The 57,671-nt window shown below is 43.7% G+C and carries 51 protein-coding genes (1 of these 51 running past the window's edge); 28 read left to right on the top strand and 23 right to left on the bottom strand.

Going from position 1 to position 57,671, the window contains the following annotated elements; genetic code table 11:
* Nucleotides 1–725 carry the 3' end of a GGDEF and EAL domain-containing protein gene (locus F8L24_RS02620; RefSeq protein ID WP_294951462.1) on the top strand. The gene continues 1,576 nt to the left of window position 1, outside the view, so the window shows 725 of its 2,301 coding nt (coding positions 1,577–2,301); its start codon lies beyond the left edge, outside the window; its stop codon occupies nt 723–725.
* Nucleotides 726–759: 34 nt separating this feature from the next.
* Here F8L24_RS02620 and F8L24_RS02615 read toward each other — a convergent pair whose 3' ends face one another.
* Both F8L24_RS02615 and F8L24_RS02610 read right to left on the bottom strand, forming a co-directional pair.
* Nucleotides 760–1,344, bottom strand: a complete 585-nt coding sequence (locus F8L24_RS02615) for a tetratricopeptide repeat protein (RefSeq protein WP_294951460.1) — start codon at nt 1,342–1,344, stop codon at nt 760–762.
* 1 nt (nt 1,345) lies between these two features.
* A complete protein-coding gene (locus tag F8L24_RS02610; RefSeq protein ID WP_294951459.1) occupies nt 1,346–3,982 on the bottom strand; it encodes a valine--tRNA ligase in 2,637 nt (878 codons plus the stop codon).
* A gap of 114 nt (nt 3,983–4,096) precedes the next feature.
* On the opposite strand from F8L24_RS02610, the gene F8L24_RS02605 reads away from it, so the two are divergent.
* Nucleotides 4,097–6,859 (top strand): M16 family metallopeptidase, encoded by a 2,763-nt coding sequence (locus F8L24_RS02605; RefSeq protein WP_294951457.1) that lies wholly within the window; start codon nt 4,097–4,099, stop codon nt 6,857–6,859.
* Here F8L24_RS02605 and F8L24_RS02600 read toward each other — a convergent pair.
* Nucleotides 6,856–7,707 carry a TIGR00730 family Rossman fold protein gene (locus F8L24_RS02600; RefSeq protein WP_294951455.1) on the bottom strand — a complete coding sequence of 284 codons (852 nt, stop codon included), beginning with the start codon at nt 7,705–7,707 and terminating at the stop codon, nt 6,856–6,858. The two genes, F8L24_RS02605 and F8L24_RS02600, sit on opposite strands and share 4 nt — an antisense overlap.
* A 97-nt stretch (nt 7,708–7,804) precedes the next feature.
* Here F8L24_RS02600 and F8L24_RS02595 point away from each other — a divergent pair, with 97 nt between their 5' ends.
* The 6 genes from F8L24_RS02595 to F8L24_RS02570 all read left to right on the top strand — a co-directional run bounded on the left by F8L24_RS02595 (nt 7,805) and on the right by F8L24_RS02570 (nt 14,455).
* Nucleotides 7,805–8,773, top strand: coding sequence for a 6-phosphofructokinase (locus F8L24_RS02595; RefSeq protein WP_294951454.1), 969 nt, complete (start codon nt 7,805–7,807; stop codon nt 8,771–8,773).
* Between the two features lie 49 nt (nt 8,774–8,822).
* On the top strand, nt 8,823–9,017 hold the full coding sequence (locus F8L24_RS02590; RefSeq protein WP_294951453.1) for a hypothetical protein: 195 nt from the start codon (nt 8,823–8,825) through the stop codon (nt 9,015–9,017).
* Between the two features lie 3 nt (nt 9,018–9,020).
* A complete protein-coding gene (locus F8L24_RS02585; RefSeq protein ID WP_294951452.1) occupies nt 9,021–9,206 on the top strand; it encodes a hypothetical protein in 186 nt (61 codons plus the stop codon).
* A gap of 76 nt (nt 9,207–9,282) precedes the next feature.
* Nucleotides 9,283–11,031, top strand: a complete 1,749-nt coding sequence (locus F8L24_RS02580) for an AMP-dependent synthetase/ligase (RefSeq protein ID WP_294951450.1) — start codon at nt 9,283–9,285, stop codon at nt 11,029–11,031.
* Complete coding sequence (locus F8L24_RS02575) at nt 11,028–12,341, top strand: acetyl-CoA C-acyltransferase (protein ID WP_294951449.1); 1,314 nt, start codon at nt 11,028–11,030, stop codon at nt 12,339–12,341. The genes F8L24_RS02580 and F8L24_RS02575 overlap by 4 nt, the downstream gene beginning before the upstream one ends.
* On the top strand, nt 12,341–14,455 hold the full coding sequence (locus F8L24_RS02570) for a 3-hydroxyacyl-CoA dehydrogenase NAD-binding domain-containing protein (protein ID WP_294951448.1): 2,115 nt from the start codon (nt 12,341–12,343) through the stop codon (nt 14,453–14,455). Before F8L24_RS02575 ends, F8L24_RS02570 begins: the two co-directional genes overlap by 1 nt.
* A 32-nt stretch (nt 14,456–14,487) precedes the next feature.
* Here F8L24_RS02570 and F8L24_RS02565 read toward each other — a convergent pair whose 3' ends face one another.
* Nucleotides 14,488–14,976 carry a pentapeptide repeat-containing protein gene (locus F8L24_RS02565; RefSeq protein ID WP_294951446.1) on the bottom strand — a complete coding sequence of 163 codons (489 nt, stop codon included), beginning with the start codon at nt 14,974–14,976 and terminating at the stop codon, nt 14,488–14,490.
* Nucleotides 14,973–15,353 (bottom strand): thioredoxin family protein, encoded by a 381-nt coding sequence (locus F8L24_RS02560; RefSeq protein WP_294951444.1) that lies wholly within the window; start codon nt 15,351–15,353, stop codon nt 14,973–14,975. Before F8L24_RS02560 ends, F8L24_RS02565 begins: the two co-directional genes overlap by 4 nt.
* A 159-nt stretch (nt 15,354–15,512) precedes the next feature.
* On the opposite strand from F8L24_RS02560, the gene F8L24_RS02555 reads away from it, so the two are divergent.
* A complete protein-coding gene (locus F8L24_RS02555; RefSeq protein WP_294951442.1) occupies nt 15,513–17,834 on the top strand; it encodes an acyl-CoA dehydrogenase in 2,322 nt (773 codons plus the stop codon).
* A 3-nt stretch (nt 17,835–17,837) separates the two neighbouring features.
* Nucleotides 17,838–19,964, top strand: coding sequence for an alpha/beta fold hydrolase (locus F8L24_RS02550; RefSeq protein ID WP_294951439.1), 2,127 nt, complete (start codon nt 17,838–17,840; stop codon nt 19,962–19,964).
* A gap of 53 nt (nt 19,965–20,017) precedes the next feature.
* Here the strand turns inward: F8L24_RS02550 and F8L24_RS02545 are convergent, their stop codons facing one another.
* Complete coding sequence (locus F8L24_RS02545; protein ID WP_294951437.1) at nt 20,018–20,905, bottom strand: MBL fold metallo-hydrolase; 888 nt, start codon at nt 20,903–20,905, stop codon at nt 20,018–20,020.
* Nucleotides 20,906–21,035: 130 nt separating this feature from the next.
* On the opposite strand from F8L24_RS02545, the gene F8L24_RS02540 reads away from it, so the two are divergent.
* The 3 genes from F8L24_RS02540 (at nt 21,036) to F8L24_RS02530 (ending at nt 23,965) form a co-directional block, all read left to right on the top strand.
* A complete protein-coding gene (locus tag F8L24_RS02540; protein ID WP_294951435.1) occupies nt 21,036–21,479 on the top strand; it encodes a DoxX family protein in 444 nt (147 codons plus the stop codon).
* On the top strand, nt 21,472–23,157 hold the full coding sequence (locus tag F8L24_RS02535; protein WP_294951433.1) for an FMN-binding glutamate synthase family protein: 1,686 nt from the start codon (nt 21,472–21,474) through the stop codon (nt 23,155–23,157). Before F8L24_RS02540 ends, F8L24_RS02535 begins: the two co-directional genes overlap by 8 nt.
* A 70-nt stretch (nt 23,158–23,227) precedes the next feature.
* A complete protein-coding gene (locus F8L24_RS02530) occupies nt 23,228–23,965 on the top strand; it encodes an Hsp20/alpha crystallin family protein (protein ID WP_294951431.1) in 738 nt (245 codons plus the stop codon).
* Nucleotides 23,966–23,980: 15 nt separating this feature from the next.
* Here the strand turns inward: F8L24_RS02530 and F8L24_RS02525 are convergent, their stop codons facing one another.
* From F8L24_RS02525 to F8L24_RS02495, 7 genes are read right to left on the bottom strand one after another with little or no spacing between them, the layout of a single operon-like run.
* The gene (locus tag F8L24_RS02525; protein ID WP_294951429.1) at nt 23,981–24,241 is read right to left on the bottom strand and encodes a hypothetical protein; all 261 of its coding nucleotides are present in this window, start codon (nt 24,239–24,241) and stop codon (nt 23,981–23,983) included.
* 53 nt (nt 24,242–24,294) lie between these two features.
* The gene (locus F8L24_RS02520) at nt 24,295–25,005 is read right to left on the bottom strand and encodes a lysophospholipid acyltransferase family protein (RefSeq protein ID WP_294951427.1); all 711 of its coding nucleotides are present in this window, start codon (nt 25,003–25,005) and stop codon (nt 24,295–24,297) included.
* On the bottom strand, nt 24,983–26,026 hold the full coding sequence (locus F8L24_RS02515) for a hypothetical protein (protein ID WP_294951425.1): 1,044 nt from the start codon (nt 26,024–26,026) through the stop codon (nt 24,983–24,985). The genes F8L24_RS02520 and F8L24_RS02515 overlap by 23 nt, the downstream gene beginning before the upstream one ends.
* Nucleotides 26,026–26,697, bottom strand: coding sequence for a phosphoribosylformylglycinamidine synthase subunit PurQ (gene purQ / locus F8L24_RS02510; protein ID WP_294951423.1), 672 nt, complete (start codon nt 26,695–26,697; stop codon nt 26,026–26,028). Before purQ ends, F8L24_RS02515 begins: the two co-directional genes overlap by 1 nt.
* A complete protein-coding gene (gene purS, locus F8L24_RS02505; protein ID WP_294951421.1) occupies nt 26,697–26,936 on the bottom strand; it encodes a phosphoribosylformylglycinamidine synthase subunit PurS in 240 nt (79 codons plus the stop codon). The genes purQ and purS overlap by 1 nt, the downstream gene beginning before the upstream one ends.
* Nucleotides 26,936–27,670, bottom strand: a complete 735-nt coding sequence (gene purC, locus F8L24_RS02500) for a phosphoribosylaminoimidazolesuccinocarboxamide synthase (RefSeq protein ID WP_294951419.1) — start codon at nt 27,668–27,670, stop codon at nt 26,936–26,938. Before purC ends, purS begins: the two co-directional genes overlap by 1 nt.
* Nucleotides 27,670–29,040, bottom strand: a complete 1,371-nt coding sequence (locus F8L24_RS02495; protein WP_294951417.1) for a S41 family peptidase — start codon at nt 29,038–29,040, stop codon at nt 27,670–27,672. Before F8L24_RS02495 ends, purC begins: the two co-directional genes overlap by 1 nt.
* A gap of 207 nt (nt 29,041–29,247) precedes the next feature.
* Between F8L24_RS02495 and F8L24_RS02490 the strand changes: the two genes are divergently transcribed.
* Nucleotides 29,248–31,821 carry an AAA family ATPase gene (locus F8L24_RS02490; RefSeq protein WP_294951415.1) on the top strand — a complete coding sequence of 858 codons (2,574 nt, stop codon included), beginning with the start codon at nt 29,248–29,250 and terminating at the stop codon, nt 31,819–31,821.
* A gap of 57 nt (nt 31,822–31,878) precedes the next feature.
* On the opposite strand, the gene hrpB is transcribed toward F8L24_RS02490, so the two are convergent.
* On the bottom strand, nt 31,879–34,365 hold the full coding sequence (hrpB, locus tag F8L24_RS02485; protein ID WP_294951413.1) for an ATP-dependent helicase HrpB: 2,487 nt from the start codon (nt 34,363–34,365) through the stop codon (nt 31,879–31,881).
* A 78-nt stretch (nt 34,366–34,443) separates the two neighbouring features.
* Here hrpB and F8L24_RS02480 point away from each other — a divergent pair, with 78 nt between their 5' ends.
* Nucleotides 34,444–36,162: an AAA family ATPase gene (locus F8L24_RS02480; protein ID WP_294951411.1), complete on the top strand. Its 1,719-nt coding sequence runs from the start codon at nt 34,444–34,446 to the stop codon at nt 36,160–36,162.
* Between the two features lie 211 nt (nt 36,163–36,373).
* Here the strand turns inward: F8L24_RS02480 and F8L24_RS02475 are convergent, their stop codons facing one another.
* The gene (locus tag F8L24_RS02475) at nt 36,374–36,715 is read right to left on the bottom strand and encodes a hypothetical protein (RefSeq protein ID WP_294951409.1); all 342 of its coding nucleotides are present in this window, start codon (nt 36,713–36,715) and stop codon (nt 36,374–36,376) included.
* Between the two features lie 168 nt (nt 36,716–36,883).
* Between F8L24_RS02475 and F8L24_RS02470 the strand changes: the two genes are divergently transcribed.
* Nucleotides 36,884–37,456 (top strand): DUF3365 domain-containing protein, encoded by a 573-nt coding sequence (locus F8L24_RS02470; protein WP_294951407.1) that lies wholly within the window; start codon nt 36,884–36,886, stop codon nt 37,454–37,456.
* Here F8L24_RS02470 and F8L24_RS02465 read toward each other — a convergent pair.
* The 7 genes from F8L24_RS02465 to F8L24_RS02435 all read right to left on the bottom strand — a co-directional run bounded on the left by F8L24_RS02465 (nt 37,453) and on the right by F8L24_RS02435 (nt 43,262).
* On the bottom strand, nt 37,453–38,055 hold the full coding sequence (locus F8L24_RS02465; RefSeq protein ID WP_294951404.1) for a DUF2238 domain-containing protein: 603 nt from the start codon (nt 38,053–38,055) through the stop codon (nt 37,453–37,455). The two genes, F8L24_RS02470 and F8L24_RS02465, sit on opposite strands and share 4 nt — an antisense overlap.
* 1 nt (nt 38,056) lies before the next feature.
* A complete protein-coding gene (locus F8L24_RS02460) occupies nt 38,057–38,665 on the bottom strand; it encodes a class I SAM-dependent methyltransferase (RefSeq protein ID WP_294951402.1) in 609 nt (202 codons plus the stop codon).
* 57 nt (nt 38,666–38,722) lie between these two features.
* Complete coding sequence (locus F8L24_RS02455; protein ID WP_294951400.1) at nt 38,723–39,376, bottom strand: TetR/AcrR family transcriptional regulator; 654 nt, start codon at nt 39,374–39,376, stop codon at nt 38,723–38,725.
* A gap of 663 nt (nt 39,377–40,039) precedes the next feature.
* Nucleotides 40,040–40,468 carry a heme-binding domain-containing protein gene (locus F8L24_RS02450; RefSeq protein ID WP_294951398.1) on the bottom strand — a complete coding sequence of 143 codons (429 nt, stop codon included), beginning with the start codon at nt 40,466–40,468 and terminating at the stop codon, nt 40,040–40,042.
* Between the two features lie 117 nt (nt 40,469–40,585).
* Nucleotides 40,586–41,911, bottom strand: a complete 1,326-nt coding sequence (locus F8L24_RS02445) for a HAMP domain-containing sensor histidine kinase (protein WP_294951396.1) — start codon at nt 41,909–41,911, stop codon at nt 40,586–40,588.
* Nucleotides 41,898–42,557 (bottom strand): response regulator transcription factor, encoded by a 660-nt coding sequence (locus F8L24_RS02440; RefSeq protein ID WP_294951394.1) that lies wholly within the window; start codon nt 42,555–42,557, stop codon nt 41,898–41,900. Before F8L24_RS02440 ends, F8L24_RS02445 begins: the two co-directional genes overlap by 14 nt.
* Nucleotides 42,558–42,653: 96 nt before the next feature.
* Nucleotides 42,654–43,262, bottom strand: coding sequence for an isoprenylcysteine carboxylmethyltransferase family protein (locus tag F8L24_RS02435; protein WP_294951392.1), 609 nt, complete (start codon nt 43,260–43,262; stop codon nt 42,654–42,656).
* Nucleotides 43,263–43,412: 150 nt separating this feature from the next.
* On the opposite strand from F8L24_RS02435, the gene F8L24_RS02430 reads away from it, so the two are divergent.
* The 9 genes from F8L24_RS02430 to F8L24_RS02390 all read left to right on the top strand — a co-directional run bounded on the left by F8L24_RS02430 (nt 43,413) and on the right by F8L24_RS02390 (nt 53,092).
* Nucleotides 43,413–43,820, top strand: a complete 408-nt coding sequence (locus F8L24_RS02430; RefSeq protein WP_294951391.1) for a hypothetical protein — start codon at nt 43,413–43,415, stop codon at nt 43,818–43,820.
* A 63-nt stretch (nt 43,821–43,883) separates the two neighbouring features.
* Complete coding sequence (locus F8L24_RS02425; RefSeq protein WP_294951389.1) at nt 43,884–44,828, top strand: DUF2279 domain-containing protein; 945 nt, start codon at nt 43,884–43,886, stop codon at nt 44,826–44,828.
* Between the two features lie 89 nt (nt 44,829–44,917).
* Nucleotides 44,918–45,328, top strand: a complete 411-nt coding sequence (locus F8L24_RS02420; RefSeq protein ID WP_294951387.1) for a PepSY domain-containing protein — start codon at nt 44,918–44,920, stop codon at nt 45,326–45,328.
* Nucleotides 45,328–45,984 carry a response regulator transcription factor gene (locus F8L24_RS02415; protein WP_294951384.1) on the top strand — a complete coding sequence of 219 codons (657 nt, stop codon included), beginning with the start codon at nt 45,328–45,330 and terminating at the stop codon, nt 45,982–45,984. The genes F8L24_RS02420 and F8L24_RS02415 overlap by 1 nt, the downstream gene beginning before the upstream one ends.
* Before the next feature lie 97 nt (nt 45,985–46,081).
* Nucleotides 46,082–47,284 carry an ATP-binding protein gene (locus F8L24_RS02410; RefSeq protein WP_294951382.1) on the top strand — a complete coding sequence of 401 codons (1,203 nt, stop codon included), beginning with the start codon at nt 46,082–46,084 and terminating at the stop codon, nt 47,282–47,284.
* A gap of 83 nt (nt 47,285–47,367) precedes the next feature.
* On the top strand, nt 47,368–48,570 hold the full coding sequence (locus F8L24_RS02405; RefSeq protein WP_294951380.1) for a TolC family protein: 1,203 nt from the start codon (nt 47,368–47,370) through the stop codon (nt 48,568–48,570).
* Nucleotides 48,563–49,627 (top strand): efflux RND transporter periplasmic adaptor subunit, encoded by a 1,065-nt coding sequence (locus F8L24_RS02400; RefSeq protein WP_294951378.1) that lies wholly within the window; start codon nt 48,563–48,565, stop codon nt 49,625–49,627. Before F8L24_RS02405 ends, F8L24_RS02400 begins: the two co-directional genes overlap by 8 nt.
* Nucleotides 49,624–52,683 carry an efflux RND transporter permease subunit gene (locus F8L24_RS02395; protein WP_294951376.1) on the top strand — a complete coding sequence of 1,020 codons (3,060 nt, stop codon included), beginning with the start codon at nt 49,624–49,626 and terminating at the stop codon, nt 52,681–52,683. The genes F8L24_RS02400 and F8L24_RS02395 overlap by 4 nt, the downstream gene beginning before the upstream one ends.
* 88 nt (nt 52,684–52,771) lie before the next feature.
* The gene (locus F8L24_RS02390) at nt 52,772–53,092 is read left to right on the top strand and encodes a PepSY domain-containing protein (protein ID WP_294951374.1); all 321 of its coding nucleotides are present in this window, start codon (nt 52,772–52,774) and stop codon (nt 53,090–53,092) included.
* A 24-nt stretch (nt 53,093–53,116) separates the two neighbouring features.
* Here the strand turns inward: F8L24_RS02390 and F8L24_RS02385 are convergent, their stop codons facing one another.
* Nucleotides 53,117–55,144 carry a bifunctional DedA family/phosphatase PAP2 family protein gene (locus tag F8L24_RS02385; RefSeq protein ID WP_294951372.1) on the bottom strand — a complete coding sequence of 676 codons (2,028 nt, stop codon included), beginning with the start codon at nt 55,142–55,144 and terminating at the stop codon, nt 53,117–53,119.
* 105 nt (nt 55,145–55,249) lie between these two features.
* Between F8L24_RS02385 and F8L24_RS02380 the strand changes: the two genes are divergently transcribed.
* The 3 genes from F8L24_RS02380 to F8L24_RS02370 all read left to right on the top strand — a co-directional run.
* Nucleotides 55,250–55,957, top strand: coding sequence for an ABC transporter ATP-binding protein (locus tag F8L24_RS02380; RefSeq protein WP_294951370.1), 708 nt, complete (start codon nt 55,250–55,252; stop codon nt 55,955–55,957).
* Nucleotides 55,954–56,850: an efflux RND transporter periplasmic adaptor subunit gene (locus F8L24_RS02375; protein ID WP_294951368.1), complete on the top strand. Its 897-nt coding sequence runs from the start codon at nt 55,954–55,956 to the stop codon at nt 56,848–56,850. Before F8L24_RS02380 ends, F8L24_RS02375 begins: the two co-directional genes overlap by 4 nt.
* Nucleotides 56,851–57,671 (top strand): ABC transporter permease (locus F8L24_RS02370; RefSeq protein WP_294951366.1); only part of this gene is annotated, 821 nt, incomplete at its 3' end.

Raw genomic sequence — 57,671 nt, 5'->3', positions numbered from 1 at the left:
TGTTCGAACTCTATCTTCAGCCCATTGTATCTATTGAAGATGATGCGTTATATGCGGTCGAAGCCTTGATACGCTGGGATCATCCGGTAAAAGGACTTTTGGAACCGGCTGATTTTATTCCGTTGGCGATTGAACTCGGTGTGATCACGGAAATAGGGTGGTGGGTCTTGGAGAAAGTCTGTCAGACCATCACGGAATGGAAAGCACAGGGACTGTGGGAACTGCACTATATTTCTATCAATCTCAATGCCAAACAGTTGATCAAAAATGATTTTATCGAAAAGTTTTTTACACAGCTTGACATCTATAATGTCGATACACAGGATATTAAGGTTGAGATTACGGAAACATCACTGATAAACAATTTCGAGCTGACACAGCAGGTGATCCATGAGCTTCAGGATCGGGGTATAAAATGTATTATTGATGATTTCGGAACCGGATATTCATCCCTTTCCTACCTGAAAAAATTTTCGTTTTCTGTGCTGAAAATAGACAGAGAATTTATTTTTGACCTTGAAAACAATGTTGACAACGAAATACTTATCCGCACGATCGTGGAGATTGCAAAACAGTTTAACTACAGTATTGTCGTGGAAGGCATAGAGACTCCGGAGCAAAAAGAGATCATCAAAAATATCGATAATACACTGTATTACCAGGGATATCTGATCAGCAGACCGCTTTCAATTCCTCTGTTCAAAAAGAAATTCCTCTCTGCCTGAGAATGCGCATACAACTCGTATTTTACAGAAGAATTTAAAAGACGATCTGTCCGTCATTCTGCATACGCATCATGATCTCTTTGGCTTTCTGGTGGCCCTGGAAAGAGGCTTTTCTGCACCACTCGATGGCTTTTTCCTTGTCTTCTTCGCATCCCAGTCCCATGTCGTAAAGCGCGCCGAGGTTGAACTGCGCAGAAGCATTGCCTGCCATGGCCGCTTTTTTGAAGAGAATGAAGGCTTTTTTGTAGTCCTGCTCCACGCCGCGTCCCTCTTTGAACATGGCCGCAAGGTTGTTGAAGGCATCGACATTGCCTCTCTTTGCCGCCTCTTCGTACCAGAACGCTGCTTCGGAGAAGTTCTGCTCGCAGCCTTCCCCTTCCTCGAGCATCAGTGCCGCTTCGAACTGTGCCACAGGCACCTCTCTCGTGGCGGCTTCCAGGTAGTTCTCAAAGGCTTTTTTCGAGTCCTGCTCCACACCGAAACCTCTGAAGTAGAGGAAACCGAGGTAGTAGAACGCGGTCGGCTCTTTCTGAGCCGCCAGATCGGTGTAGAGTGCAAAGGCTTTGTCATACGCTTTGGCTGTCAGTGCGTTGAATGCTTCCTGTACTTGTGCAGTCATCTCAGGCACCGAACCCTTCAAGCTCCGCATTGACCTTCGCAATTTTGCTCTGGGCTTCCTCAAGGGCTTTTCTATTCTCTGCAATGACCTGTTCAGGCGCATTGGCGACGAATTTTTCATTGTTCAGCATGCCGCTGAGTTTCTGTATCTCTTTTTCAAGCTTCTCTTTCTGCTTGGAAAGTTTCCCGATGATGGCGGACATATCGATATTTTCCGTGGAGATCATCGTTTCAAGGCTGTCGGAAACGTCCGTGACGCAGTTGGGCAGCTTTTCATTGACAAAAGAGATCTCTTCGACCTTTCCGAGCTTTTCTATGAAAGGTTTGAGCAGGGCAGTTTCCGCCTCTTTGTTGAACTTGATGGAGGCCTTCTCGATCTTCTGGTTCCCTTTTTCAATGAGCGTTTTACATCGTCTCACCGAAACGATCGCTTCAATGGCAAGATTGAACTGCTCGGCGATCTCTTCGTCGATCTCTGTCACTTTCGGATAGGACATGACCATGATGGAAGTACTCTCCTCAAGCTCGGTCCCCGAGAGTCTCTGGTACAGGTTCTCCGTAATGAACGGCATGAAGGGATGGAGGAGTTTGAGCGACTCTTTGAAGATGCTTCCCAGTTCAGGTACACTCTCCTTGCTCGCTTTGCTCAGCTCGATACCCCAGTCGCAGAACTCACCCCACATAAAGCGGTAGAGCGTCGTTGCCGCATCGTTGAAACGGTACTGGTTTATGTAATCCCTTGTCTCTTTGACCGCCAGGTTGAAACGCGAGAGCATATAGCGGCCGAGCGGAGTCTCTATCTTCCCCTGGTCCAGGTCTTCGAAAGTATCCTGGTTGAGCTGCAGGTAGTTCGTCGCATTGAAGAGCTTGTTGGTGAAGTTGCGGCTCTGCTCGAGCTTCTCTTCACTCAGTTTGATATCGCGTCCCTGAACAGCAAGTACGGCAAGCGTGAAACGGAGCGCATCGGTAGAGTACTTCTCTATCATGACAAGCGGGTCGATGACGTTCCCTTTGGACTTGCTCATCTTCTCGCCTTTTTCATCCTTGACCAGTGCATGCAGGTAAATATCCTTGAAGGGCAGTTTTCCGGTAATGTTCTCTCCCATCATCAGCATTCTGGCGACCCAGAAGAAGAGGATGTCGAAGCCGGTGATCAGCAGCTGGTTCGGGTAGAACTCTTTCATGTCCTCTTCGAACCACTTTTCGTTCCTGAAAGCATCCCCGTTACCCCAACCAAGCGTGGAGAAAGGCCAGAGACCCGAGGAGAACCAGGTATCCAGTACATCCTCATCCTGGTGTATATTCATCGAACCGCACTTGATACACTGGGTCGGTGTCTCGCCGTCGAACGCGAACTCTGCGCCACAGTCGTCACAGTACATGACCGGTATCTGGTGGCCCCACCAGAGCTGACGCGAGATACACCAGTCCCTCAGCTCGCTCATCCATGCATTGTAGGAATTGATCCAGTGTGCCGGGAAGAATTCCGCTTCCCCGTTGTTAACCTTCTCGATGGACGCTTTGGCGAACTCTTTTTTCACGAACCACTGTTTGGAAATGTAGGGTTCTACGATGTTCTTGCAGCGGTAGCAGTGTCCGACCTGGTGCGCATGTTCTTCCACCTTCTCCACAAAACCCTCTTCTTCGAGTTTCGCCATAATGGGCTCTCTGGCCTCAAGGCGTTCCATACCGGCAAACTCGCCGCACTCTTCATTGAGAATACCTTTTTCATCGAAGATCGTAATAAAGTCGAGATTATGGCGTTTCCCGACCTCGTAGTCGTTCGGGTCGTGCGCCGGAGTGACCTTGACGACACCGGTACCGAACTCCATATCGACATGTTCGTCGGCGATGATCTTCACTTCTCTTCCGATCAGGGGAAGGGTAACGGTCTTGCCTATGAGGTCCTTGTAGCGTTCGTCGTCCGGGTGTACCATCACGGCCGTATCCCCAAAGTAGGTTTCGGGACGTGTGGTCGCAACGATAACAACACCGGAACCGTCCGTAAGCGGGTACCTGAGATGGTAGAGATGACCCATATGGTCTTCGTGCTCCACTTCGATGTCGGAGAGGGCACCGTCGTGGGTACACCAATTGATCATGTAGTTCCCGCGGACGATGTCGCCGTTGTCGTACATCTGTTTGAAGGACTTTTTGACCGCATTGGCCAAGCCTTCGTCCATGGTGAAGCGTTCACGGCTCCAGGCAGGCGATACACCGAGTTTCCTGAGCTGCCTGGTGATGGCGTTCCCAGAACTGTCCTTCTGTTGCCAGGCTCTTTTGAGGAAGGCTTCCCGGCCTATCTCTTCCTTGGTAGTTCCTTCCGCCAGAAGCTGTTTCTCAACGACATTCTGCGTGGCGATACCCGCATGGTCTGTTCCGGGCTGCCAAAGTGTCTTGAACCCGTCCATTCTCTTGTAGCGTACGATAATATCCTGAAGGGTGAATGTCAGCCCGTGACCGATATGAAGATGCCCGGTAACATTGGGCGGCGGCATCATGATGCAGAAATTCTTTTCCGCTTCCTGTATGTCTTTATTGCCGTCTATTTCAAAATAGCCGCGATCTTCCCAGACCCGGTAATAACGTTCTTCGATCTCTTTTGGATTGTAAACTTTTTTTTCCGATGTGTCGCTCATCTCTGTCCTTCTTGCTGCGTTTATCTTTTCGCACTATAATAATGCCGCGATTATACCCAAATGGTGCTTTTTCTTTTATGGCAGAGGGTATCAGCTTTTTTAAAAAGGATCTTAGTGAAACGATATCTGCTGCTTTTAAGTCTGCTTTCTGTACTGCTTTCTGCCAAAACACTCCCCAGCGATGCACGTCTTGTCGAAGGGATGCTGCCCAATGGTTTCAGCTACAGCATCATGCATAATGAAAAACCCAAAGACAAAGTGGAGTTCCGCCTCTATGTCAAAGCCGGTTCACTCGAAGAAGAGGAAGATCAGCGCGGCCTGGCACATTTCATCGAGCACATGGCCTTCAACGGTACGAAACATTTTAAAAAAAATGAACTCGTTTCTTATCTCGAATCGATCGGTTTGACGTTCGGTGGCGATCTCAATGCCAACACCGGATACGGACGGACACTCTACAAGCTTTCCGTACCCATCGGAGGGGACAATGTGGACAAGGCACTGACCGTACTTCAGGACTGGGCAGGCGGACTGCGTTTCAACCCCGAGGAGTTCAACAAAGAACGCGGCGTAATACTGGAAGAGAAGCGTTTGCGCAACACACCGTCATACCGTCTCTACCGGCAGTATTCTCCGCTTTTTTTTGACGGTACCAAATATAATGACCGTATGGTCATAGGCAAAGAACAGGTCATTAAACATGCCCCTGTACAGCGTGCCGTTGATTTTTATAAAAAGTGGTACCGTCCTGAACTGATGCACCTTGTTGTCGTAGGGGATATCGATGTCAAAGAGATGAAAAAAAAGATCAAAGAAACGTTTGGCGGACTGAAGAACAGTGTACAGATCGAGCCGGTTTCAAGGCTTGTTCCCCCACAGAACAAAACACGTATCATTTCGCTGACAGACAAAGAACTCCACAGCAACAGTGCGGAGATAGACTATCTCGAACGCAAACCGGGCACTGTTACCGAAGAAGAGAAGAGGGATGATCTCGTTGTCTGGATGACAAGCCTGCTTTTTAATCTCAATGCGCAAAAAGAAGTACTCAAACCCGAAAGCAAGGCACTTTCTCTGCATTTTGACATTTCATCGTTGACGCCTGTAAAGCGCATGTACCGTTTTTCCGCCTACTATAAAGAAGCAAACCGTGCAGCCGCTTTTGAACAGCTCTACCGGCTGATGTGGCGTTTCGGCAAATACGGCTTTGCACAAAAAGACTTTGAAACCGTCCGTACACATCTTTTGGCACGCAATGAAAACAGTTACAGGGAGTCGAACAATACCAAGTCGGCCGCTTTTGCTTCGCAGATCGTCAGAAACATCGGCAGCGGAGGGGTTTTCGTAGATGAAGCATATGATTATACGCTTTCCAAAAAGCTGCTGCATTCCATTACACTGGAAGAGGTAAACAAGCGGTTCAGGAAAATACTGGGTATCAAAGACAGGGTCATCATCTTTGTCGGCACATCAAAAAACAAACTCCCGCACAAGCGTGTTCTTCACCTAATGGCGCAGGCGAAAAAGGAGGCGAAAAAACCGAAAATACAGAAAAGCCATACACTCACGCTGCTGAAACATCCGCTTACACCGGTAAAGATCATCGAAAAACATTTTGATCAAAAAACAGGTATCTATTTTTACCGTTTGGAGAACAATGTTACAGTTTCGTTCAAACCGACTGACTTCAGAAAGAACGAAGTACTCGTCAGTGCTGTCAGTCCGGGCGGTTTTTCAACAGTACCTACCAAATCGCTTGATGCTGCTATAAAAGCAGCTGACTGGGTAGTACCTTCCGCTCCGGGAGATCTCAAGAGCTACGAGCTTAAAGAGCTGATGGCCGGAAAACAGCTCAGTTTCATCTTTTCTGTCTCCCGTTTCGGGGAAGTGATAGATGCAGGCAGCAGCACGGAAGACCTTGCCTCGCTTTTTCAGCTGCTTTATATGCAAATCACTGCACCGAAGATCGACCCTGCTATAGCCAACCAGGAGAGAAATATCCTGCTGACGGATCAGGCCCATAGTGACAGAGACCCTGCCTATCGGTTTGAAAAAGGTGCCAAGAAGTTCTATTACAGGGACAATCCGCGTATTCAGTTCGATACCAAACAAAGCATTGAGAAACTTGACCCCAAAGAGATGCTTGCACTTTTCAAAAAAAAGTTCGGAGATATGAACCATTTCCATTTCATTATTGTGGGAGATACCACACCAAAGCAAGTAGAAAAACTCATCTCTACATATCTGGGCAATCTGCCCACAAGAACAAAAAATGAAAAGTACGACAGTACACCGTACCCTCACCGAAAAGGCGAACAGTATTTTGTGAAACGCTTCAACACAACAAATATTGCGAACATTGCACTGCAATACCAGTCAAGCCTGCCGTACTCCATACGCAACGCCGCCATAATGGATGCGGTACAGAACATTTTGACGGTTAGGCTGCGCAACCTCATACGCGAAGCACGTTCGGGTACCTACGGCATCGGGGTACAGTGCCGGATGATCCGTGAACTTCATAACAAAACGGTATGTACTGTCGGTTTTGCCGCAGATCCGGCACGCAGGGATGAACTGATAAAAGCGGTTAGAAAAAGTATTGCCGGCTTTATTGCACACGGACCGACGGCACAGGAACTTAAAAACTACAAAACAGAGTTTGCCGTACAGTATAAACTGATGCAAAAAGAGAATCGTTTCTGGAGCGGTATGATGATGCTGAGTGCCAGGTTCGATACACCCATAGAAACTTACCTGAAAATGCCCGAAGCGATACATACACTGACAGTCGGGGAAATAAAAGCGGCGGCAAAAACACTTTTTGGGAGCGATCTGCTTGTCACCGAACGGCTGCCGGAGAAAAAGAAATCTTAGAAAAGCGGTGTTTTCTTTTTTTTGTGCCATCGAAGTATGGCTTCCCATGCTTCCCTGGCATCTTCTGCATATTCAAAGATATCAAGGTCTTCTTTCGCGATCACACCTTCTTCATACAGATATTCAAAGTCAATAATGCGGCTCCAGTAGGAACGGCAGACCAATACTACGGGAATCGCAGGGCTTTTCCCGGTTTGAATAAGTGTAAGCAGGTCAAAAAGCTCATCAAGTGTCCCAAAGCCTCCCGGAAAAACCACCAATGCCTTGGCACGCTGCATAAAATGCAGTTTGCGTATGGCAAAATAGCGGAACTGAAAACTCAGTTCCGGTGTGATGTACGGGTTTGGATGCTGTTCGCGGGGAAGTTCAATATTGAGTCCGATCGATTTTGCACCCACTTCATAGGCGCCTCGGTTGGCAGCTTCCATAATGCCGGGACCGCCGCCAGTCATGAGTGTGACACTGCAGTCATCCGGACCTTTTCCGCTTTGACCGACCAGTTTTCCAAATTCGCGGGCTTCTTCGTAGTAACGGCTTTTTTCTACGATCCTTTCTGCCCCTCTCAACTGCTGGAGCAGTGTATCGGAATCCGGCTTGGCTTCAAATTTCTGTTTGATCTTTTCAAGCTTTTTGAGCGCTTCGGCAAACTCTGTTACTCTTGCACTGCCAAACACAACGATCGTATGATCTACACCGTGTTTTTTAAGACTGGTCTCAGCCTTCAGGTAGTCAAGCTGCAGCCTGATACCGCGCGCATCGTCGGAATAAAGGAACTGCTTATCTTCTTTTGTATATTTCTGGACAGAGGTCTGTTTGTCTGTTTTTGCTGTTGTATTATTTTTTTTCATGCGATTATTATACAGTTATTCATGTTATAATTTCGCTATCTATTGCCGAATTCAAGATTTTAATACGGTAATATAATTCAAAAACGAGAAATAAAATATGAAAAATATAGCCATACTCTGTTCGGGCGGTGATGTTTCGGGAATGAACGCTGCCCTGAAACGTTTTGTCGAATATGCACTGACAAACAGCCTGACACCCTACATGATCTATAATGGCTACGAAGGCTTGATAGACAACAAGATTTATCCGGCCGGATACAGTGATGTTTCCGGTATCATTTCTATCGGGGGCACGAAAATCCGTACTTCAAGATCCAAACGCTTTATGGAAGCACGTTACCGCAGAATCGCTATAGAAAACCTGAAAGCCCGGGAGATCACGGGCCTGGTCATTCTCGGCGGTGATGGATCGTTCAAGGGTATGCAGAAACTTTCAGATGAATATGAAGCACTGCATATCATGGGGATTCCTTCTACCATAGACAATGACATCGCAGGAACCGAATACTGCCTCGGGGTCGATACGGCACTCAACACCATACGGTATGCCATCGATGCCATCCGGGATACAGCATCATCGTTCGGACGTGCTTTTGTCATTGAGGTCATGGGCCGTGAATGCGGCTATCTTGCCCTGGTTTCCGCATTGACTTCAGGTGCAGAAATGTGTCTCATTCCCGAGATCAAATATGATCTGTCACTCTACAGAGACAACCTGATGAAACAGAAAGAGGAGGGCAGAGAATATTTTATCGCTGTTGTTTCCGAAGCACTTAAAAACAGTGAAGAGACAGCACAGTGGTTTGAGAATGAATTGGGCGTTGAGTCAAGAGTAACTGTTTTGGGGCATATCCAGCGCGGTGGCACGCCCACAGTCAATGACCGCCTTATGGCCTTCCATTTTGTGACACATGCCATCGATGCACTCATCAGAAAAGAAGCAAGTGCAGTCGTCTGCTACAGTGACAACGGCTTCCGGCTTAAAAAAATAGAAGAGGTCGCCTTCAAAACCTACCGAATCAATGAAGATCTTCTCAAACTCGGCATGGAGTTCAATACCAAATAATACCATGTCACAGAAATTAGGTATAATAAATCAAAAATAAGGATAAAAAATGAAAAAGAAAATAGAAAAAGCCATAGAAACCGTAGAAAAATCTGACAAGATCACAGAGGAGAACAAACCTTTGATCATCCAGAAGCTCAAAGAATGGAGAGAAGAGGACGATGCCATCAACGATATCGCTCTGCGCTTTGAGAACTGGTGGATGGAAGTTGAGCCGATCTTTGCTGAACTCGGACTTGTCTAAGTAGTGCTCTATACCCAATATACCTACGAGAAGAAGTGGCAGCCCACTTCTGACAAAGAGGCACTTCGTATCATTCTCGAAGAAATGCCCCAGACCGATGCCGAAGCGACACTGCAGTATATTCTGTCCAAAACACAGAGAGGAAAGACCATTACACTGGGTACCTGCCGCTTCCGCTCGCATAGCTGATCCCGCTCCCTGCACATACAATACACAGATATCATCTATACTTCTAGAACAAGCCTTCACTTAAAGGAGCGCGATCATGAGTATAGCATACCGACATTTCGGAGAACTCTTCCGATATCTTGAATCTGCACCTGCCAAAAAAGATTTCCTGCATCACCGTCATGCCGGGGAGTGGGTGGACATCAACAAAACAGATTTTCTTTCTCTTGTACGCGCCCTCACTGTTGCTTTTCATCACAAAGGATGGAAAGGAAAACAGGTTGCCATTGCCATTACACCATCATCCTACTGGCTGGTACTCGATTATGCTCTGATGCTCTGTGGTGCAGTAAGCGTACCGCTCTTTACCAACATTTCTTCCAGAAACCTTTTTTTTGAATTGCTCGATGCCAATATTCAAACTGTTTTTGCAAACAGTGACGAAGCTGCAGTACGTATTGAAAAATATGATACTTCCATCGAGATCATCTATACGGAAAATACACGCAGCGGCTATATGCATCTGAGAACCATGATAGAAGAGGGAAGGCGGATAGACAAAAAAAATCCGACCCTGTTCGATCAACTTTTATCCCGCATAGACCAGGATGACCTTGCGACCATCATCTATACTTCAGGTACATCTGGAACCCCGAAAGGAGTAGAACTCACACACCGAAATCTCATTTCGCAGATACATGCAACAGCAGAAAATTACCATTTGGACAGAACATCGGACACTGCCCTTTCTGTTCTGCCTCTGGCACATATTTTTGAACGTATGGTAATGCATTTCTATCTTTCACAGGAGTTAAGCGTGTACTTTGCCGATGATGTGAAAAATGTCGCAGCATTGCTCAAAGAGATCAATCCTACCGTCATGACCGCAGTGCCCCGTCTGCTTGAAAAAGTTTTTTTCAAAATGAGAGATAAAGCACTTGAAGGAAACATACTTAAACAAATATTGGTACGTTTCGCTTTTTACAGGGCAACAACCAAAGCTCCTGAAGATACTATTTATTTTTTGGACAGTACTTTGGAACGGCTGGTCTACCGAAAACTCAAACTGGCATTTGGAACTGAGATATCAATGATGATCAGTGGAGGTGCCGCCCTCTCGGATAGACTTTACCGTTTTTACCTCAACATAGGTATTCCTCTCTATCAGGGATACGGGCTGACGGAATCAAGCCCTGTTATCTGCGCCAATACACCCAAAAACAATAAAACAGGAACTTGCGGGAAAGCCTTCCCGGGAGTGGAAGTAAAAATCAGTGCAGAAGGTGAACTTCTGGCACGTGGTGACAATATTATGCGCGGATATCACAATGACAGAAAAGCAACTGCTGAAGTGATTGACAGTGAGGGATGGCTGCATACAGGTGACCTTGCCTCTATTCAGGAAGACGGCTTCATTACGATCAGTGGACGAAAAAAGGAATTGCTCAAAACATCCACAGGTGAGTTTGTTTCTGCCGTCTATATTGAACAGCTGCTTTTGGCAAATGGATGGTTTGAACATGCTTTGGTGATAGGTGACCAAAAACCATTTGTAGTGGCACTTCTGTTTGTCGATCCGGATTTCATAGGACGCGTAGCAGACAGGCATAAGCACACACCGGTATCCGTACTGAAGTCTGACAGGTTCCGCACGATGGTACAGCGATATATAGAAAAAATAAACAGAAAACTGAACCATTGGGAAAAGATACGTGATTTTCGCTTTATCGACCGTACACCGACTATCGAGTCCGGAGAACTTACCCCTTCCATGAAACTGGCAAAAGAGCATCTCATGCAGCGCTACGAAGCGCTCATCCGTGAAATGTACAAGGATCACCTATGAATAGAAAAAAAATAAAAAATAAAAAAGAACGTATCGCTATCGTGACGGCACTGCGTACACCCATGGCAAAAGCAGGCGGAAAATTCGCCCGTATGCAGGCAGATCAGCTTGGAGCCGTACTCTTTCGCGAACTGATGATGCGCTCTTCCATCGGCTTTGAGGAAGTAGATGAAGTCATCATAGGCAATGTGGCACAGCCGATCCATGCAGCCAATATTGCACGTGTTATTGCTCTGCGTGCCGGTTTTCCCGAATCAATACCTGCTTTGACTGTACACAGAAACTGCGCATCGGGTATGGAATCCATCACGACAGCGGCAGCACGTATTTATGCCGGTGAAGGCAAGGTCTATGTCTGCGGAGGTGTGGAGTCCATGTCCAATATTCCTCTGGTGTACAACGAGAAGATGACCCTGCTTTTTGAAAAGCTGGCTCGTTCCAAAAGTGCACTGGACAAAGTGCGTACACTTTTAGGGTTCAGACCGGCATTTTTAAAACCGATCATCGGATTGATGTCCGGCTTGACCGACCCTGTAAGCGGCTTGCTGATGGGGAGTACCGCAGAAGTACTGGCACAGGATTTCGGTATCAGCAGGGAAGAGCAGGATTTCTTTTCTTTCATGAGTCACCAAAAAGCAGCCAAAGCCAAAGAGAACGGACGTTTTGCCCAGGAAAGTATGACTTTAGTCTATGATGAAGTTTCAGGAAAGTATCTGGATTTTGATGACGGCATACGGGAAGACCAGACAATGGAAAAACTAGCCAGGCTCCATCCTTTCTTTGACAGGAAGAACGGAACGGTCACCGCAGGGAATTCTTCACAGATCACGGATGCAGCAGCAGGTGTGGTTCTCCTGTCCGAAAGCGAAGCCCAAAAGCGGGGGTTGGAACCTTTGGGCTATCTGACAGAATATGCCTATGCGGGACTTGAACCCAAACGGATGGGACTCGGACCGGTTTTTGCCGCCCATAAACTTTTTAAAAAAACCGGTTTCAGTATGAAAGATATGGAGATCGTTGAGATCAATGAAGCGTTTGCCGCACAAGTGATAGCCTGTGAAAAAGCTTTTGCTTCTGATCTGTTTGCACAAATACATCTGGGAGCAAAAAAGGCTGTAGGCGCTATAGACCCGTCTATTCTCAATGTCAACGGCGGTGCCGTAGCGCTTGGGCACCCGGTAGGTATGACGGGAACCAGACTGGTATTGACCATACTGCATGAGTTGAGACACCGGGGTCGGCAACGCGGTTTGGCGACACTCTGCATCGGCGGCGGGCAGGGTGCTGCACTGTTACTGGAGGTAGAGTAATGAACTATTTCAATCAAACAAAAGATAAAAGAGGGGTGGTGACACTCACTTTTGACACACCCGAAAAACCGGTCAATATACTCTGTTTCGATGCCCTGTATCAACTGGAGCAGATCCTCGATATTTTGCAAAAAGACAGCTCCGTCAAAATACTTTTCATAGAGAGTGCCAAAAAAAGCATTTTCATTGCCGGTGCGGACATCAAAGAGATCAAAGCCTTTCAGGATGAAAAAGAGATCGTGAAGACGCTGAGTCGCGCTCAGGCTGTTCTTAGCACTTTGGGAAATCTCCCTTTTGCCACAGTATCTGTCATTGACGGCGCCTGTCTGGGAGGGGGACTGGAGCTGGCAATGGCCTGTGACTACCGTTTGGCCACCAATGATGAACATACCCGTCTGGGACTGGTAGAAGTCAGCCTGGGAATCATCCCCGGACTGGGCGGGACACAGCGTTTGCCAAAACTGGTAGGATATCAAAAAGCGATTGAACTGATCACGGCATCGAAACGTCTCAAAGGAGACAAGGCACTGAAACTGGGTCTTGTTGATGCCTCCGTACCGAGCGGTTACCTCAGTTTTAAAAAAGAGGAATTCATTCAAGATATCCTTGACGGTACACTGGCAGACAGAACCACCAAGATCCGCCGGAGAGTCACATGGTATGAAAAGATTTTTCCCCTCAAAAGTATCATTGCACAACTGGCAAAAGCTTCGGTCATAGCCAAAACAGAAGGACATTATCCTGCACCTGTAAAAGCTATAGAAGTCCTTGAAAAAACATTGAATATGCCAATGGAAGAGGGATTGAAAGTGGAAAGGGAAACCTTTGCCCCTCTGGCACTGAGTGAGATATCCAAAAACCTCATAGAACTTTTCTTCACTTCCGAGGTTTTAAAAAAAGAAACCTTCTCCCGTGCCAAGCCCCGTGCAGTCAAAGAAACAGTGGTCATAGGTACTGGAACCATGGGAGCAGGTATCGCCTGGGCTCTAACCAACAGGGACATTCCTGTCAGGCTGGGGGCACGCAACATGAAGAGTATCGTCAGGGCATTCTCCGCAATAATGGCTGATTTTGAGAATGTAAAACGCAGAGGCCGGCTGACTGACCGTGAGATCGCTCTGAAAATGGACAGAGTGACCTGCACCACTGAAATGGACGGACTTTCACGTTCGGACTTTGTCATAGAAGCAGTCAGTGAAGACCCGAAAATCAAACAGGCTGTTTACACACAGCTCGAAGAACATCTTGCTGAAGATGCCATCGTAGCGACCAATACTTCATCATTATCCGTTACAGACCTGGCTGCTGACACTGTGCACCCTGAACGATTTGTCGGGATGCATTTTTTCAACCCTGTTGCCAAAATGCCGCTGGTCGAAGTGATAGCCGGTGCAAAAACAAATGCCAAAACCATTGCCACTGTGGTTGGTTTGACAAAAAAACTGGGCAAAACACCGATTAAAGTAAAAGAGTGTGCAGGCTTCCTTGTAAACCGTACTCTTCTGCCTTATCTGAACGAAGCGGCCAAAATGTTCGAAGAAGGTGAGAGTGTGGAGCATATTGATAAAGTGCTAAAAGCCTTCGGTATGCCAATGGGACCTTTTACACTGGCAGATGAAGTCGGCTTGGATATTGGGAAAAAAGTATCAGATATTCTTTTTGAATCTTATGGAGAACGTATGAAACCTTCACCGCTTCTTGCACAGATGACAGAGAAGAACTGGCTGGGCAAAAAGACAGGCAAAGGATTTTATCTGCATCAGGGAAAGCAGCTGACTTTCAATACAGAGGTACAAAGTCTGCAATGCGGCAAAACAGTATTGGATGAGCAGACTATCCTTGACAGAGCTATACTCATTATGGTCAATGAAGCTTCACGCTGTCTTGAAGAGAAAGTGGTTGCCAATGCACGCTACCTTGACATGGCGATGGTCATGGGTACCGGTTTTCCTGCTTTCAGAGGAGGGCTGCTGCGCTATGCAGACTCACTAGGCGTCGCAGAGGTCGTCAGGCGTCTTTCCGAATTTGAAACACATTATTCAGAGCGTTTCAGGGTTTCAGGACTTTTGCTGAAAATGCTTGAGAAGAAGCAGACTTTTTATGGCAACATGTGACCCTGTATCAAATCGGGTCGCAGGCCTGTTGTCTATTTGCCAGGTACCCCGACCACATTTTTATGAAAAACAGTCTTATACAGAATAGCACCGCTGAAAGTTGAATTCGTTAAATTATTGTCATCAAATATGGCTGAACCCAATGCCGATTCATTAAAGTTACAATGATCTATCCGTGCATGGGAAAAGTTCCCCTTCCATATCCTTGCCGCGTAAAAATTGACACTTTTCAATCTTGCGCTGACAAAAGAGGCTCCTTTTATGTTTGCATTGGCAAATACAGCATAATTCAGGTCCGCACGGGTGAAATCTGCTTTATGCGCCAAAGTACTGCCAAGATTGGCATGGGTTAAATTTGCATCGGTGAAATCTGACATGCTCAGGTCAATTCCCCTTAAATCGGCATAACTCAAATCACATTTCGGACAGTCTCCCTCTTCTTTGAGATGCTTAAAGTCATCGCGGTTAAAGGCAAAAAGCAATGTTGAGCAAACCAGCATAGATATTATAATAGGTTTCATTTTACAGCCTTCAGCTTTTGCAAAAACACATCTGCCTTGCTTCCGCCAATGATCTTGTCTTTCTCTTTTGCCTTTTTATCCAGAAAGAAAAAGGTAGGAATGCCAATAAAATCAAACCCTTTGGGCAGCTTGTCTTTCTGGATATCAAGTGACAGCACAATAAAATGTTTTTGGATATAGGCAAGGACATTTTTATTTTTAAATACAACTTCTTTCATGTAATTGCATTCCGGACACCAGGGAGCAGAATACATCATCATTACTTCTTTGTTCTGTTTTTCTGCTTTTTGCAATGCACTGTTGAAGTCATGTTCAAACTGAATCCCGCCGGCAAGCAACGTTATGGTACAAGCAATGATCAATATGACTGGTTTCATTATATATTCCCTCTCTTTCAGTAATCATTATACTTTAGTATACAAAAAAGATTATTAAGGCAATAACACCGAAATCTCGAAATACTCCACACCCAATCCACACCCATAACGTTATTATCTTTTCAGTACACCAATACATACTATTCCAGGAGGTTTCTCATGGCACTCATTTTCTCTCTTATACTTGTTTCCGTACTTTTAGGCTACTTTGCCGCACCAATGTGGGCCTGGTTTGCAGCTTTGGCTCTGTTCCTGGCAGTCTGTGATGCTTCCCTGGTCTGGTGGATACCCGCCGCTGTTGTGGCATTTGTATTGTTAAACAAAACCCTGCGTGTCAAATTCATTACCCGAAACCTTTTCAGTTTCATAGAAAAGAAAGGACTCCTGCCAAATATTTCAGAAACGGAAAAAACAGCATTGAGAGCGGGAGATGTCTGGGTGGAGGGTGAGCTTTTTTCGGGGAATCCGGATTTTAAAAAGATTTTTGCCAACCCTTACCCAAAACTGACCGAAGAGGAGCAGGCTTTTATGGAAAATGAAGTCAACGAAGTATGTGCCATGACTTCGGACTGGAAAGTCTTTGAGTCAAGAAAGCTGCCCGAAGAAGTCTGGAAATTCCTTAAAGAAAAAAAGTTTTTTGGGATGATCATCCCAAAAGCATACGGTGGGCTGGGCTTTTCTGCCTATGCTCATTCCTGTGTCATTGAAAAACTGGCTTCCCATTCTCAGGTACTTGCTATTACAGTAATGGTTCCCAACTCTCTCGGGCCTGCCGAACTTATTTTACACTACGGTTTGGAAGAGCAGAAAGTCTATTACCTGCCAAGACTGGCCAGCGGAAGAGATATTCCCTGTTTTGCTCTGACAGAACCTGAAGCAGGATCAGATGCCGGCTCCATACAGTCTGAAGGCATTGTGTTCAAAGATAAAGACAATACGATAAAGATTCGGCTGAATTTTGAGAAACGCTACATTACACTTTCTTCCATTGCCACAGTAATCGGTCTTGCCTTTGTACTGAAAGACCCGGAAGGTATTTTAGGCCGGGAAAAAGAGTGGGGTATTACCTGTGCTTTGGTAGATGCCAAAACAAAAGGGGTTGACCAGAGCAGACGGCACGACCCTTTGAATGTACCGTTTGTCAATGCACCGCTTGTCGGGAAAGATGTCATTATAGGTATTAACGATATTATTGGTGGCAAATCCGGACTTGGCAATGGGTGGAAAATGCTGATGGAATCTTTGGCAGTGGGACGCGGTATTTCCCTGCCATCGACAAGCACCGGCGGTTCAAAACTGGCTGCGTATGTTGCTTCAACCTATGCTGTAGTGCGTTACCAGTTCGGGCTCAGTATCGTGAAGTTCGAAGGAATTGCAGAAGTCCTGGGCAGACTTGGTGCCAGTACCTATATGCTTGATGCAGCAAAAACCTTTACACTCGGAGCCATCAGCAAAGGAAAAAAACCGGCAGTAGCCAATGCTGTCATGAAGTACCAGAGTACAGAGATGTTTCGTAAAAATATTATGGATGCAATGGACATTCAGGGCGGTGCAGCCATATCACGAGGGCCCCGAAACCTGCTTGCACATGCTTATTTCGGTGCACCGGTCGCTATTACAGTGGAGGGTGCAAATATTATGACTCGTACGCTTATGATGTTCGGACAGGGGATGATACGATGTCATCCGTATGCCTATGCAGAGATCGAAGCTTTGAAAAAAGGTGATGTTAACGCTTTTGATACACTGCTTTTTGCCCATATGGGTCATGTGCTACACAATAAAATAAGAACTCTGGTACTGGGCTTTAGCCGGGGGTACCTGCATTTTGCCCAAAGTCAGGGTACTGCAAGACGGCTTGAGCAGAAACTGGCCTGGGCATCGGCAAAGTTTGCTTTTTTTGCAGATATTGCATTAGGATTGATGGGTGCCTCTGTAAAACGCAGAGAATCTGTTTCCGGACGTTTTGGCGATATTTTGGCACAAATGTATTTTATCACTGCTGCATTGAAACGATTTGAAGAAGAGGGCAGACAAGAAGCCGATGAAGTTTTTTTGGAAGTGGCTGCAGAAGAAGCATTTGGAAAGATAGATTTTGCTTTTAGAGGTATTTTTGAAAACCTTATACCCGGAGCTGCAGGATTTCCTTTCAGAATATTGGCATACTGCTCAAGAATCAATCCTATGGGAAGGACCATTAAAGACAGAGACTTGCACAAGATCGCGATTTTGATGAGTGAAGAGGAAGCCCTGAGAGAACATATATGTGCCAATATTTACAAAAGTGAGCGTATTATGCTGCTCCGTAAAGCCACAATAGCAATGCAGGCAGTTAAAATATTGCTGCTCAATGAGAAAAAGGGAATGCCTTTGAGTGAAAGTGACAAAGATCGGCTTAGAGAAGCCAGGGCTTTGCAGAAAGAGATCATTGCAGTAGATGCCTTTGAACACGATATTTACATGCGAAAAAAAGAGGACTGACAAATGCGGTTCTCCCTTACGGTCAGTTCTATGCTTGTAGGCATTATAAGCCGGCTTGCCGGAACCCATATCAAAATCTCCGCAGAAAAGATACCAACACAGTCCGTACTTTTTGTAGCGAACCACTTTACACGTTTTGAAACTTTTCTGCTTCCCTATATTTTGTATCATAAATACGGTATTGCCTCGCGCTCCCTGGCGGATGATACCGTTTTTGTAGGTATTCTTGGACGCTTTTTGCGCTGGGTCGGTACCATATCGAACAAGAACAAAGCACGTGACTGCATTATCGTAGAAGATCTGCTGAAAGGCAGCGCGAACTGGATCATTTATCCGGAAGGATATATGGTCAAAAACAAACGGATCACTTTTCATGACGGAGAATTCTGTATGCACTCCCCGGAATACGAGGGTCCTGTTCATACAGGTGCTGCTGTCATAGCACTGCGCACGAGACTAGCACAGCTCAGGGCCAAAATACTCGGACATGCAGAGGGGAAACGTTTCTGCACCTCCATGGGTCTTGACCTGGAGCATTTTGACCCAAATCTGAAAGTCTGTATCGTTCCTGTTTCAATCACCTATTATCCGATACGCTCGGGGAAGAACCGTTTCCTTGTCTGGCTTGACAGTGTTCTTCATCAGCGAAACACGCGCATTTTCGAGGAGATGGAAATAGAGTTCAACCTCCTGCTTGGATCCCAGATAGATATCCATTTCGGCCAACCGATTGATGTAGACCCTTATATGCATGATTTCAGGACAAAAGGCAATGTACTCGAAAATAACACCGAAGCGGACAGACTGATCAATACACAGAGAAAAATACTGACCAATACCATGATGAAAGCGGTCTATACGAATATTCAGATCAATTTCGACCATATTTTTATTTTAAGCCTGGTGACGATGCCGACCCTTAAAGTATGTCCATCATACCTCAGAACACTGATTTACAAAAATGCCCGTTCCTTAAGAAAAATGCAGGGATACAGACTGCACAGTGAAATCAGCAGAGAAATGTTCCGGCTGATCATAAATGAAAAGTATGCACCATTCATCTCTGCCATAGACCTGGCAGTCAAACAGCATATCCTGTACCGTGACAGCGATGGGGAATACCTGTTTGACAAAAGTCTGCTTGAAAAAGAATATCCTTTTCACCAAGTACGTGTAAAAAACACTCTCAATGTTATACTGCGTGAGATCAAATGGCAGACAGAGATCGTAAAAATGGCCGAAAAGAACAGCCAATACAGTGAACAGGAGCTTAAAGAGGACAACTTCAATCACTTGAAAGAGAAAGAGTGGACTGATTATACAATGGAGTATATGCATTATTTTAACCATCCTCCCCAAAAGGATGAAAAAGGCGCACCTGTAATCCTCTATGACCACCGTTATGAACGGGGGATCGTCTTTTCCCACGGCTATCTTGCTGCACCGCGCGAAATAGAAACGCTTGCACAATATCTTTTTGCCCACGGGATCAATGTATATGTTCCCAGACTGCGAGGCCACGGTACCGACCCTGAAGCACTCAGGCATGTAACGATGCATGACTGGGAGACTGACTTTGAACGGGCAGTGACAGCAATGAAACAGCTCTGTTCACGGGTCTTTATAGGCGGTTTTTCCACCGGAGGGCTACTGGCACTCATTTATGCATCAAAATACGAAGCCCAAGGTGTCATCGTGATCAATTCGGCACTGAAACTGCATGATCTACGCGTGAGCTATGTCGTCCCTACACTCAGTCTCTTTAATGAAATGATCACATATCTGCATGCAAAAGGTATCATGGAGTGGATTGACAACACCGCAACGGAACAGCCTGAAATAAACTATCTTCGACATCCCCTTGCTTCAGTTTCACAGCTTGAAAAAGTTATGCGGAAAGCCAGTAAGATATTATATAACATTAAGTATCCGGTCCTTGTTATACAGGGAGACGAAGATCCCGTGGTCAAACGAAAAAGTGCAAGACTTATCTATGACACAATAACATCAAAAGAAAAAAAGCTGCTGATCCTTCCACGCAAGGATCATGCAGTTTTAGCCGATGAAAGACATCAGGAAATATTTGATGCAATCCTTAGCTTTATTGAGGAGTACTCTGAAGAGAAGTGAGTATCGCACCCTCAATACTCAGATTCGAGGATGCCTCTCCAAGGCCTTTAGTCCTATTTTACAGTATATATACTTTTATCATTGGCGAACACTATCGGACCCATGTAGTACTTCCGTATCTCTCTTTTGGTCTCCTTCTCTTTTCCCAGTGTTCTTAACATTCTGTGGGAAAGTACCAGTGACCCTGCCTTGGATTCTGCAGCTATCCTGCCTATACTATCAGGGGTCATATGAAGAACGGTTGCCGTACCTTTTGCTCCCTTTGGAACAGCATTATGCGCAACGAGCAGATCTGTCCTGTAGGCCAGTGCTTCCACTGTATGGTAGGCACCATTCATATCTCCTGTAAAAGTAATACTTTTTTTCCCTGCATTCACCCGGTATGCCACGGCAGGAATGGGACCGTGGTGTACCGTCACAGCCTGAATAGTTATGTCGCCTTTGCGGTAAAGAGTCTGTACTTTTCTGCTGCGGTCCACATTTTTGGTTTTCAACTGAAAGGAGGCCCTCCCATCCAGATAGTCTCCCATATACTGCCAGGCACCCTTTTTGTCTTCGAAGAGTCTCTTTATGAATGTTTTTGTACCGGGCATCACTCTATTTCCCTCTGGGCCATAGAGCAGAATATCATGGGATCTTCCCGTAAAGAATGATGCTTTCATCAAGGCAGGGAGATCTGAAGTATGGTCTATATGCAGGTGCGTCAGCAGTATCATATCAATATCCTCTATCCGGGCATTTGATTCTTCAAAACGCAGCAGTGCACCCCCGCCGAAATCAACAAGTATCCTGCTTCTTCCGTCGATCCAGACGATATAGGAGGAAGAAGCACGTTTGTCCCCGATCTCGGGTCCTCCGGAACCCAGAACCTGAAGTAAAACACTATGGGCGGAGAAACCGGCCACAGTCAAAAGCAGAAAGAGCAGTAACTGTTTGAACATTTTGATCCTTTGAGTGCATATTAGCTACACACAAAGAGCGTATAATAAAACTATGCAATCACTGTGTAACCGGTGAAATTCAACCCGGAATAGGCGATGACTGCATACTCAGGGTTCAAGGAGAGGTCGAATGATAAAAGATCTAATGGCGGAGATAAGGGTACTCTTTTCCTATCCCAGAAATATCGTACTGCTGCTGGCACGGCTTGCCATCGCTTACGGGTTTTCCCTGCCGGCATTGATGAAAATAGAAAATATTGACAGCACGGCCAAATGGTTCAGGAGTATTTCCATTCCTTTCCCCGACTTTACCGCTTATCTTGTAACCGGTATCGAAACATTGGGTATAGTCCTTCTGGTACTGGGACTCTTTACACGGTATATTTCTCTGCTGCTGGGCTTCATCATGATCGGAGCGATCCTCTTTGTTCACGGCTCCAACGGCTATTCCATTACGGCCAATGGCATGGAGATCCCGATCTATTATCTGCTGTTTTTAATGATATTTGTCAGTTACGGTCCGGGAAAGTTCAGCCTGGATTCACTGTTTTTCAAGGATGGTATTTATGAATAACAATGTACTTTCCCACTATTTCCCCCTTTTCAGTGCTGACTGGAGCATTCTCTTCAAAGCAATACTCTTGGCAGTATTTCTCATTATGCTGGGTGTTTTGATCTATGACAGATATATTCAGAGGAAAAATCAGCTTTTGATCAATTTTCCGCTCATAGGCAGAATGCGTTATCTTTTCTATATGCTCAGAGGACCGATGCGGCAGTATTTCGGAGATGAAACATTTTACGATTCGTTTGAAAAGCTTGACTGGATCAACAAAGTAGCGGCCAAAAAAAATCCGTATCTTTCGTTTTCTCCGACCAAACCCTACGGAAACCAGAAGACGCTTTTCAGGCATGCCAATTTTGTCAAAGAACTTGATGAAGTACAAACCCAATTTTCTGTCATCTTTGGCGAAAAACGAAAACAGCCTTTTGTGAGCCGGAGCATCATAGGCCGTTCCGCTATGAGTGACGGGGCGATCTCTCCGGAAGGAACACGCGCTTTTGCCAAAGGCGCATTCAAAGGGCATTTCCCCATCAATACCGGTGAGGGCGGGCTGACTTCCAATTTTCTTTCTACACTGCACTGTATGAATTGCAGCAGGCACTATCTTGAATTCAAAGAAGGAACATGGTTTGCCAAATCTGTATTCAGAGCTATGAAAATGTTTACCAACAAAGAGATAGCCCAGAGGGTTTACAGAAAGATGGTAGTCAGGGAAAAAGACAGAGGTACATTCATATTTGACAATATTAAATTAAATTATTTTCGTATCAACTGGTCTGTTGCGCTTGAACATTTTCCCCAAAACGTACCGGAGGGAGTTCCCGACATTACCTTTCAAATGGGAAGCGGGCTCTACGGTGTAAGGGACAAAGAAGGGAACTTTGATGAAATACGCTACCAAAAAGTTATGCGCTTTTGCAGAATGACAGAGATCAAACTGGCACAGGGCGCAAAACAGACAGGCGGAAAACTGCTTGCACCCAAAGTCAGTGATGATATCGCCTACTACCGGGGAGTTCCGGCACACAAAGACCTGATCAGTCCCAACCGTTTTCCCTATGCTGACAATATGGAAATGTTCTTTGGTTTCATTTCCAGACTTCAGTCTATTTCAAACAAACCCGTAGGCTTTAAGATCGTCATCTCTACAAAAGAGGAATTTGAAACCTATGCCCGGGCACTTCAGGACAGAAAGAAGAAGGGGAAAAGTATTGCGGATTTCATTACCATCGACGGCGGAGACGGAGGCTCGGCCACAGCTCCCCTTGAAATGATGAGCAAAATAGGCCTTCCTATCCGTGAATCACTCCAAATAGTCACTGAAGTACTCGAAACATACGGTCTGAGAGAAGATATAAAGATCATTGCTGCGGAAAAAGTCCTGACACCGGACGATGTTGTGGAGCTGCTCTGTTACGGAGCGGATTTCATCAACATAGCCAGAGGATTCATGATCTCCGCAGGGTGTATCCGCGCACGCGAATGTTCCGGTGCCGGTGGCAAGAATTGCCCGGTAGGCCTGGCGACTATGGATGAATCAAAACGAAGCAAGTACCTGGTCAATGAAAAGGCAAAACATGTGGAAAACTATCATCATGAACTTTTACAGGGAGTACGTTCCCTGCTCGCTGTCATGGGAAAAACAGATATACGTGAGCTGCATGCGGATGATCTGTTGCTGCGGTAAATATTTAAAAACGGTTAAACTTTCCCTTTTATAATGGGGAAAATTTAAATTAGATATTAAGGAGCAACCCATGTTAAGTAAAAAACTTTCACTCTTACTGCTGCCTCTTGCAGCGACTTTTTCACTACACGCAGCCGATCCGTTCAACGATCCATTCTTCAATGACCCGTTCGGGGACGATATTTTTAAGGAAATGACACAAATGCAGCATCGGATGGATAAAATGTTCGAGCGTATGCAGCACCGCATGAATCAGAGATCTTCCGGACTTATCAGTCCGCTGGGTACCTATAAAATGGCTGTACAGAACCAGCTTGTCGACAAAGGTGACCATTATGAACTGCTTACCAATATTCCGCAGAGCAAAGAGAATCATATAGATATTGAAACGGCAAACGGCATGATGAACATCACTGCCAAGATCGTTCAGGAAAAAGAGGTTAAAAGCAAGTACGGCAGCAGCCAGTCGCGTTCTGTAAGAATGTATCAGCAGAGCACATCTCTTCCGGCTGATGCAGATGAATCAGCGATTACAACAAGCTATAAAGACGGTAAGCTGGTAGTCAGTATCGCCAAGAAAAAAGGTGCAGCCGCCAAAACGGTACAGCCCCTCTCGGCACCGGCAACACCTTCTTCTGCCGCAACGCCTAAAAAAGAAGCTGAAAAAATAGTCGTTCCCAAAGACTTGAACAAAGCGCCTCAAAAAGAAGAGCAGAAACAGGAAAGCCCCAATACAGACACTCAAAAGGAAGCTGCCGTTCCGACAGCCAAAAAAGACAGTGTAAAAACTGAAAACCCAAAAGTCTAAAACAAAGCAGGGAGGCTATCTGCAGATGGCCTGCTTGATCTTCTCCTGATTGAGCTTTTTAATCAGTTTGGCAGAAAGTTCTGTGTAGCGTTCTTCATTCAAATTCAATTTCAGCATAACCTCTTTTGCAGGAATCTCTTCTGCCCATGCTTTGAGCAGTTTTAATTCTTTCTTTGTCAGTTTGACTTTCAGGGCGGCAAGCAGTTCTTCATCCTCTTTTAAAGGATGAACCAGTTTTTTAATATGTTTTTCGATCATTGATTGTAGTGTTGACACGCTATTTCCTCTTAGTAAAATTTTCAGTACGCATGGAACAGCAGAAACTGCTGCTATCGGCTGCGATGATGGTTGGTATATTCATTGTCTATTGTTTGCTGCATTTGGTCATGAAGTCTGTCAAACCACTCTTTGTCATTTTTGTCCACGGCAACAGTCGGCAGAAATTTGTAATGCACTGTTCCGCCATGGGCAGTTCTGTCATGCTCATTGAGTATCCATTTGCTTCCGGTGATCACAACCGGCTGTACTTTAAGTTTCAGTTTTTCTGCAATGATCTTCGTTCCCTGTTTAAAAGGGAGCAGTTTCTGGTCCTTGGCTCTTGTACCTTCCGGAAAAATAGCGATGGCACGGTGTTTCTCATCCAGAGAGACTTTAACATCTTTCATCAGTTTGATCAAGCCGGCCTTGTTACCTCTGTCAAGGGAGATCATATCACCATGACGCAGAAGATGTCCGTAGATGGGCATTGAAAAAAGCTCTTTTTTGGCTACCCACATAAGATGCCTATCCTGCAGTGCTTCCATACCGATGATATCGATGATCCCCTGATGGTTCATGACATACATATCTGCCTCCGGATCCATTGCCCCTTCCTGCACGACTTTCGCTCCCATTAAAAAGAGGGTTACCCGATTGAGGTTGTGCATAATGGCACCTTTGTGTTTAGGAAAGAGCATGATCGCAGGTATCATGACCGCACCAGTATTGACCGCAATGACAAAAGCATTCCAGAGAAATCTAATTTTTGCAGAGATCTTCATTTTTGACCCATCCTATAATTCCGTTTTTATATTCTATTTTACGAAACTCTTCACGTTTTCCCAACAGTGATGTTTCGAAATCCTCATCTATCTTTGTACCGATCGTACTGGTCTGTGTAGGGAGCAGATAGAGCGGAGCTCCCTGTTTGACACAGATCTTTTTGTGCGGTATGTAGAATGTCAGCAGGGTAATAAGAGAAACAACCCCCAGCACAAGAAAGAAAAAATCCCTTTTAACGAGGGACATCAACAGGAAGAATCCTGTCAGGAAAACGAACGTGTACTTTTTCAGTTTTTCAAAACTGTCTTCTTTGGGGTTCAGATCGGACTGAGTCGTCACTGAATCATCGGCAAGTTCCGCAGAAGCTTCAAGAAATACATATTGGTTTTTAATGGTATTGAAGTAGGTAAACCTGATATTTTTCTGTTTGAGAGGAAGTACAACATAAAATTCTGCCGTTACCTTGGCAAATGTTCTGTGTAAATCTTCAAGTCCGGATTCTTCTACGTGTTTCAGGTGCATATCTTCAAGATTGGCTTCATATGCTTCGATAGAAAGTGTGACAAGATGGTTTTTCTCATCATAGTTCGATACCTGGGAACCCTTGATCTTCATATCGGCAGCGAGTACACCGCAGAAATCCTTTCTGGGTTTAAGGTGTGCCAGAGGAATGGTTTGCGGGTCCAGCGAAGTATCGACAGAACCTGAAACAATAAAAAGCCGCGGGATATTCACATCGACCTTGTCTGCTTTAAAGTAAAAGGTATAGAAACTGTCACTGCCGTTGTGAACCACCAGCGGCTCCTGAAAAACAGGCTGTACAGGGCTCACAGGATCGAACTTGAAACGGGGATTGTCATCTTTGGTACGGGCTGTATCGATCACGGTGAGGGGGAAAAGCTGGTTCTCATAAATCTTTTTAGGTACATAGCTGTACTTATATTCGGCTTCTGCGTTCAGTAGGGCAGTGAAAGCAAACACTGCAAGGAGCATAAAGCCCAAGGAACGCAGTAACGGCATCAGGACTCGAAACCTTTGAGCATACGGACACCATCTTCACTGCCGAGCAGCGCTTCAAGCGCACGTTCCGGGTGCGGCATAAGACCATAAACATTTTTGGACGCATTGCAGACACCTGCAATGGAAGTGACGGAACCGTTCACTACGACAGGGTTTCCCTCTGCATCCGAGTAGCGAAGCAAGATCTGACCGTTGGCTTCCAGTGCCTGGAATCCCTCATCATCTATATAATAGTTCCCGTCTGCATGGGCAATAGGAATATTGAGCACTTCTCCTTTGTCACAGCGGTTCAAAAAGGCATTGTCATTGTTGATCACACAGAGATTCTGATATTTGGAAATAAAATGCAGATTGTTGTTGCGTTTGAGTGCACCGGGCAGCATGCCAGCTTCAGTCAGTATCTGGAAACCGTTGCAGATACCCAGTACCCTGCCGCCTTCTTCCGCATAGGCTTTAACCGCTTTCATGACAGGCGAAAACCGTGCAATAGAACCGGAACGGAGATAGTCTCCGTAGGAAAATCCGCCGGGAACGACCACAAGATCGATACTTTCCGGAAGTTTCTCTTCTTCGTGCCATACCAGCTCAGTAGTGTGCCCGAGCTTATCAAAAGCGTACTGGGTATCAAACTCACAGTTCGTTCCCGGAAATCTTAGTACCGCTACTTTCATTACGCTATCTCTATCGTATAGTCTTCGATGACGGTGTTGGCAAGCAGGGTTTCGCACATTTCTTTGACTTCCGCTTCCGCTTTGACCTTATCGTCCGTATTGAGTTTGATAACGATCTGTTTGCCGATGCGCACATCTTCCACATCGCCAAAACCGAGTGACTCCAGTGCATGATGGGCTGCTTTTCCCTGCGGGTCCAGTACACCTTCTTTCAAAAATACATTTACGATCGCTGTCATTACTTTGTTCCTCCAAGAATTCTGTTCAATACCTCTTCATAAGCCACTTTCAATCCGCCTAAACCTTCTCTGAATCTGTCTTTATCCATTTTCTCTCCGCTTTCGCTGTCCCAAAGTCTGAAATTGTCCGGGCTGAGTTCATCGATGAGAATGATATTGCCGTTGCTGTCTCTGCCGAACTCCAGTTTAAAGTCAACAAGCGTAAGCTTTCTTTCGGCATAGAACGCTTTAAGCAGTTTGTTGATCCTGCGTGCCATATACCGGATGTAGTCAAGTTCCGCTTCTTCTTCAACAAGTCCGAGGATCATACAGTGCTGGTCATTGAGTTTGGGGTCGCCGAGTTCATCGTTCTTGTAATCGAATTCCACCAGAGTGAACGGAAGTATTTTCCCGTCTTCTATGCCGAGATTGCGGCTGAGACTTCCTGTTGCAATATTTCTGACGATCACTTCAATGAGGATCACTTCGGCTTTTTTGTGAAGCATATGATTATCATCCAGCATTTCTACAAAATGTGTAGGGATACCTTTTGCATTGAGAAACTTGAAGAGTTCGGTAGAGATTTTGTTGTTAAGTGCACCTTTTCCCTCTTCACTCGATTTTTTTTCACCGTTGAAAGCGGTGAGATCATCTTTGAATTCAGAAATATAAAGATCATCGTCTTTTGTAGTCCAAATCTTTTTTGCTTTGCCTTCATAGACAAGTTTCTGCTTGACCGGTGAATCTTTTGCCATTATTGTTTTCCTTTATGTGTGATAACCAGTGCTTTGAGAATGTCTACACCGATCTTCAGCTGCGCATCTTTATAGAGTTGGTCCTCTGTAATGATCGAAGACTTGTTCTGGTCTGCAGAGAGTGTCAGATTGCTGTCCGTAGCATTGGTATCTACCCTTATCGATTTTGTTGTGGCATTGCTATCGATCTTTTGCAGCTCTTCTTCAAGGTGCTGTTTCAAATCTGCCTCTTTAAGGAAAAGGGGGTCCTGTTTTCTCGGGATCTCACCGTAATGTACCAGAATATCCGGTGTAACGCCTTTTGCCTGTATCGTACGTCCGCTGGGAAGATAGTAGCGTGCTACAGTGAGTTTCAAAGCTTCTTTGTCGCCAATGGGAAGCACCACCTGTACGGAACCTTTACCGAATGTTTTTTCTCCGACAATAACAGAACGGTTGAAGTCCTGAAGCGCACCGGAAACAATTTCGCTTGCACTGGCAGATCCGCCGTTGACAAGCACCACCATAGGCGTTTTTGTATCTGTATTTTCCGGGGTAGCTTTGTACTCTACGTTTTCAAGCTTGCTGCGTCCTTTCTGACTGACTATCACACCTTTTTTTACAAACATATTAACAAGACCGACTGCCTGGTCGAGCAGTCCGCCCGGGTTGTTTCTCAGATCCAGGATAATACCTTTCGTATCGTTATGGTCTGCAATGGCTTTTTTCATACTTTCGACAACCTTCTGGTCAAATGATGTCACGTGAAGGTAGAGAAGATTTTTGTCTGTTGCCAGGTTTTTCGCATAAACCGACTGGATTTTGATGATCGCTCTGGTGATCTTGATGGTCAGCGGCTTGGGTGCTTTTTTTCTGACGACCGTCAATACGATATCTGTACCGGGTTTGCCGCGCATCAGTTTGACCGATTCGTCGATAGACATACCGATCGTTGCCTTGTTATTGATCTTGAGGATGATGTCTCCTGCTTTGATACCCGCTTTTTTGGCCGGTGTACCTTCAAGCGGGGCGATAACGGTCAGTGCACCGTCTTTCATGCCTACAGAAATACCCAGTCCTCCGAATTCCCCTTTGGTCTGTACGGTAAGGTCCTTGTATTCTTTGGTATCCATAAAATTGGAGTGGGAATCAAGATTCGTCATCAGCCCTTTGAGTGCTTTGTTTATGAGTTCAGTCGTATTGGTTTCATCCACATACTCTTTTTCGATCACATTGAGTATCTGTGTGAATTTAATGTAGGCTTCAAGTTTTTCTTTTGCCGTAGATTGTGTGGTTGTACTTTTTGCTTCTGCAAAACCGCCGAAAAGATAGGCAGCGGTCAGTGTTGAAAGCAGACCGGTAGCAATGATTTTTTTACTTTTTTTGATCATCGGTGATGTTTCTCCATTAATTGAGTTATTATTTTATAGAAATCTCTCTAAGAGGTTGCTGTTTTGCTATCATAGTCATACAGGGTAAATTGAAGTTAAACACTGTCTTTTTTTGATTATTAAGCCATTTTCATAAAGAAACTTGACAAGGAGTGACTAAAGTTGTATAATACTTTTAAATTAATCAGCTATTAGCAGGAGATCATTATGAGTATATTAGAAAAACTAACCAACCAAATGCAGGGAACCATTGAATCGGGTGTTTCCCTTGCATTACATAATAAGAATCAGGAAGTAGAGCCTATCCATCTTATCTGGGCGTTATTGACCAACAGCAATTCCATTTTGAACCAGGCACTCAACAAAATGAATGTCGACAAAGCAGCAGTTGAACTGGAAGCCAAATCCGTGGCAAATAAACTGCCGACAGTGTCAACCGTGACCAAAGAGAATATCAAACTGGGACAGAACCTTGTCCGTTCACTACAGAATGCAGAAGGTGTCATGGCTGCCAACGGAGACCAGTATCTTGCTGTAGATGCCTGGCTGCTTGCCAATGCCGATGAAAGTTTCATCAGAGATATTCTCGGAAAATATGTTGATATTTCCGAGTTCAAAAAGACCCTTGAGTCGATCCGCGGTGGAAAGCAGATAGATTCCCAGAGCGGTGACGAAACCCTTGAAGCGCTTGCCCAGTACGGAATAGACTTGAACCAGAAAGCACTCGACGGCGAACTTGACCCGGTCATCGGCCGTGACGAAGAGGTTCAGCGTGTGATGCAGATCCTTATCCGAAAGACAAAGAACAACCCTATCCTGATAGGGGAGCCGGGTACCGGTAAAACAGCCATAGTAGAAGGACTTGCACAGCGTATCGTCAACAAAGAGGTACCTATCAGCCTTCAAAATATGCGTGTTATCTCACTGGATATGAGCCGTCTGATCGCCGGAGCAAAATACAGAGGAGAATTTGAAGACAGGCTCAAAGCCGTTGTCGACGAAGTCAAAGAGGCGGCCAACATCATTCTTTTCATCGATGAGATCCACACTATCGTAGGTGCGGGAGCGAGCGAAGGAAGCATGGATGCGGCCAACATCCTCAAACCGGCACTGGCACGTGGTGAACTCCATACCATTGGTGCGACGACACTCAAAGAGTACAGAAAGTACTTCGAGAAAGATGCGGCGCTCCAGAGACGTTTCCAGCCGGTAAAAGTCGATGAGCCGAGCATCAACGAAGCCCTGCAGATCCTCAGAGGGATCAAAGACAGACTGGAGACGCACCACAATGTTATCATTACCGACGGTGCACTGGTGGCTGCGGCGAAGCTGTCTGACCGATACATTACCGACAGGTTCCTCCCCGACAAGGCGATCGACCTGATCGATGAAGCAGCGGCAGAGCTCAAAATGCAGATCGAAAGCGAGCCGACTGACCTTGCGAAGATCAAACGCGAGATTTCTACACTTCAGGTTGAAAAAGAAGCACTGAAGATGGAAGAGAGTGAAAAAAATACAGCACGCCTTGAAGAGATAGAAAAAGAGTTGGCCGATATGGAAGAGAAGAGGGTTTCCCTGCAAAACCAGTTCGACAATGAAAAAGAAGTCTTTAACCAGATCGCAGAAGTAAAATCTGCTATTGAATCACTCAAGACACAGGCTGAGCTTGTAAAGCGTGAAGGAGATTTCAACAAGGCTGCCGAGATCGAGTACGGACAGATTCCGGCAAAACAGGAAGAGCTTAAAGCACTCGAAGAGAAATGGAACATGATGATGGCAGAAGGTACACTGCTCAAGAATTCTGTTGATGAAGAAATGATCGCCAGCATCGTCAGTCGCTGGACGGGCATTTCGGTCAATAAAATGCTTCAGGGTGAAAAAGAAAAGATCCTTGCGATCGAAAGCATCCTCAAGGAAGAAGTAGTAGGGCAGGAAGAAGCACTTAAAGCGGTCGCACGTGCCATCAAGCGTAACAAGGCAGGTCTGAGCGATGTCAACCGTCCTATCGGCAGCTTCATGTTCCTCGGCCCTACAGGGGTCGGTAAGACACAGGTCGCCAAGACACTGGCGAAGTTCCTCTTCGACAGTGAGAAGTCGCTCATCCGTATCGATATGAGTGAGTACATGGAGAAACATGCAGCCAGCAGACTGGTCGGTGCACCTCCGGGATATGTCGGTTACGACGAAGGCGGACAGTTGACCGAAGCGGTCAGAAGAAAGCCGTACTCTGTCGTCCTTTTCGACGAGATCGAGAAAGCCCACCCGGATGTGTTCAACACACTCCTCCAAGTGCTCGATGACGGTCGTCTGACAGACAATAAAGGGGTCACGGTAGACTTCAAGAACACCATTATCATTATGACATCGAATATCGCGTCAGACAAGATCATGGAGTTCAGAGATCCCGAGGACAGAAGAAAAGCGGTGAATGACGAGTTAAAGCGCCATTTCAAACCTGAATTCCTCAACCGTCTTGATGACATCGTCATCTTCAACCCGCTCGATCTCGAGGCGATCACCAGCATTGTCGATATCCTCTTTAAGAGTATTCAGGCAAAACTGGCAGAGCGTGATATCAAGATCAGTCTGACACCGGCAGCCAAAGCCTATATCGCCGAAGCGGGCTTCGACCCGGTTTACGGTGCGAGACCGCTCAAAAGAGCCCTTTATGAAGTGGTCGAGGACAAACTGGCAGAACTTATCCTTGAAGACAAAGTCGTCGAAGGCAGTACCGTCGAGTTTGATGTGCAGAACGGAGAGATCGAAGTACATATCTCCTGATGCCTCCTCCCCCTGTTGCCACTGCGGAGATCCGCAGTGGCATTTCCCGGTCTGTTTTCATCCCATATGCTTTTTTGTTTTGGAAGTCGCCCTGGCTTCAAGGGGATCATCCGGCCAGTAGTGTTTTTTGTATTTTCCCCGCAACTCTTTTTTGACTTCCCCATACGTATTTTCCCAAAAACTTTTCAAGTCCTGCGTAACCTGCACAGGACGGGAAGCGGGAGAAAGAAGGTGCAGCATCAGTTTGACTTTTCCTCCGAGTACGGCAGGGGTATTCCGGGTACCGAACATTTCCTGCAGACGCACAGCCAATACAGGTTGCTGCGGATTACTGTAATCTATGCCTATGTGTGAACCGCTGGCGACCTTGTATCTGAGCGGGGCGAGTGTGTCGAGTCTGCGGACCTGCTCGTAGCTCAGCTGTCCCAGAAGCATCTGGTAGAGATCGAGGTTCTGACAGGCTTTGAGTGTCGTGATGCCATAAAGACAGGGTGCCAGCCAGATATCCATATTTTTTACCAGATACGCCCCGGAGAAGTTGGGGAAATCGTTATCGTGAAAGTGCAGGAAATTTACCCTTTCCCTGAGTGTTTTTGCCTCTTTGCTCCAGTGCAGGACTTCCAGGCCCAGTGCCGCAAGTTCCTCTAGGAGTACTTCCAGAACTTCGGGACTGTCGGTACTTTTCAATTGTGTCTCTTTGAGAGTGAGTTTTCCCAGACATTCAACTTTTCGTACTTCCACCCGTGCCTCTGTTTCATTCCACGTAACCCGTTCATGTGTTTCCGTTTCCAGATAGGTTTCGATCTCTGCAAGACTCAGTGAAACAGCTTTGTAAATGGTAGCATTGGTACTTTTGGCATCAAGATCGGAGATAACAAGGTACGAAGTGTTAAAAAGCGTATCATCATGATGCAGATGTGCGCCTTTCCCGTTGGAAAGGAGGTAAATACCTTTGTTGGTATGACGCAGCTGGGCCACACGGTCAGGGTAGGCAAAGGCAAGAAGCACACCCAAATGTTCCGTGTCAAGGGTTGAAGGTTGTCTCTTTTCAATACGTTTGGCATTGGCAAGAAGATAACGGCACTGTTTGAGGTTGACCAGTCCGGCATTGACATCCGCTTTTTGGGCAACATCATGCAGGGTAATGACCCGTTCCCGCAAATCTGCCGAAGCATACGTCTGGGTATAGATCTCTTTTTCGGTCACAAGTACTGCCAGAAGAGAAGCCTCATAGGAGAGGTTCATCTCTTTGGCTTTAAGCATCATATGGGCAAGCCTCGGGTGAAGTCCGTAAGCGCTCATCGCTTCTCCGTGCACTGTGATACGGCCGTTCTCATCCAGCGCACCCAGCTGCAGCAGCAGTGTTTTGGCATGGAATATGGCAGTAACGGGCGGAATATCCACCCAGGAGAAAGTGTGTATATCATCATTCCCCCAGCATGCCAGCTCCAAAACAAGTTGACTCAGATCGGCCGAGAGTATTTCGGGTGTGTCATGTTCGGGGAGTATTTTGGATTTCGGCCACAGATGGAAGGCTTTCCCCGCAGAAAGTCTTCCTGCCCGTCCGGCCCTTTGCACGGCAGTATCTTTGGAAATGAACCGACTCTCCAGTTTGTTCATACCTGTAAAGGGGTTAAAGACAGAGACATTCTGAAGCCCGGAGTCTACCACGATTTTAATACCTTCAATGGTCAGAGAAGTCTGCGCAATATTGGTAGAAAGCACTACTTTCCTTATGCCTTCTGGCGGTGCTTCGATGGCTTTGTCCTGTGCCTCCTTGCTGAGATTTCCGTAGAGTGCGGCAACATAGACGTTTTGTGGCTTCTTCCCTCCAAGCAGTTTTTCCACTGCTTTGATCTGCCGTATGCCCGGAAGAAAAACAAGAATGTTCCCTTCTTCTGAGGAGAGCAGCCTGAGCAAAAGCCTGTGAATGTATGCCGGCAGAGACTTGCCTGCGGGTTGAGGGGTATTCGCATCCAGATAAACACGCTCCACAGGGAAGGAACGGCCTTCGCTCCGCACGACCGGTGCATTGCCCAACAGTGCAGCAATAGCCGACGTATCAAGTGTTGCGGACATAACGAGTATTTTCAAATCTTCGCGCAGCACAGACTGGAACTCAAGTGCCAAAGCCAAAGAGAGGTCAGCGTGCAGGGAGCGTTCATGAAATTCATCGAAAATAAGCAGTGCCACATTCTCCAGCCCCGGGTCATTCTGCAGTTTTCGTGTGAGTATGCCTTCTGTCACAAGAAGTATTTTGGTTTCCTTGCTCTGCACAGACTCCATCTTGATCTGGTACCCGATGCGCTGTCCCACCTTTTCACCCAACAATCCAGCCATACGTACAGCGGAAGAACGCACTGCCAGCCGGCGGGGTTCAAGCAGCATGATCTGCCTTCCGGCCAGCCAGGGTTCGTCAAGCAGTGCCAGTGGCAGCGCAGTGGTCTTTCCTGCTCCCGGAGGTGCCTGAAGCACAAGACGGGTATGTGTCTGAAGTTTTTCTCTGACTTCGGGAATGACATGATTTATGGGTAGGTTTTGCATAAGGGGATTATACATAAAATCACTAATAATTGCATGGTATGTTCGATAAAACCGAACATACCACGCTATAATACTTCCATGAAACAAGAAACAGCACTCAACATACTCAAATCAGGCAAAAACGTCTTCATCACGGGGTCGGCAGGCACAGGTAAAACCTATCTGCTGAATCTTTACACACAGTATCTCAAAGAACGAAGCATATACCCGACCATTGTAGCACCTACGGGGATAGCGGCTTCGCATTTGGGCGGGCAGACGATACACTCTTTTTTTGCTCTGGGTATACGTGAGAGCATCGATGAAGGATATGTAGATTTTCTTTTGGATAAAAAATACCTTAAAACCCGTTTTGCCAAACTTGACATACTCATCATCGATGAAGTCTCCATGATCTCACCGGAGCTTTTTGCCTCTATGGACATGATACTGCGCGGGTTCAAGGAGACAGATGCACCGTTTGGCGGGGTACAGGTGGTCATATCGGGAGACTTTTTTCAGCTGCCTCCCGTTTCCAGGGAACCCAGAGAGAAGCGCTTTGCCTGGCAGTCTCCTGTCTGGAAGGCACTGGACCTGCAAACCTGTTACCTCGATGAGAAATTCAGACAGGACGACAGCAGGCTTATACAGATCCTGGACGATATACGAAGCGGCAGTATTTCGGAATCTTCTGAAGAAATGCTTGCCCAAAGGCATGAAAAAGAACTGGCCATCGATACGCCGACAAAACTCTACACACACAATGTCGATGTAGACCGCATTAACCTCAGTGAACTCGAAAAGCTCGGCGGAGAGGAAAAACACTTTGTCTATGAAGCACAGGGAAGCCAAAAGAACATAGAAAAGATATTCAAGTCTTCTTTGGTTTTGGAAACACTGGCGCTGAAAAAAGGGGCGGTGGTTATTTTCATTAAAAATAATCCGGAAGCAGGGTATGTCAACGGTACTACCGGAACAGTAGAGCATTTTTCTCCCATAGACAATATGCCCATTGTCCGTACTGCGGAAGGCAAAAAGATCAAGCTCGACCGGGAAGACTGGTCTTTGGAAAATGACAGCGGAAAAGTAACGGCAACCGTTTCACAGGTACCGCTGCGTCTGGCCTGGGCTATCACCATCCACAAATCACAGGGGATGACCCTTGATGCTGCTGAAATGGATTTGAGTAAAACCTTTGAGACAGGGCAGGGGTATGTAGCGCTTTCACGCATAAAGAGCATAGAGGGGCTGCGTCTGATGGGCCTGAATCCGATGGCATTGCGTGTAGACCCGCTCATTTTGCACGTGGACGGACGCATTAAAACCGCTTCACAGAAAGCCGCCGAGCGCATAGAGGGTCTTTCTCCTGAAGCGCTTGACAGGATGTTTGAAGGGCATATTTCACATTTGGGCGGCGTTGTCAGCAAAGAAAAAATAGCAGAGGAGCGCAAAAATATCAAAGCGGGAAACCCCTCACACTCAGCATACGTCACCCCTACATACATCAAAACCAAAAACCTCATAGACAAGTCCGATACACTCATACAACTGGCAACCAACAGAAAACTGGCCAAAAGTACCATAGTTCAGCATTTGACACTGATAAAAGAGGAGGATCCCGAGATTGATCTGGACAAATTCAAACCGAATGAAGCACTCTTGGAACGGGTAGACACTGTAGTGTTGAGCCTGAAAACCAAACATATGAAAGAAAATTTTTCCGAGGACGGAAAACTGAAACTCAAGCCTGTGTTCGAGGGGCTCAATGGTGAAGTAAGTTATGATGATATACGCGTGTGCCTGTTGTTTTTGGAATGATTTTACGAAGATGAAAAGTTCTATCTTAGGTACCGACGTGGTTTTGGGAGGAGGTAATATGCCAATGGGTAGTTGGCACATTTTGACGTTTTTAAAAAAGGAGGAAGAATAAAAAATGTCTTCGCCGATACCTAAGATAGGGCGAAGTATATCCCAAATAAGATAAAATTTGTCTTAATTAAAAAAATGATATCAATATTTTATGCTTTTATCAGCAGACAAGCCAGTTCTCAAGCTTGAAAAGGTCAGCTGTGGCGGGCATTCCCTTCCATCCGCTGCTTTCAAGAAACATCATTTTATTTCCAAAATATCCTACAATATACTTCTCTTTATAAAGAGGAAAAGTGCCGGAATCAAACATACTGAAGATATCATCAAAGTTTTTGGGTGTTTCAAACCATGAAAAATCAAAACTGTGCAGAGCAATAATAGCAGTATGCAGCATTTCGTTTTTCGCCATAGAAGCAGAAAGCATATAATAGGATGGATAGGTTACGGCCGGGTCTTCCAAAAGTTCTGAAATGTAAAAACGCTCTTTTTTCTTTTTATACATGCCCGAATTATAGAATATAACAATAGAAGCTGTGAAAAATATGTCATATTGTCATATTTTTACACTTGGGAGTATTGCCTGATTTTGGATGCTAAACGATCGGGATTAATATTCGTAAATGAAAGTTTTGCTATACTGCTCCACATATTATTATACGAAGGATTGAAAATGACAGTACGACATTTGATATTACCGGCATTTCTTGCCGTATCTATGCTCCATGCATCGGAGGCAGCACCACAGCCGCAGGTGAAACAGGAAGGCATTAAATACATTAAAATGCTTGGCGGGGCATTGAAAGGTGAACTCAAAGCACATATGAAAAACGATCCAAGCGGTCTGGAGGCACTTGCATTCTGTACTTCCAGTGCAGATACCATCACCAAAGAGGTCAATGCAAAGCTTCCAAAGTATGCTTCAGTAAGGCGTACCGCACTGAAAGTCAGAAACAATTCTGTCAATACACCCGATGCCACAGACAGGAAAGTAATGGAAGCGTATGAAAAAGCGATCGCTGACAAAACGTTTTCCCCCAAAGATATCAAAATAGTAAAAGAGGGAGATGTCACACGTATCTACAAGCCGCTTGTAACAAAGGCTGTTTGCCTGAAGTGCCATGGAAGCGCTCTTTCACCCAAGATCAAAGAAGCGATTGAAAGTGCCTATCCGCATGACCATGCAACCGGTTTCAAAGAAGGCAGTCTTCGCGGTGTGATCGTAGCCGAGATCAAAAAGCACTAAACCTTCATCATCTTTTTAAGCTGTCTGTCATGCAGTCGGCTTAAAAGAAGCAGGGCGGTGATACCGCCGATAAGCGCATACAGCATATCTGACTGTGTATCCCAGACATAGCCCTGTGTTCCCAGAAAAGCTTCGGCATCCTCTCCTGTTGCCAACGCTACCCACCATTCCACCAGTTCATAGAAAGCAGAGAAAGCCAGAACAATACTCAGTACGATGTAATCCAGCCACAAGCGGCTCGGTTTGACCACTTTGAGGCGGATCAGTATCTCCCGGGCAAGGATAGCAGGTTCAAACCCCTGAAAGAAATGCCCAAGTTTGTCAAAATTGTTTCTGTTCTGATGCAGCACTTCTCTGATCCAGTCAAAGAGCGGTACTTCGGCATAAGTGTAGTGCCCGCCGACCATCAAGATGATCATATGCATCAATATGAGCGTATAGAGCAGGGGTGTAAGAGGGAACTTCCTGTAGGTCAATACGATCAGTATAAAGCCGATCAGGGCAGGCACTACTTCGAGAAACCAGGTAAACTGGTCTTTGGGATGTACCGCTGACCAGGTCAAAACAGTAAAAAAGATACCCAGCCATAGATATTTCATACTATTTCACCGCAGTCATTAAAAAGACTGTAAAATCATGATGCGGCTTGGAGATCGTATTGGCATGGTCGAACCTGATATGTTTAAATCCTGCCTCTTTTGCAATGTTTTCAAGTTCCTTCCGGTCAAAACCATGATGAAAGACGCCTGTATTGTCACTGTGAAAGCTGCCGTCTTCACTGTCAAGGTCCGCAATGGCAATGAACCCTTTTTCCTTGAGCATGTCATACAATTTGGAGAAAAGGGCTTTCTGGTCTTTCACATGATGAATGGTCATAGACGAGGTAATGCCGTCAAATTTTCGTTCAAGCGTATCGACACTGAGATCTTTTTCCATGACTTCGGTCCTGCAGGCGAATTCGTCACATTTCTTTGTAAACTCAAGAAGCATAGAAGGGGAATTGTCTACCGCCGTGATCTTACCGACATAGGGAGCGACAAAATAGCTCAGCAGACCGGTACCTGCACCGAAGTCCATGATTTCCATGGAAGGGGAGAGTTCAATATTTTTTACTATTAAATCTGCGATACCCTTGGCATTCTGAACTCTTTTTGAATTCATATCCCATGATTTTGACTTATGCGCGAAGTGGTCAATCTTGTTTTTCATATTTAATATTCCTTAATATAATAATATCTCTACTTTTTAATATTATTTAGTATCTAACTAAAATAACGTCTCTTGTTTTTCAACCTTAATGTTGTCCCAGAAAAAATCTACATGTTTTTCAAACAGTGAAACGACCGAAGAGGTAGATTTCTTGTCTAATTTTAGCAGAGAAACCTGCATCTGGTAGAAAAAAAGGGGAGAAAAGAACTCATTGGCCAACAAAAGCGGATCGGAAGATTTGATCATCTCTTCCTGCATCATTTGAAAGAAGAGCCCTGAAAGCTTTTTAACGTTCTCCTGGTAGAAATATTCGTTATAGATCTCCCGAACACGCTCGTTTCTGAATATTTCCTGCATCAATAGCTTTAAAAGTGCTTCATTTGGCCCGTCAAAGCCGATAAGCTTAAACGTAGTTGCAAGGTTCATAAGAAGTGATTTCCCCTGTTTATGAAGCTCCTGGGGCTCTTTATCGTCAAACAAGGTGACTATCGCCGAAGAGGTAAGGTTGCTTATAAGGGTTTCAAGTATCTCCTCTTTGTTCTTGAAGTGGTTATAGAGTGCACTCTGCTTTACACCCATGGCTCCGGCTATGTCTCTGACTGTTGTTGCCTTATAGCCCTTGGCAGAGAAAAGTTTCAATGCGGTTTTGAGTATTTTTTCTTTGGTTTTTCTTCCTTTAGATAGGGCGGAAGTGCCCGTCTGCTCGCTCATAGTGACTCCTTTAATGCAATTATAGTGAACAAATGTTCATATGTCAAGCCGGCACCATGTCTTGCTTATGAACAAATGTTCATATTTAATTTTTCTTGTTTTTCCTGAAGTGAACATATGTTCATTTATAAAAGAGGAACTACTTTTATTTAAGAACAAATGTTCACCAATACCGCGTTAAAGTACCCCTTAAAGGGCTTTGCAGGGAAAATACATATTTGGTTTTTTTGAAAGGAACGACATTGGTGTTTTGAAAGCAGGAAAAGAACAATTTATTTATATTTGAAAATATAAACTTTATCTATATCTGTCATAATTAAAATAGAAAAGAAACTACAGTGAATCGGATTTAGGTTTTGGAATTTATTGGAATAACATGATCGCGAAATAATTTCCAGTGAAATTCTCATATAGACAAAAAATTGTCTTTTATATACCGGGAAATGTACACATATAATTACAGAGCAGAAACGATATAGTTTTTTAATAGAATTTATATTATGTTAATCAATAGAATTAAGCAATAAAGAAAACCGGTATAACACTTAAAAATATCCGAAATATCCAGGTACAGGAAAATCAAGTGCTATGCCGGACAACAAGTCTGTCGTTTCTGTACAGACTCGCTTGTATTTCCTTGTGTGTGCTAAAAAAAGCCTAAAATCAATCTTCTTCCCTGCCAAACGTATTTTCCAGTCCTTGGATAAGTTGTTCTTTCTCTTTTTTTGAGAGCCTGGCTTCAGAATGAACCAGCAGATAGGAGAACAAAGGCATTTCTCCTTCTTCCACTTCTTTGGCGGCTTCGTCACCTTTGTTTTTCTTCTGATATCCCCACATGGAAATATTGAAATGTTCCCGCCCCTCTTCTACATGGTGGTACACAGACCAGGAGATCGGTGCAATATTGCTGTACCTTGGCCATTTGGTTTCATTGGAGTGACAATCTCCGCAGGCACGCATAAATATTTCACGTGTCTGCGGACTGTCCCACTGCGGTTCAGCTGCGACCTTGGGATTGTCATGGTTTCTTCCATACGGTATGAACTGGATCAGAACCAAAAGGACTATAAGTCCAATAAGTATTTTTTTCATCTTTTTCTCTCCTTCTTATGTAGTAGTATCATATACAATAGTATACAAATAGATCGTGAACTGTATATGAATTTACTATACAATAAAAAAGGATAAACTTATGGGGACCTCTAATAATTACAAAATAATATGAACTGTAGTCCCTTCATTTGGCACAGAGACTATATTTATCTTCCCGCCATGAAGCTCCACACCTTTCTTGACAATGGAAAGCCCCAGTCCGAAGCCTTCTGTCTTTTTGTTTCTTGATCTGTCAACCCTGTAAAATCTATCGGTTATTTTTGAAAGTTCTTCTTTGGGAATTCCTATACCTTCATCTTTAATAGCAAAATGTATTTTTTCATCTTTATAAAGTGAAATGGTAATAGACTTATGTTTTGGCGTATATTTGATCGCATTGTCTATGAGGTTTGAAAAAATCATAGACAGAAGTACAGGGTTTGCCTCTATCATAATCGATTCAAGTTTTTCTATAGTAAGATGCAATCCTTTTTCTTTGAGTGTACTATCATATTTCTCAAGTGTATTGAGCACCATGGCATCAAGGTGGCAGGGCTGAAATGTCTGCTTGATATTTTCTTGGCTGTATTTGGTAAGCAGCAGCAGGTTCTCTACAATATATTCTATCTGTTCCGCTTCATAGGCAATGGTCTGCATGCTTTCAATATATTCATCCGGCTCACGCAGTTTGCGAAGGGTGATCTCTATTTCACCTTTAATGACGGTCAGAGGCGTTCTCAATTCATGCGACACATCACTGTTAAACCGGTTCAGATTGTCCACCCCCTCTTTCAGTCTGACGATCATGCTGTTAAACGCTTCAACCAGTGCTTTTATCTCATCTTCTTTTTCGGGAAGCGGGATAGTACCCGAAAAATTGTTGACACCGATCCTGTTGGCTGTCCGGGTAATACGCTTGACTGGTATCAAGATCTTGTCGATCAGTTTGCTTCCCAGAAAAAGAAGGGTTAAAAGAAGTATAGGTATCAGTGTCAGCAGTGTATCTGTAATATCTTCAATACTGTTATTGATCTCATGGGTTGTTACGATCAATTTTCCCTTAAACAGTTTTGAAAGTGTCAGTACATAGACTCCTTTGAGGTATTGTTCGGACTTGAGCATTACAAACCGGTCATTGTAATGTATGTAAGATTCGGGATTTTTCAAATGGAAGTTCCTGCTTTGCCCGGCCAGTTTGCCTGCCTTGAATACTGCCGCTTCATAATTTTGTGCCAGTGTTTTTTGCAAAACCTGATCTAACGGTTCTCCTGCGGTTATTTTGTCTTCTGTCCCAATAGCCTGTTTGTACAGTTGGCTTTGTATTTTTAAAGAAATACTTTGATCGAACAGATAGTAAAACACAAAACCAAAAAGTACCAGCAGCATAGCACTCACACTGCCAAACCAAAACAGTACCCTTCTCTTTAGACTATCGGCTTTCAATTTTGTACCCCAGTCCCCTGAAACTCCTGATCAGATCTTTCCCTATTTTTTTTCTCAAGTGATAGATCGTTACCTGTATCACATTGCTGTTGACAGCAGTCTCATTGCTCCAAAGCTGTTCTTCTATCATGGCATTGGTTACCATACTGTTTTTATGTTTGACAAGAAAGAGTAAAAGTTCAAATTCTTTTTGGCTTAACAAAAGTACTTTACCCTCTTTTTGGACAGTTTTTGCGTCAAGATCAAGCGTGATATTCTGAATATCAACAGTATTGCTGCCTTCCATAGCACTTCTTCTGTAGAGTGCCCCTATTCTTGCCAGCAGCTCTTCGTACGCAAAAGGTTTAGCCAGATAATCATCTGCACCTGCTCTCAATGCAGCCACTTTGTCTTCTGTTTCACCTTTTGCTGTAAGCATGATAATGGGGGTTTTTATTTTCTTTTGACGTAAACTTTGTAAAATTTTCAGTCCATTTTTTCCAGGCAGCATCCAGTCGAGTACGATGATGTCATAAGCATTTTCACCTGCCATATACTCCCCCTCTTCCCCCTCCATACTGCTTTCTACAAGATGCCCGTCTTCGCTGAATCCTCTTGTTAAAAGAGAAAGGATATGTGCATCATCTTCTATAATTAAGATTTTCATGACTTAATTATATAATGTATAAATGAAATGGGGATGAAGAGCAATTGACTGCACCCTATTCCGAAATTTTTATATGAGAGGTTCTCTACAGGTTGGCTAATAAATTATCCATAAATGACCAAAAAATCCAAGTTCTTTCAAACCTTCAACGACTTTAAATATTCCAACTATCCAAATGAACCACAATGCGCTAAAAATATGATTTCTATATACAGCAGGATTCATCATATACTGAGACGGCTCATCAAAAGATGAAAATCTTGGGAAAAAAGCAGGAACTTTTTTAACATAATCTTCAAAGTCATTCCCAAAATAAGTTCTGAGACGTGCTTCTTCACTTTTAATCACAAAAGGATAATAGATAGCAAAAAGTGCTGTAAGAAGTAAAGGAAAAGTAAAGGTTTCCGTAGCAAATCCGATTCCAATCACACCTAACATACTAAAAAAATACAAAGGATTTCTCGAGAGTGAATAAGGTCCCTTTGTAATCAGTTTATTGTCTTTATAGCCAGCGATATATACTGAACACCACATTCTTCCCAATGAAGCAATGCCTACAAAAATTACACCTATGCAAAACAATACATAAGACATCATTCCATGATCTTCTTCCCAGTAACTTCCTGTTACTATAAAAAAGACCAATATTGCAACAACAATAATTCTGGATATCAGTATCCGTGATTTTTCAAATTTTGATTTCATTTTTTTCCTTCATGAATGTGAAATTCCGCCAGTGCACCTTTATCGGTACTTTGGTTTTCGTACTTTTCGGAATAATAATCAACGAAAATGAAATAAAAATGAAAATGAAATTTTCATTTTTATTTCATTTTCATACCATAAAGTACTCCAATGCAAAATTTGGAGGACAGGGTGAAAAAAATATTTACAGCATTACCGATATTGATACTTGCAAACCCAATGTATGCAAAAAGCAATACAGAAAGAATAGGAGATATATTATCGGTGGCTATACCGGTAGGTGCTTATGGAGCGACACTTTATCTTGATGATGAAGAAGGAGAATATCAATTCTACAAATCATACGGCACAACGCTTGCGGCAACCTATGCGTTGAAGTACACCGTGCGAGAAAAGAGACCAGACAGCGACAATACAGATTCCTTCCCTTCCGGACATACCTCAAGTGCATTCTCCGGAGCTGGTTTTTCACCAGCCCGTATAAAAACCTCGACATTACACCTGAGGTTGGCACTGACTACAAAGGTATACAGTTTAATTACAAGTGGTAAAGCATAGTTTTTCATTTTTGTTTCATTTTCATTTTGTATGCTTTCGATAATTTTTTGGAGGATAATATAAATGAAGAAACTTATTTTGATCCCGGTAGTATCTGCAAGCTTAATAGCCGGTGGGCATATACCAAATTCAAAAGCAGGAGAAGATACCGCGGCAGGAACACAGGAAAGAACATGGACTGAAGCTATCCTCTTTAAGCCGGAAAAGCCGCTGACCGATGAAGAATTGAGAACCCGGGTACTCTACACTAACCTGATTGGTGCTGGTCTTGTTGCCGCATGGGGGACGGCTTTTTGGGATTACTTTACCATCAAACCTGTTGTTAAAAATGAAGGGTGGTTTGGGAAGGATACAAAGTATGGCGGTGCCGATAAGTTTGGCCATATGTACTCCACCTATTTATGGTCACTTGGCTTCTCCTCCCTTTATGAATACTGGGGTATGCATGAAGATGAAGCCCTGCTATACGGTCCCCTTACATCCTGGACCTTCCAGGCACTGATGGAGGTTGGAGATTCGTTCAGTGCATCACAGGGATTTTCCTATGAGGATCTCATCATGAATACTGTGGGTGCAGCTTTCTATTATGTCCGGGAAAAATATCCGACAGTAAAATCAAAACTTGATTTTCGTCTGGAATATATACCTGATTTCAATTCCAATGTTGACTTTTTTACCCAATACAATTCAATGAAATATTTAATGGCACTGAAATTCAGTGGATTTAAAAGTATGGAAGATACACCTATGAAGTATCTTGAACTGCAGCTCGGATATTACACAAGAGGATATCAGGCACATGAAGATTATTTGGACAAAGAACGTGTAGTTTATGTTGGTGTCGGGATAAATTCATCCGAGGTACTAAAAGCCATAGGCTGGGAAAAGACGAGCAAAATTTTCAACTATTACCAACTTCCATATACCTATATTCCGTTTGGATATGATTATGATACACAAGGGTATGTTCAGCCCTATTCAAGACCTTATTTTGGAAATAAAAAATAAACCTTATTCATTTTTGTTTCATCTGAGACTTCTATACTTATTTTATCGATCAAGCAATTGGTTGATAAATAAACATTAAAGGATCACATATGAAACAATCATATATAGTAAAAAGTTTTCTTGCATTCAGTTTAGCAAGTGGTGTTGCCATGGCTGGGGACATTGAGACCAATGATGACAATGATAAAGATATAGAGATACAAAGTTCGGTACAGATCAGCGAAACAGCCAGTGAAACTGAAGAGATAAAAGCTGCAAAAGTTGGCATAAATGAAGTTCTTGCTGCGATTGAAGCAAAGTTGTCAGGCAAAATCACAAAGGTTGAACTTGAAAATGAAGAGGGTAACCTGGTTTATGAAGCTGAAGTTTTCCAGAAGGATGGTAAAACTTTCAATGTTGTTGTGGATGCCGGAACTGCTCAGGTCTTAACTTCAAGCGTGGACAAACCAGACCATGAAGATGAAAACGACAATGAAAAAGATGAAGAAAAAGAGGATTAATGAAGATCTTGATCGTAGAGGATGATAAAAACATCCTCTCGCTTCTGCAAAGTGCCTTTGTTGAGGAAAATCATATTGTTGATGTTGCCAAGGACGGCGAAGATGGCGAATATTTGGCAACAATGAACCATTATGATGTGATTATTCTTGACTGGATGCTGCCAAAAATGAGTGGGCTGGATGTTTTGCATTCTTTAAGAAAGCAGGATATCAATACGCCTGTTCTTATGCTGACTGCAAAAGGTGAGATAGCAGACAAGGTTACGGGACTCAACAGTGGTGCAGACGACTACCTTGCCAAACCATTCAGTCTTGAAGAATTACAGGCCAGAGTGGAAGCACTTTACCGAAGGATAGTCTCGAACGGGAAAAATACCATTACCATAAAAAATATTAGTATCGACATCAATGACAAGACCGTCAAAAAGAACGATGAAAAAGTTCCTCTTACTGCAAAAGAGTATGAGCTTCTGATGTTTCTTGTAAAGCAAAAAAATTCGTATGTCTCAAAGTTTATGATAGAAGAGCAATTGTGGACAAATGAAGATTTCAAACAAAGCAATGTTATCGAGGTAACGATTTACCATATGCGAAAAAAACTGGGTAAGGATTTCATTAAAAATTTTAAAGGGCTGGGATATAAAATTGAAGCATAAAAGTTTAAAAACAAAAGTTCTGCTATCGTTTGGCACTATCTCCTTTTTTATGCTTGTGGCTTTTGGGTTTATATTTTATTATTTTTTAAACCAGAGCATGATTGAGACGACAAAAAATGGTCTTTATTCCCAGTCTTTTTACATCAAAGAGCATTTAAGTACTACAAAGTTTAGCGACATACACGCCAAGTTTCCTTTTGCAATTGTGAAAAATAGTCAGACAATATACAAAACAAAAGAATTTGACTTTAAGGGTATTGAAAAAATAATTCATAAAAAAAAACCTTTTTCTACTGTAGAGAGAAAAGGGAGTCAAACAGCACTTTATGTATTGAAATTCAAAAAACCTTTTGACGGTGCCATCGCAGTTTTTAAAGATGATATTGACGAAGGGTTTGAAAATGTTATTACTATCATCATAGCCCTGGAATCCATACTTTTTTTACTTTTCATGCTATTGGCAAATAAAATGGTCAATAAGATTCTAAAACCCATACAGAACATCAGTACTGTGGCAAAAGATATCTCAATTCACAATTTTCAAAATAAAATACCGCTTACGGAATCTGAAGATGAGATTCGTAATCTGATAGACACCTTTAACACTATGGTGGATAGACTCAAAGACGGTGTTGAAAAACTGGACAGGTTTAACAGTGATGTGTCACATGAGTTGAAAACACCACTGACTGTGATCAATGGAAAAATTGAATTGGCTCTCAAAAAAGATCGGGACAGAGCATACTATAAAGAGAGTTTGAACATGATACAGTCCGAATCACACAAGATCCAAAAAATTGTAGAAGAGTTGCTCCAACTCAGTAAATATTCGAAAGAAAATATAATGCAAAGTTTTGTCCCCTGCGACCTAAATGCTATTTTACTGGGAACCGTTGATCAGTATCTTCCCAAAGCCCTGGCAAAGAACATTGACCTGGAAATCATCAGGTTTGAAAAAGCAACAAAAAATGCAAGCCCTGAATTGATCAATGCTATTTTTTCAAATCTTATAGACAATGCTGTCAAATATACATCCCCAGGAAAAAATATTCATATATCACTTTGGCAGGAAAGGAAGATGATTCATTTTATTATCCAAGATGAAGGTATAGGCATAGCACAGAAAAACTTGTCTAAAATCACAGACCGTTTTTACAGAGTAGATGAATCACGTAATAAAGAAACAGAAGGATTTGGGCTTGGTCTTTCTATTGTTAAGAACAGTATTGAACTTCATAAGGGTGAATTGTACATCACATCCAAACTTGACATTGGTACGACTGTAGAAGTGATTTTGTAATTTATGCCATTGCCTGTACGGGATTTCATTTTCATTTCATTTTCACTATTCATAATAAAGTAAAATATGCAAAAGGAGCATTCATGCAAAAAATTACTGTTTTTTTATTGATGACTATTTTCCTAACCTTGGCAAATGCCGGCAGCGGTATGATCCCGTTCTACAAAGAGGCAGTAAAAACACTTTCTTACCAAAGCACGTACACATTAGAGAAAAAATCAAGAGCGTTACTTATAGAAGCCAAAAAGAAGCAACGGTATCTCAATCTTGATGCAGGCATCATGTACGGTGCAACCAATGCAAAACTTTTGGCACATCACTTCAACAATACCGATATCGGTATCACAGATACGATCGATCTTTTTGGAAAAAATATAGAAGATATCCGTCTTATACAGCTTCAAATGAAAGAGGACGGGCTTTTGCTTCAAGTCCAGAAAGAAAAACTTTTTCTTTCCCTGGTCGATATGGTCACCTCCTGTAAAGCCAGTGAAGAGAAACTGAAACTCTACCAAAAGCTGTACCACACACAGGCAACTTTGATTGAAGCTGTCAGATCTGCCGTCAAGTCGGGTACTGTACCCATGCTTGAACTCACAAGACTTGAAAATATTATGGCACTGATAGAGGCACAAAGAGACCAGGAAAAGCAAATAGTCACGATGATGAAAGCGCAACTGAAACTTTACAGCCCGCATCATGCTATTCCCCACCTCTCTGTGACTGGGCTGCATAGCGATCTTCGTCACTTTCTTGCCCACAGTCCGCAACTCAAACTCAATGACAACAGAGCAAAACAATCCTCACAAAAAATAAAGCAGATCGAACAAAGCTGGATGCCAGATGCCATCATCGGTGCCAATCAGCAATACAACAATGACCCTACTGCCAATGGTGACAACTATACTTTGAGCATGGGGTTGAGTATGCACTTTGATGGTGGGATGACTCATGATATAGAGAGACAAAAAGTAGATGCGTTGAGGATAAAGAGTCAAAAAAAAGCATTGGAGATAGAAAGAAAAGCACAGTACATTGCATGGAAAACCCAATATCAAACAGCCAAAAAATTATTTGCTTCACTCCGCCAACCCCTGAAACACAGCAATGTTACGTTAAAAAATATGAGAATAGCCTACCTGAAACACTATGTTGACCTAAACACTTACCTACAGACCATAAAAGAGAGCCTTGCCACACATGAAGCACAGATCAGTGCCAAATACAAGATGATACAGAATGCTGTTATCTTGAATATGCTTTCTGAGAAAATCATTTATGAATAGGCAATCTCTCCTTATCTTCAGCCTTTTACTTCTTTTTAGTTCTTCTCTTTTCTCTTTCTTTGAAGATAATGATGAAGAAACAGCTAAAGCACTTCAGGTTCCCAAACAGGAACGACATGTTAAAGTCAGTATTGTCTCCCCAAAAATCGCAAGTATGCCTATGAGTCATACTGTAACCGGCATTACAGAGCCCCATCAAAAGATTACTATCAATACACTATCAGAGGGCATTCTGCATGTAAAAAGTTTTAATGGCCAACTGATTCAAAAAGATGATGTTGTTGCAACAGTCAGTAACGCTCGACAAAAAAACACCATAACCATGCTAAAGTCAAATATCAAACTTCTGCAAAAACAGGTTTCTGCACAAAAAAGTAAACTTCAAAGTGCCAAAGAGATGGTGAACCTCGGCATCCTCTCAAAAAACCAACTTTTGGATCAGCAAAATCTTTTGGAAGAGAGGAGCATTGCCCTCAATCAAGCCAAAATAGCATTGAATAAATTGGAACTTCAAAATAGCTCCTCCACTGTGAAAGCACCGGTAGCCGGATATGTAGATTCGCTGCTTCCTGACGGGAGTTATGTCTCTTACGGACAAACACTTTGCAGGATCATAGATGCCCATGTGCAGATACGGCTTTTTGTCTCTCCACTCTTTGCAAAAGAGCTGCATATCGGTCAAAACGTAAAAATAAAAGAGCAAGGGGTTGTTGCTGATGCAAAAATTATAGCCATACTTCCTCAAAGCAGTGACAATCTGCTCAATGTGATTGCCTTGCCTTCTCATACTTTGCCGGTTGGGTTGCGTATAGAAGCTCAGATAGAAACGGCACAGACCAAAGGCTGGATCATTCCCAAAGAGGCGATTGTCCTGGTACAAAACCGCCCGGCTATATTTCTCATAAAAAAGAGCAAAGCGACACTTCACTTTGTCACCGTGCAAAAAGATATGATTGACAAGGTGTTGGTCACAGACCATCTAAAAGCCAAAGATCAAATCGCTTTGAAAAATGCCTATATGCTGCATGACGGGGCCACCGTAGAGGTTGTTAAATGAAAGAGCAAAAAGGTTTTTTCCTCTATATCCTGAAAAATAAACTGGCGATTTTTATCGTTGTTTTTTTGCTGGCTGCTGTCGGCTACAAACTCTCCTTTTCTATCCCCAAAGGTGTTTTCCCGAATGTCTTTTTCCCACGCATCGAAGTGAGTATTGAAAATGGCTATGCGCCTATCAAACAGATGCTTTTCTCCGTGACCAAGCCCAGCGAAGAAGCGCTTAAAACAGTACAGGATGTCGAGAAGATAGTCTCTTCCACCTCTATCGGTTCTACCGATATCAGTCTCTATTTCAACTGGAATATCGACCCTTATCTTGCATACCAGCTGGTTCAGGCCCGTATAGCAGATATCAAAAACCGTATTCCTGCTTCTGCCTCCATAACCATACGTCAGGCGACACCGAGTATCTACCCTGTCTCTATCTATGCTATCGGTTCCAATTCATTATCACGTGCAAAATTGACAGAGAAACTTTACTATGAACTCAAACCGGTACTGCTCTCTATCCCGGGAGTCTATGATATACAGATAAAAGCACCGGCATGGAGTGAATACAAACTCCTGCTCGATGCAAAAAAGGTAAGAGCATACGGACTGGATGTGCAAACGATCATCGACCAGCTCAAAGCGCAAAATCTCATAGAGTTTATGGAGCTTATTGAGGATTATCATAAACAGTATGTTCTTTCACTTTATCAAAAAAGCGAAGATGCTTCTAAATTACTGGATCTTGATATTGCACTGCCAAATCAAAAATCTGTGAAGTTGAGTGATATTGCACTGCTTATAGAGAGAACAAATCCCGTCAAGGCCACCAGTGCCGCCACAGGATTTAAAAATTCAGTGGTTTTCAATCTTTTAAGACAGCCCAATGCCAATGCCATAGATGTCGCAAAAAAGTTTGATGAAAAATTAAAAGAGCTGGCACCTGCACTTCAAAAAGAAGATATCAAGATCGTCAATTACTATGATGGTACCGATTTTATCAAAGAGGCGGTCAACAGTGTAAGGGATGCCATCATACTCGGTGGTATCATCGCTGTTTTGGTGGTGTTTTTCTTTTTAAGACAGGTAAAACTTTCACTTGTCTCTCTGCTTGTTATTCCTGTTACATTTCTTATTACCATGGTGGGGATGAAGCTTGGAGGTATTGATTTCAATATCTTTTCACTCGGCGGTATGGCTGCAGCACTTGGCGGTTTGATAGATCAGATGATCATTGTGATCGAAAACATTGAAAGGCACTTTAAAAAAGGAGTTTCAAAACAGGAAGCCGTGATCCGCGGTGCGAAAGAGATTTTGCCGATCATGGCAGTGGCAACACTGCTTGCTACATTGATATTTGTACCGCTGTTGCTGGTGAGCGGTGTGGTAGGACTCTTTTTTAAACAGCTGGCTTTTGTGTTGGTGATCACCTATGTGATCTCTCAGGTGATCGCTATTTTCCTGACTCCCATCATTGCTTTTGTTGCACTTCCCAATGAACCAAAAACAAAAAAAGACTTTATGGAGCCTATGGTAGAGCGATACAAACGCTTTTTGACAAAGATGATGAACCATGCCTGGATATCCATACCTATCCTCATCTCTGCCTTCGTATTGAGCTTTTTCCTTTACAAAACTATCCCCTCTACTTTCCTGCCCAAATGGGATGAAGGAAATGTTGTTGTGGACATGGTACTGCCTCCGGGTACTTCACTGGGACAGAGCAAAGATGAGTTTATGACTGTGGGCAAAATACTCGATAATACGCCTGAGGTCAAAGGATGGACACTCCGTATCGGAACCTCTCTGGGGCAAGTCTCTACACAACCCAATCAGGGAGATTTCTTGGTGACACTCAAAAAAAAGCGCAGCAGAAGTGCCTTTGAAGTCATCGAACAACTGCGTCATGAGATAGAGCATGCCGTACCCAATCTGGAGGAACTGGGGCTTTCTCAAGTCCTTGAAGACAGACTTGGAGACATTATGGGAGCAGATGCACCTATATCGGTACATCTTTTCGGCCCCAATCCTGACGAGCTGATACAACAGGGGTATCGCCTTAAAGAGAAGCTGAAACCTATCAAAGATGTAGAAGAAGTAAATGTCCTTACTTCCTATGCTTCCCCTGCCATTAATGTACGCCTTAAAGATAATGCCCTCGCATTATATGGTATTAATGAGCAGACACTGGCAACACAGATTAGGGCTATGTATTACGGCAGGGTTGTGGCCTCTGTGGCACAAGGGGAGAAGCTTATCAATATTCGTGTCCTTATGAGTCGTCCGAGGGTTGATCCTATTGCCTATCTACAAAAAGAGTTGCTTGTATTTTCACCCAAACTGGGCAAAAATATACCCTTGAATTATGTTGCCACGATCACCTATAAAAATAAAGTAGCTGAAATTACACACTACAACCTCTCTCCGGTTTGTATCCTGGGTATCCGATTTATGGGCAATGATATGTCAGCTGTAGTTGGACACATCAAAGAAACCCTTTCTTCTGCCAAACTGCCAAGCGATATCACCACCGATATCAGCGGTTTTTACAAAGAGCAGCAACAATCTTTCAAAGAGATGGGATATGTTATTTTGTTTGCGATTATCATCATTTTTACAGGATTGCTTTTGAACTTCAGTTCACTTCGCACCTCATTTTCTATACTCATAGCACTTTTGGTCACATTGACGGGTGTTTTCCTGGCACTGAAGCTTACCGGAAAGCCTCTGGATATCACTGCTTTTATGGGTATGCTGATAGTCCTCAGCATCGTCATCAACAACAATGTTCTCATCTACGATTTCTATCACATGAATATAGCCGGTGATACCGACGAGAAAAAACGAATAGTAGATGCCATCGCTGTTAGGATTCGTCCGGTACTGATGACCATGTTCTCCAACGCCTTTGCCCTGCTGCCCGTCGCACTGGCAATAGGCAGCGGCACACAGATCATACAGGATATGGCGATCGCCATTATGGGCGGACTCTTTTTTGCTATTGTGGTAAATCTGTTTGTCATACCGCTGTTTTTTTATTGGCTTTATCTCTATAGAACCAAACTATAGTTTCTACAATATGTTACTATGTATACTTTCATTTTTGTTTCATCTTAAAATTGTATAGTATAGGTATAAATCAAACGAAGGAATAAACATGAAAAAAATTCTCTTATCCAGCCTTGTTTCTGGTGTGCTTTTCAGCTCTTCGGCTATGGCTGACGATATTATAAGTTCTATCAAAGTAGGACTTTTCGAATCTGAAAAGAAAGCCATGCACAAAGTGACTGTCTCCATGATCCAGGCGATCGAAGCGGCAAAAAAAAGTGTTAACGGCCAGGTTGTAAAGGCAAAACTCGATGAAGAAGATGACTATCTCGTCTATAAGATCAAAATTATTGCCCGAAACGGTAAAAAGATGGAAGTACTTGTCGATCCGGTTACAGCGAAAGTACTCAAAAGTAAAGACGACGATTGATCCATAGGAAAAAATGATCTTCTCTTATTTTTCCAAAGACAATACCTCTATCTTCCCATCGCTAAAATAGGAGTTCCCAAAAAGATTCTCTTTGACAAAAGGTGCATTTACCTGAATAGGTTTATCTCTTTTTATATTTGTATTCTCATGGAGCTCTTTCACAACGAATGCTTTTGCTTCATCCATATCTGTGATGAAAACCGGTATGATACCCCACTGTTTTCCGGTGATAGCATTCGCACCGGCAACGTATACTTTTTTGCCTTTACAGGATACATCGGTACGCCAGATTTTTAGCAGATAAAATCTTTTTTTTCTTTTCATATTCAAACTGCAGATCGGTTCTTTTGCCTGCCAAAAGAGAGGAATATTGAGACTTTGTATCTCACTTCCATCTTTCCATCCGGCTTTTTTTAAAACACTACAGATATCTTCCTTTTGATCAGACGTCAGGACAATATTGATCGGCTGCGCGTCAAGTCCGAAGATATTTTTGGCAAATCTATTGGAACTTTTGTCAAATAACATTTTGAGCCTGTCAAGTTTGACTGTATTTATTTTGGGAGGGGTGGCAAGTGTATAATGAAATTTAAAACCAAAAAGAACATACAAACCTGCGGTAATGAAAATCAGCGTAATACTGATTGTTTTTGCTTTACCAAATGGCTTTCCCTGAGTAAAAAACTTTTTACATGAGAGCCACTGCAGCAAGGCAATAGCCGTGATTACCCATAACGTTCCTATTAAGTATCCGCTATAAACATCGCTGAGATAGTGCTCTCCGAGATAAATACGGCTTAAGCCTATCAGCAGAACCAGTATTGTCGTAACAAAAAAGAGATTGATCTTGTTTTTAAATTTATCGACATGGCGTATTAGCAAATAGCCTAAAAATCCGTAAAATGCTACAGCAATTGTGGCATGCCCGCTTGGAAACGAGAAGGAAGACTCAAAATAGAGTGCTGTCTCCGGCCGCGGGCGGTGAAAAGCGAGTTTACCCAGGTAGAGAAAAACAGCTGACCCCGCGAAAGAAAAATAGAGTGCAATAAGATCATTATATTTTTTATACAAAAACAAAATAACAGTAGCCGATGCAAGGAAAAGCAGCACAATCTCTTTCGTACCAAGATAGGTGACCCAGGTAAAGAAGGTGATCATTTCCGGCGTTCTCCATCCTACCATGAGGTTTGCAACAATATGATCAACGTAAACGATCGGATCCCGGCTGAGAAAATCTTCGACAATACCGGCAAAAAGTGCTAAAACCGATATAAATGCAACGCTAAGCAATGTAAGCGGCAATCCATAAAATGTTGTTTGGTCAAAACGGCTTTTGATGAATGCTGTGGATTTTGGATGTGATTTTATCCCCCCTGATACAAAAGGATTTTGCAAAAAAGAATTCCAGAGTGAAAGAAGTACTATTTTGGCTGAGTGTGCATTGTTTACAATAAATTGTTTCAAAAGATAGAGAAGTACAAAAAGGAAAATGAGTATCACAAGGACAGTAAGCGTACGGCTCATCCATATCTGTGCAAGGGAAAGTGATGCCGAAAAGAGATAGCCTACACCTATAAACTCCAAACTCCAGCCGATAGCACCAAAAAAATCCCAAAAAAGGAACTTGCTCCGTTGCATTTTCAAAGAACCTGCAAGAAAAGGAACACTCTCTTTCAGCGCCGGCAGAAAACGAGCCAGAAAAACAGATTTTGCACCGTGTGTATTTAAAAATTGCTGTGCTCTCCTGAGCTGCTCACCGGAGAAAGGGATCCATGTTTTATCCAGTAAAGAAGAACCGTAGTGTTTACCGATATAATAATTGGTGATATCCCCTATATAAGCTCCCGTTACTGCAAATAAGAGCAATATACCAATATCAAAATATCCCTGCCCCGCCAGAACACCAAGAAGAAGCAGGAAGGTTGAACCGGGCAGCAAAAAACCTAAACCGATCAGCGTCTCGCCAAAGGCGGCAAAGAAGGCGATCCATACGACATAATGTTTGAAATGCTCAATAAAGGGCAAAATAGAATGATTCAGTATATCTGACATATATGATCCGTTTGGTGAATTTTAGTTCATTATAAACATTCAAAATGAAATGAGGATGAAAGAAATTTTCATCCTCATTTCATTTTCATCGACTATAATTTGCCTATGACAACAGACAACAGCAGAAACATTGCACTACAGTGTACTGATATCGTAAAAACATATAATTCAGGCGAGACAGAGGTCAAAGCGTTACAGGGTATAAGTCTTGATGTCTATGAAAATGAACTGCTTATGCTGGTGGGGCCTTCGGGCTGCGGCAAAACGACCTTTGTATCGGTAATTACTGCCCTGCTTGGTTTTGACAGCGGCAGGTGCATTGTTCTGGGCCACGATTTTTCTGCAATGAGCGATGCAGAAAAAACTGCTTTTAGAGGCAAAGAGATCGGCTTTGTATTTCAGGCATTCAATCTTATTCCTGCACTCACGGCTGCGGAGAACACAGCCCTGCCTCTTACCATCTTCGGTACCAATAAAACAACGGCATTCTCCCGTTCATACAAAATGTTAAAAGCGGTGGATTTGGAATCAAAAGAACATGTTCTTCCGGGTAATCTGAGCGGCGGACAGCAGCAGAAGGTCGCCATAGCCAGGGCACTGGTACATACACCCAGACTGGTGATCTGTGATGAACCTACAAGCAGTCTGGACCACAAGTCCGGACAGATGGTCATGGAACTTTTAAAGAAACTGACCAAAGAACACGGTGTAACCATGATCGTCGTGACACATGATGAACGGGTATATAAATATGCAGACAGGATCGCACAAATGGAAGATGGAAGAATCATCAAGGTGGAAAAAAATAGATGAAAAAATTTTATATATGGATTATATTCTCACTTATCGGTGTAGGTATCGGCATTGCTGCTATGTTTTACGATGATATGCTAAAATCATCCGGTACCGTTGCCATCCCTTCAGTGAAACTGCCTTTTAACTCTTTTATAGCAGGTACGGGGATCGTAGAGGCAAAAAGCAAAAATATTGCGGTAAGTTCCTCTTTCTCCGGTATTGTCAAAGCGGTTTATGTACAAAGCGGGGAGAAAATACAGAAAGGAATGCTGCTTTTTGAAATGGATGATACCCTTTTGCAGTCGAATATTCTGATCGCACAGGCAGGTATCAAAGCTGCTGAGGCAACATTCATCAGTGCAAAACATCACTTCGAGCTGATAGAAAATTTCAAAAATGTCTCTCCTCAAATGGTTACGAAAGAAAAATACATGCAGGCACAGGATCATTTTCATGAAGCAAAAGAGCTGCTGGAAGTGTCCAAAACAAAACTGGCTGCCCTGAAAGAACAGTCAAATCTATATAAGGTGTACAGTCCCATAGACGGCATAGTATTGAGATCTGAGATAAGCAGGGGAGATTTTTTTGACAGCCGCTCAAATGCTCTTCTCATTGGGAGTGAGCGGGTCAATGTACGTGTCAGCATCAATGAGTATGATATTTCAAAATTCAAACCAGGAACAAAAGCAGTCGCATACTTACGCGGAAATACTAAAAAAAATATCGGCTTGAAATACGCCTATACCATTCCTTATGTCGTGCCGAAAACAAACTTGACAGGGCGCAGTACAGAGCGAACCGATACACGTGTGCTGCAAGTTATTTATGCAGCCGAAAGAACCAAAACATTCCCTCTTTATGTGGGAGAACAGCTGGATGTCTTTATCCAGACCCCTGAGCAGGAAAAATAAATGTTTGAAGTGGCAGTCAAAATGCTGATGCATGACAGAACCAAATTTCTGGGACTTTTTACAGGCATCGGGTTTACTGCGTTTCTGGTAACCTTCGCAATGTCCTATTTTGCAGGCTTCATGACCAGGGGTTTTGCGCTGGTAAGCGAAAATCCCACCGCCAGTATCTGGGTGATGGACCCGGCAGTGCATTCGACAGAAGCAACGATCAATATGAGTGATGGTGCTCTGGGGCTTGTGCGCAGTGTCAAAGGAGTGAGTTATGCTGTACCTCTGTATCTGGGTGATGTCACCGCCAGATTTCCAAACGGACACTTCCAGTCCTTTCAGATGATCGGTGTAGATGACGGTACACTGAGCGGAACCCCAAGGCCCGGAGGCGGTCTGAGTACCACACTGCTTCATATACCCCAGAGCGTCATCGTCGACAGCGGCGGAACCAAAGATAAACTTCAGACACCGATGTATACAAAAGATATGTGGCCTTATGACGGCGTACATCTCAATGTACCTACACGAAAACTGCGATACGGAGACACACTGATCATTAATGATAAAAGAGTCGTTGTGAGCGGTGTCTCTTCCACCATCCCCAGATTCCCGCCAAGACCGCTGATGTACACAACACAGTCGAATTTCAAACGACTCAATCCCGGAGAGAACAGATATATTACATTCATTATGGCAAAAGCAGAGAAAAACATATCTGCCGCTGATTTAGCCAGAAATATTACAAAGCAGACAGGACTGAAAGCTGTTACGGACAATGCTTTTAAAAAAGAAACCGTGCTGTGGTATTTAAAAAACTCCGAAGATGTGGG

Origin of the sequence: Sulfurovum sp. (genome assembly GCF_015493435.1) — a bacterium.
Taxonomy (GTDB): domain Bacteria; phylum Campylobacterota; class Campylobacteria; order Campylobacterales; family Sulfurovaceae; genus Sulfurovum.
This window is presented reverse-complemented; position numbering and strand designations above follow the sequence as displayed.

Coding starts and splice junctions, on each gene's coding strand:
- F8L24_RS02615 (WP_294951460.1), bottom strand. CDS start 1,344: ATGACTGCACAAGTACAGGAAGCATTCAACGCACTGACAGCCAAAGCG.
- F8L24_RS02610 (WP_294951459.1), bottom strand. CDS start 3,982: ATGAGCGACACATCGGAAAAAAAAGTTTACAATCCAAAAGAGATCGAA.
- F8L24_RS02600 (WP_294951455.1), bottom strand. CDS start 7,707: ATGAAAAAAAATAATACAACAGCAAAAACAGACAAACAGACCTCTGTC.
- F8L24_RS02595 (WP_294951454.1), top strand. CDS start 7,805: ATGAAAAATATAGCCATACTCTGTTCGGGCGGTGATGTTTCGGGAATG.
- F8L24_RS02590 (WP_294951453.1), top strand. CDS start 8,823: ATGAAAAAGAAAATAGAAAAAGCCATAGAAACCGTAGAAAAATCTGAC.
- F8L24_RS02580 (WP_294951450.1), top strand. CDS start 9,283: ATGAGTATAGCATACCGACATTTCGGAGAACTCTTCCGATATCTTGAA.
- F8L24_RS02575 (WP_294951449.1), top strand. CDS start 11,028: ATGAATAGAAAAAAAATAAAAAATAAAAAAGAACGTATCGCTATCGTG.
- F8L24_RS02570 (WP_294951448.1), top strand. CDS start 12,341: ATGAACTATTTCAATCAAACAAAAGATAAAAGAGGGGTGGTGACACTC.
- F8L24_RS02565 (WP_294951446.1), bottom strand. CDS start 14,976: ATGAAACCTATTATAATATCTATGCTGGTTTGCTCAACATTGCTTTTT.
- F8L24_RS02560 (WP_294951444.1), bottom strand. CDS start 15,353: ATGAAACCAGTCATATTGATCATTGCTTGTACCATAACGTTGCTTGCC.
- F8L24_RS02555 (WP_294951442.1), top strand. CDS start 15,513: ATGGCACTCATTTTCTCTCTTATACTTGTTTCCGTACTTTTAGGCTAC.
- F8L24_RS02550 (WP_294951439.1), top strand. CDS start 17,838: ATGCGGTTCTCCCTTACGGTCAGTTCTATGCTTGTAGGCATTATAAGC.
- F8L24_RS02545 (WP_294951437.1), bottom strand. CDS start 20,905: ATGTTCAAACAGTTACTGCTCTTTCTGCTTTTGACTGTGGCCGGTTTC.
- F8L24_RS02540 (WP_294951435.1), top strand. CDS start 21,036: ATGATAAAAGATCTAATGGCGGAGATAAGGGTACTCTTTTCCTATCCC.
- F8L24_RS02535 (WP_294951433.1), top strand. CDS start 21,472: ATGAATAACAATGTACTTTCCCACTATTTCCCCCTTTTCAGTGCTGAC.
- F8L24_RS02530 (WP_294951431.1), top strand. CDS start 23,228: ATGTTAAGTAAAAAACTTTCACTCTTACTGCTGCCTCTTGCAGCGACT.
- F8L24_RS02520 (WP_294951427.1), bottom strand. CDS start 25,005: ATGAAGATCTCTGCAAAAATTAGATTTCTCTGGAATGCTTTTGTCATT.
- F8L24_RS02515 (WP_294951425.1), bottom strand. CDS start 26,026: ATGCCGTTACTGCGTTCCTTGGGCTTTATGCTCCTTGCAGTGTTTGCT.
- purQ (WP_294951423.1), bottom strand. CDS start 26,697: ATGAAAGTAGCGGTACTAAGATTTCCGGGAACGAACTGTGAGTTTGAT.
- purS (WP_294951421.1), bottom strand. CDS start 26,936: ATGACAGCGATCGTAAATGTATTTTTGAAAGAAGGTGTACTGGACCCG.
- purC (WP_294951419.1), bottom strand. CDS start 27,670: ATGGCAAAAGATTCACCGGTCAAGCAGAAACTTGTCTATGAAGGCAAA.
- F8L24_RS02495 (WP_294951417.1), bottom strand. CDS start 29,040: ATGATCAAAAAAAGTAAAAAAATCATTGCTACCGGTCTGCTTTCAACA.
- F8L24_RS02490 (WP_294951415.1), top strand. CDS start 29,248: ATGAGTATATTAGAAAAACTAACCAACCAAATGCAGGGAACCATTGAA.
- hrpB (WP_294951413.1), bottom strand. CDS start 34,365: ATGCAAAACCTACCCATAAATCATGTCATTCCCGAAGTCAGAGAAAAA.
- F8L24_RS02480 (WP_294951411.1), top strand. CDS start 34,444: ATGAAACAAGAAACAGCACTCAACATACTCAAATCAGGCAAAAACGTC.
- F8L24_RS02475 (WP_294951409.1), bottom strand. CDS start 36,715: ATGTATAAAAAGAAAAAAGAGCGTTTTTACATTTCAGAACTTTTGGAA.
- F8L24_RS02470 (WP_294951407.1), top strand. CDS start 36,884: ATGACAGTACGACATTTGATATTACCGGCATTTCTTGCCGTATCTATG.
- F8L24_RS02465 (WP_294951404.1), bottom strand. CDS start 38,055: ATGAAATATCTATGGCTGGGTATCTTTTTTACTGTTTTGACCTGGTCA.
- F8L24_RS02460 (WP_294951402.1), bottom strand. CDS start 38,665: ATGAAAAACAAGATTGACCACTTCGCGCATAAGTCAAAATCATGGGAT.
- F8L24_RS02455 (WP_294951400.1), bottom strand. CDS start 39,376: ATGAGCGAGCAGACGGGCACTTCCGCCCTATCTAAAGGAAGAAAAACC.
- F8L24_RS02450 (WP_294951398.1), bottom strand. CDS start 40,468: ATGAAAAAAATACTTATTGGACTTATAGTCCTTTTGGTTCTGATCCAG.
- F8L24_RS02440 (WP_294951394.1), bottom strand. CDS start 42,557: ATGAAAATCTTAATTATAGAAGATGATGCACATATCCTTTCTCTTTTA.
- F8L24_RS02435 (WP_294951392.1), bottom strand. CDS start 43,262: ATGAAATCAAAATTTGAAAAATCACGGATACTGATATCCAGAATTATT.
- F8L24_RS02430 (WP_294951391.1), top strand. CDS start 43,413: ATGCAAAATTTGGAGGACAGGGTGAAAAAAATATTTACAGCATTACCG.
- F8L24_RS02425 (WP_294951389.1), top strand. CDS start 43,884: ATGAAGAAACTTATTTTGATCCCGGTAGTATCTGCAAGCTTAATAGCC.
- F8L24_RS02420 (WP_294951387.1), top strand. CDS start 44,918: ATGAAACAATCATATATAGTAAAAAGTTTTCTTGCATTCAGTTTAGCA.
- F8L24_RS02415 (WP_294951384.1), top strand. CDS start 45,328: ATGAAGATCTTGATCGTAGAGGATGATAAAAACATCCTCTCGCTTCTG.
- F8L24_RS02410 (WP_294951382.1), top strand. CDS start 46,082: ATGATTGAGACGACAAAAAATGGTCTTTATTCCCAGTCTTTTTACATC.
- F8L24_RS02405 (WP_294951380.1), top strand. CDS start 47,368: ATGCAAAAAATTACTGTTTTTTTATTGATGACTATTTTCCTAACCTTG.
- F8L24_RS02400 (WP_294951378.1), top strand. CDS start 48,563: ATGAATAGGCAATCTCTCCTTATCTTCAGCCTTTTACTTCTTTTTAGT.
- F8L24_RS02395 (WP_294951376.1), top strand. CDS start 49,624: ATGAAAGAGCAAAAAGGTTTTTTCCTCTATATCCTGAAAAATAAACTG.
- F8L24_RS02390 (WP_294951374.1), top strand. CDS start 52,772: ATGAAAAAAATTCTCTTATCCAGCCTTGTTTCTGGTGTGCTTTTCAGC.
- F8L24_RS02385 (WP_294951372.1), bottom strand. CDS start 55,144: ATGTCAGATATACTGAATCATTCTATTTTGCCCTTTATTGAGCATTTC.
- F8L24_RS02380 (WP_294951370.1), top strand. CDS start 55,250: ATGACAACAGACAACAGCAGAAACATTGCACTACAGTGTACTGATATC.
- F8L24_RS02375 (WP_294951368.1), top strand. CDS start 55,954: ATGAAAAAATTTTATATATGGATTATATTCTCACTTATCGGTGTAGGT.